Origin of the sequence: Psychrobacter sp. 219-2-C, assembly GCF_049560815.1 — a bacterium.
Classification (GTDB): domain Bacteria; phylum Pseudomonadota; class Gammaproteobacteria; order Pseudomonadales; family Moraxellaceae; genus Psychrobacter; species Psychrobacter faecalis.
This window is the reverse complement of sequence record NZ_CP186933.1, coordinates 2,594,932-2,652,602: the sequence shown is the minus strand read 5'-3', so window position 1 is coordinate 2,652,602 and position 57,671 is coordinate 2,594,932. Positions and strand designations below refer to the sequence as shown.

The 57,671-nt window shown below is 43.4% G+C and carries 44 protein-coding genes (2 of these 44 only partly in view); 21 read left to right on the top strand and 23 right to left on the bottom strand.

Features of this window, described 5'->3' with window-relative positions:
* Positions 1–132: the 3' portion of a beta-N-acetylhexosaminidase gene (gene nagZ, locus ACPEGP_RS10935; protein WP_423813433.1), read on the top strand. It extends 939 nt beyond the left edge of the window; only the last 132 of its 1,071 coding nucleotides appear in the window; its start codon lies beyond the left edge, outside the window; it ends in the stop codon at positions 130–132.
* A 132-nt stretch (positions 133–264) separates the two neighbouring features.
* On the opposite strand, the gene ACPEGP_RS10930 is transcribed toward nagZ, so the two are convergent.
* Entirely contained in the window at positions 265–1,980 is a 1,716-nt protein-coding gene (locus tag ACPEGP_RS10930) for an OmpA family protein (RefSeq protein ID WP_423813432.1), read from the bottom strand.
* Positions 1,981–2,397: 417 nt separating this feature from the next.
* On the bottom strand, positions 2,398–4,032 hold the full coding sequence (locus ACPEGP_RS10925; RefSeq protein WP_423813431.1) for a hypothetical protein: 1,635 nt from the start codon (positions 4,030–4,032) through the stop codon (positions 2,398–2,400).
* A gap of 524 nt (positions 4,033–4,556) precedes the next feature.
* Between ACPEGP_RS10925 and ACPEGP_RS10920 the strand changes: the two genes are divergently transcribed.
* From ACPEGP_RS10920 to ACPEGP_RS10895, 6 genes are all read left to right on the top strand, one after another.
* Positions 4,557–5,165, top strand: a complete 609-nt coding sequence (locus ACPEGP_RS10920; protein ID WP_144297420.1) for a rhomboid family intramembrane serine protease — start codon at positions 4,557–4,559, stop codon at positions 5,163–5,165.
* Between the two features lie 106 nt (positions 5,166–5,271).
* A complete protein-coding gene (locus ACPEGP_RS10915) occupies positions 5,272–6,228 on the top strand; it encodes a metallophosphoesterase (RefSeq protein ID WP_423813430.1) in 957 nt (318 codons plus the stop codon).
* A 119-nt stretch (positions 6,229–6,347) separates the two neighbouring features.
* Positions 6,348–6,926: a 5-(carboxyamino)imidazole ribonucleotide mutase gene (purE, locus tag ACPEGP_RS10910; protein ID WP_191691903.1), complete on the top strand. Its 579-nt coding sequence runs from the start codon at positions 6,348–6,350 to the stop codon at positions 6,924–6,926.
* Between the two features lie 228 nt (positions 6,927–7,154).
* Complete coding sequence (locus ACPEGP_RS10905; RefSeq protein ID WP_423813429.1) at positions 7,155–8,519, top strand: 5-(carboxyamino)imidazole ribonucleotide synthase; 1,365 nt, start codon at positions 7,155–7,157, stop codon at positions 8,517–8,519.
* Entirely contained in the window at positions 8,519–8,968 is a 450-nt protein-coding gene (locus tag ACPEGP_RS10900) for a YaiI/YqxD family protein (RefSeq protein ID WP_144297416.1), read from the top strand. Before ACPEGP_RS10905 ends, ACPEGP_RS10900 begins: the two co-directional genes overlap by 1 nt.
* Before the next feature lie 307 nt (positions 8,969–9,275).
* Complete coding sequence (locus tag ACPEGP_RS10895) at positions 9,276–9,914, top strand: NAD(P)H-binding protein (RefSeq protein ID WP_423813428.1); 639 nt, start codon at positions 9,276–9,278, stop codon at positions 9,912–9,914.
* Between the two features lie 145 nt (positions 9,915–10,059).
* Here the strand turns inward: ACPEGP_RS10895 and epmA are convergent, their stop codons facing one another.
* The 3 genes from epmA to ACPEGP_RS10880 form a co-directional block, all read right to left on the bottom strand.
* Positions 10,060–11,085, bottom strand: a complete 1,026-nt coding sequence (epmA, locus tag ACPEGP_RS10890; RefSeq protein ID WP_423813427.1) for an EF-P lysine aminoacylase EpmA — start codon at positions 11,083–11,085, stop codon at positions 10,060–10,062.
* Positions 11,086–11,172: 87 nt separating this feature from the next.
* Positions 11,173–12,285, bottom strand: a complete 1,113-nt coding sequence (locus tag ACPEGP_RS10885) for a 4-phosphoerythronate dehydrogenase (protein WP_423814279.1) — start codon at positions 12,283–12,285, stop codon at positions 11,173–11,175.
* A 150-nt stretch (positions 12,286–12,435) separates the two neighbouring features.
* Entirely contained in the window at positions 12,436–13,590 is a 1,155-nt protein-coding gene (locus tag ACPEGP_RS10880; protein WP_423813426.1) for an AI-2E family transporter, read from the bottom strand.
* Positions 13,591–14,546: 956 nt separating this feature from the next.
* On the opposite strand from ACPEGP_RS10880, the gene ACPEGP_RS10875 reads away from it, so the two are divergent.
* Together ACPEGP_RS10875 and ACPEGP_RS10870 are read left to right on the top strand one after the other, a co-directional pair.
* Positions 14,547–16,250, top strand: coding sequence for an NAD+ synthase (locus ACPEGP_RS10875; protein ID WP_423813425.1), 1,704 nt, complete (start codon positions 14,547–14,549; stop codon positions 16,248–16,250).
* Positions 16,251–16,545: 295 nt separating this feature from the next.
* A complete protein-coding gene (locus ACPEGP_RS10870; protein WP_198328760.1) occupies positions 16,546–17,823 on the top strand; it encodes a hemolysin family protein in 1,278 nt (425 codons plus the stop codon).
* 92 nt (positions 17,824–17,915) lie between these two features.
* On the opposite strand, the gene ACPEGP_RS10865 is transcribed toward ACPEGP_RS10870, so the two are convergent.
* Positions 17,916–18,680, bottom strand: a complete 765-nt coding sequence (locus ACPEGP_RS10865) for a YggS family pyridoxal phosphate-dependent enzyme (RefSeq protein ID WP_423813424.1) — start codon at positions 18,678–18,680, stop codon at positions 17,916–17,918.
* A 354-nt stretch (positions 18,681–19,034) separates the two neighbouring features.
* Between ACPEGP_RS10865 and ACPEGP_RS10860 the strand changes: the two genes are divergently transcribed.
* Both ACPEGP_RS10860 and ACPEGP_RS10855 read left to right on the top strand, forming a co-directional pair.
* On the top strand, positions 19,035–20,090 hold the full coding sequence (locus tag ACPEGP_RS10860; RefSeq protein ID WP_423813423.1) for a type IV pilus twitching motility protein PilT: 1,056 nt from the start codon (positions 19,035–19,037) through the stop codon (positions 20,088–20,090).
* 166 nt (positions 20,091–20,256) lie between these two features.
* Positions 20,257–21,378: a PilT/PilU family type 4a pilus ATPase gene (locus tag ACPEGP_RS10855; protein WP_200662538.1), complete on the top strand. Its 1,122-nt coding sequence runs from the start codon at positions 20,257–20,259 to the stop codon at positions 21,376–21,378.
* A gap of 126 nt (positions 21,379–21,504) precedes the next feature.
* On the opposite strand, the gene fur is transcribed toward ACPEGP_RS10855, so the two are convergent.
* Positions 21,505–21,939 carry a ferric iron uptake transcriptional regulator gene (fur, locus tag ACPEGP_RS10850; RefSeq protein ID WP_068406404.1) on the bottom strand — a complete coding sequence of 145 codons (435 nt, stop codon included), beginning with the start codon at positions 21,937–21,939 and terminating at the stop codon, positions 21,505–21,507.
* Between the two features lie 313 nt (positions 21,940–22,252).
* Here fur and ACPEGP_RS10845 point away from each other — a divergent pair, with 313 nt between their 5' ends.
* Complete coding sequence (locus tag ACPEGP_RS10845) at positions 22,253–22,672, top strand: outer membrane protein assembly factor BamE (RefSeq protein WP_144297409.1); 420 nt, start codon at positions 22,253–22,255, stop codon at positions 22,670–22,672.
* A 22-nt stretch (positions 22,673–22,694) separates the two neighbouring features.
* On the opposite strand, the gene ACPEGP_RS10840 is transcribed toward ACPEGP_RS10845, so the two are convergent.
* From ACPEGP_RS10840 to ACPEGP_RS10825, 4 genes are all read right to left on the bottom strand, one after another.
* Positions 22,695–23,081: an RnfH family protein gene (locus ACPEGP_RS10840; RefSeq protein ID WP_423813422.1), complete on the bottom strand. Its 387-nt coding sequence runs from the start codon at positions 23,079–23,081 to the stop codon at positions 22,695–22,697.
* A complete protein-coding gene (locus tag ACPEGP_RS10835) occupies positions 23,081–24,220 on the bottom strand; it encodes a hypothetical protein (protein WP_423813421.1) in 1,140 nt (379 codons plus the stop codon). The genes ACPEGP_RS10840 and ACPEGP_RS10835 overlap by 1 nt, the downstream gene beginning before the upstream one ends.
* A gap of 271 nt (positions 24,221–24,491) precedes the next feature.
* Positions 24,492–25,160 (bottom strand): c-type cytochrome, encoded by a 669-nt coding sequence (locus ACPEGP_RS10830; RefSeq protein ID WP_423813420.1) that lies wholly within the window; start codon positions 25,158–25,160, stop codon positions 24,492–24,494.
* A 338-nt stretch (positions 25,161–25,498) separates the two neighbouring features.
* The gene (locus ACPEGP_RS10825; RefSeq protein ID WP_201590346.1) at positions 25,499–25,834 is read right to left on the bottom strand and encodes a c-type cytochrome; all 336 of its coding nucleotides are present in this window, start codon (positions 25,832–25,834) and stop codon (positions 25,499–25,501) included.
* Between the two features lie 396 nt (positions 25,835–26,230).
* On the opposite strand from ACPEGP_RS10825, the gene yihA reads away from it, so the two are divergent.
* A complete protein-coding gene (yihA, locus tag ACPEGP_RS10820) occupies positions 26,231–26,986 on the top strand; it encodes a ribosome biogenesis GTP-binding protein YihA/YsxC (RefSeq protein WP_423813419.1) in 756 nt (251 codons plus the stop codon).
* A gap of 186 nt (positions 26,987–27,172) precedes the next feature.
* On the opposite strand, the gene ACPEGP_RS10815 is transcribed toward yihA, so the two are convergent.
* Entirely contained in the window at positions 27,173–27,883 is a 711-nt protein-coding gene (locus ACPEGP_RS10815; RefSeq protein WP_423813418.1) for an HAD-IA family hydrolase, read from the bottom strand.
* Positions 27,884–28,050: 167 nt separating this feature from the next.
* Entirely contained in the window at positions 28,051–29,076 is a 1,026-nt protein-coding gene (locus ACPEGP_RS10810; RefSeq protein ID WP_423813417.1) for an RluA family pseudouridine synthase, read from the bottom strand.
* A 1,250-nt stretch (positions 29,077–30,326) separates the two neighbouring features.
* Between ACPEGP_RS10810 and ACPEGP_RS10805 the strand changes: the two genes are divergently transcribed.
* Positions 30,327–34,619: an Rne/Rng family ribonuclease gene (locus tag ACPEGP_RS10805; RefSeq protein WP_423813416.1), complete on the top strand. Its 4,293-nt coding sequence runs from the start codon at positions 30,327–30,329 to the stop codon at positions 34,617–34,619.
* A 277-nt stretch (positions 34,620–34,896) separates the two neighbouring features.
* Here the strand turns inward: ACPEGP_RS10805 and ACPEGP_RS10800 are convergent, their stop codons facing one another.
* Entirely contained in the window at positions 34,897–35,820 is a 924-nt protein-coding gene (locus ACPEGP_RS10800; RefSeq protein ID WP_423813415.1) for a DUF808 domain-containing protein, read from the bottom strand.
* Between the two features lie 429 nt (positions 35,821–36,249).
* Between ACPEGP_RS10800 and ACPEGP_RS10795 the strand changes: the two genes are divergently transcribed.
* The 5 genes from ACPEGP_RS10795 to ACPEGP_RS10775 all read left to right on the top strand — a co-directional run bounded on the left by ACPEGP_RS10795 (position 36,250) and on the right by ACPEGP_RS10775 (position 42,292).
* Positions 36,250–37,107, top strand: a complete 858-nt coding sequence (locus tag ACPEGP_RS10795; protein ID WP_423813414.1) for a DsbC family protein — start codon at positions 36,250–36,252, stop codon at positions 37,105–37,107.
* A gap of 223 nt (positions 37,108–37,330) precedes the next feature.
* A complete protein-coding gene (locus ACPEGP_RS10790; protein WP_423813413.1) occupies positions 37,331–38,692 on the top strand; it encodes a homoserine dehydrogenase in 1,362 nt (453 codons plus the stop codon).
* 101 nt (positions 38,693–38,793) lie between these two features.
* Positions 38,794–39,975, top strand: coding sequence for a thiolase family protein (locus ACPEGP_RS10785; RefSeq protein WP_423813412.1), 1,182 nt, complete (start codon positions 38,794–38,796; stop codon positions 39,973–39,975).
* Between the two features lie 532 nt (positions 39,976–40,507).
* Positions 40,508–41,356, top strand: a complete 849-nt coding sequence (locus tag ACPEGP_RS10780) for a DUF2382 domain-containing protein (RefSeq protein ID WP_423813411.1) — start codon at positions 40,508–40,510, stop codon at positions 41,354–41,356.
* 204 nt (positions 41,357–41,560) lie between these two features.
* Positions 41,561–42,292, top strand: a complete 732-nt coding sequence (locus ACPEGP_RS10775) for a YsnF/AvaK domain-containing protein (protein ID WP_423813410.1) — start codon at positions 41,561–41,563, stop codon at positions 42,290–42,292.
* A gap of 112 nt (positions 42,293–42,404) precedes the next feature.
* On the opposite strand, the gene ACPEGP_RS10770 is transcribed toward ACPEGP_RS10775, so the two are convergent.
* The gene (locus ACPEGP_RS10770; protein WP_423813409.1) at positions 42,405–42,962 is read right to left on the bottom strand and encodes a hypothetical protein; all 558 of its coding nucleotides are present in this window, start codon (positions 42,960–42,962) and stop codon (positions 42,405–42,407) included.
* 315 nt (positions 42,963–43,277) lie between these two features.
* Positions 43,278–46,058: a preprotein translocase subunit SecA gene (secA, locus tag ACPEGP_RS10765; protein WP_423813408.1), complete on the bottom strand. Its 2,781-nt coding sequence runs from the start codon at positions 46,056–46,058 to the stop codon at positions 43,278–43,280.
* A 455-nt stretch (positions 46,059–46,513) separates the two neighbouring features.
* Here secA and mutS point away from each other — a divergent pair, with 455 nt between their 5' ends.
* Both mutS and fdxA read left to right on the top strand, forming a co-directional pair.
* Positions 46,514–49,636 (top strand): DNA mismatch repair protein MutS, encoded by a 3,123-nt coding sequence (gene mutS / locus ACPEGP_RS10760; protein ID WP_423813407.1) that lies wholly within the window; start codon positions 46,514–46,516, stop codon positions 49,634–49,636.
* Between the two features lie 109 nt (positions 49,637–49,745).
* The gene (gene fdxA / locus ACPEGP_RS10755) at positions 49,746–50,069 is read left to right on the top strand and encodes a ferredoxin FdxA (protein WP_068406370.1); all 324 of its coding nucleotides are present in this window, start codon (positions 49,746–49,748) and stop codon (positions 50,067–50,069) included.
* 92 nt (positions 50,070–50,161) lie between these two features.
* On the opposite strand, the gene tfpZ is transcribed toward fdxA, so the two are convergent.
* The 7 genes from tfpZ to ACPEGP_RS10720 form a co-directional block, all read right to left on the bottom strand.
* On the bottom strand, positions 50,162–50,905 hold the full coding sequence (gene tfpZ, locus ACPEGP_RS10750; RefSeq protein WP_423813406.1) for a TfpX/TfpZ family type IV pilin accessory protein: 744 nt from the start codon (positions 50,903–50,905) through the stop codon (positions 50,162–50,164).
* 79 nt (positions 50,906–50,984) lie between these two features.
* Complete coding sequence (locus ACPEGP_RS10745) at positions 50,985–51,434, bottom strand: pilin (protein WP_423813405.1); 450 nt, start codon at positions 51,432–51,434, stop codon at positions 50,985–50,987.
* Between the two features lie 90 nt (positions 51,435–51,524).
* On the bottom strand, positions 51,525–51,980 hold the full coding sequence (locus tag ACPEGP_RS10740) for a pilin (RefSeq protein ID WP_423813404.1): 456 nt from the start codon (positions 51,978–51,980) through the stop codon (positions 51,525–51,527).
* A 309-nt stretch (positions 51,981–52,289) separates the two neighbouring features.
* On the bottom strand, positions 52,290–52,727 hold the full coding sequence (locus tag ACPEGP_RS10735) for a type IV pilin protein (protein ID WP_423813403.1): 438 nt from the start codon (positions 52,725–52,727) through the stop codon (positions 52,290–52,292).
* Positions 52,727–53,275 carry a type IV pilin protein gene (locus ACPEGP_RS10730; RefSeq protein WP_423813402.1) on the bottom strand — a complete coding sequence of 183 codons (549 nt, stop codon included), beginning with the start codon at positions 53,273–53,275 and terminating at the stop codon, positions 52,727–52,729. The genes ACPEGP_RS10735 and ACPEGP_RS10730 overlap by 1 nt, the downstream gene beginning before the upstream one ends.
* 12 nt (positions 53,276–53,287) lie before the next feature.
* Positions 53,288–57,211, bottom strand: coding sequence for a pilus assembly protein PilY (locus tag ACPEGP_RS10725; RefSeq protein ID WP_423813401.1), 3,924 nt, complete (start codon positions 57,209–57,211; stop codon positions 53,288–53,290).
* A gap of 42 nt (positions 57,212–57,253) precedes the next feature.
* Positions 57,254–57,671: the 3' portion of a PilX N-terminal domain-containing pilus assembly protein gene (locus ACPEGP_RS10720; RefSeq protein WP_423813400.1), read on the bottom strand. It continues 389 nt past the right edge of the window; only the last 418 of its 807 coding nucleotides appear in the window; the start codon falls outside the window, past its right edge — the gene reads right to left on this strand; the stop codon is at positions 57,254–57,256.

Sequence of the window (57,671 nt, the reverse complement as noted above, 5' to 3'; positions counted from 1 at the left end):
CAGGGCGACCTTGAATCAACGTGCCAGCAATTTGATTATTGGCATCAAGCAAAGGAAAATATCTTACAGACCTTTTTTGCCAATCAAACGAAAGCACCTACTGAGTCAAAAGACCCAACCGCTTATAGATAATTCATTTAACCAAAGCAGCTTTATTCCAGTTTTTTTTGATGTAATAAAAAACCGCACCTTAAACATAAGATGCGGTCTTTTTAATATTAATACTAGCTATCGATAAACAACTATAAGTCAGTAGAACATTTATTAATTACTGGCTTTTGGGTCTAAAGCAGTACCACGGCTGGCATCATCACCATCTGGTAAAACATCATCGTTATTGCGATCTAATGGATTTAAATCTGGGTCAATTGGTCTGCTATTCGATGTCGGTATCGAACTCTTCGGTGCCGGTAAATCGTTTCCTGTACGGTCATCGCTGTCAGGCATTAGATCATCATTGTTACTGTCTAATGGATTTAAGTCTGGATCGAGCGCACCGTTGCTAATCGCCACGCCATCATTGGCCATTGCCGTTTCATCATAGACGACGAACTCGATACGGCGGTTACGGAAACGACCTTGCTCTGTGGCGTTATCAGCGATTGGATCTGTCTCACCCATACCTTTGGTCATAAGCTTACTTGGATCCGCACCTTGCGCGACCAGATAATCTTTCATCGATTGCGCGCGCTCTTGTGACAACTGCATATTATAAGCGGCATCGGCGGTTTTATCGGTATGGCCAATAATCATCAGCTTCATATCTGGCACTTGTTCCATAATCTGAACAGCATTGTCCAATAATGGCTTGTTAGCTTCTGGAATAACAGCTTTATCTACTTCAAAGTTTACGACTTGCAGGCTCAGCGCGCGTGCCACATCACGAGGATCTGGGTCTTGACCAAGGTTCTGCATCGCCGCTTGTGACGCTGCTAAACTGCGATCAATCTCGCTTTGTGCATCGAGCGGACCTTCTGCTTGTACCGTCATAGCGGGTGCTGCGGCTTGTAAATCAGCAACCAATTTACCTAATGCTGCTGCGTCTGGCGCATTGACCGTAATGGTGTCGCCTTTAATCAGCATACTGGCATTTGGCACATTTTTGACGATTGGCAAAATAGAAGAAAGCTGAGCGGCAGCTGGCATATCTATCGAGAAGTTATCATCGACATCGGCGCGGCAATTATTGGCTTCATCACCAAATGTCGCTGTCAACGCGTCCATCACGTTGCCTTGTAGCGTCTCGTTGCCAACGTTCATACGGCAGGCATATAGTCCACTATTTTCACCAGTCGCAATACGCAGTGAAGCTGGCTCTATATCGGCTGCAACCACTGTTTGTCCGTCATTAGCCGCTTGCTGCTCAGTGGCAACTGGCGTACCGACTGGCTCAGGATTGTCTTGACAACCTCTGAGTAGCGCCCACGCCAAGGCGCCTAAGATAATCAAACCGATAATCGGTAGCAGCGCTTTCATAAAGCTGCCTTTTTCTTCCTCTTCACGGCGAATAGGCGCAGTGCTGACCGTATCAGACACATGAGCACCAGCTGGTGCGGCAATCATACCTGCAGGCAGAACGGCGCTTGCCCATGCCGGAATATGGTGCTGATAACTGGCAAGATTGTCATTTAAAAACTGTGGCACGGGCGTGGTTCCGGCCAAGCTTTTGATTTCGTGATACGCTAACGGTGCGGCCATCGCAATCAAACCACGGGCTGCAGTTGCATCAACGTTATGTTTACCCGCAAGCTCACGGGCAATTTGGTCGCGGTGGGCGCCATCGGTCCATACGCGGTCATAAAACCCTTGGTCATCACGGGCGATATTTTCATTAGCAAAACGTGTATAAGTCGTATTGTCTGCTAGACGTGCGGCAAAAATAGCATAAAATTGTTCAAGTAAGTTTTGTTTAGCGGGATTGCGATCATCGCCTAATACTGCAGGGCTAACCGTCCGCGTTAAGTGACTGATAATATCCATAATGTCATTCCTCAATAATTGTTATTTTGAATAATTCTTTTGCACTAAACTGCATTCTCAAAAAAATAAAAAGTTAATAGTACTGATATTTCTTAATATTAATATTTATATCAGCATTTAATAAACATTAGGTATTAAAAAGCGGCTTAGTAAATATCAGCACTATCTATATTCAACTTTTGTCATTATAAAAGTATTAAGGTTGTATTCACAATCGATGGGCTGTTGTGCAATTGCTACGTTAAGTAATGTTTCAGTTGTGACACGTAACTGCGAAGTCTTTACAGTACAAATTACTAACATATCCATTATATCTGGAAATGACTGTCTATCTTTTTAGGCAAAAATAAAAAGGAGGATAGTCAATGATTGATCCTACCGTCCTTTAGCTCATTATTTGTTAGGCGTTTTAAACTATCAGCTTACTCGCGCAGGCTCTGCCACGATAACGCTATTTGCCATATCGTCTACTTCTGATTCTGAAAAAGGTCCCGGTGGCCGCGTCGATGCAGGACGGTCATTGCTTCTAGGCTCGTTAATTCTAGGCTCGTTAGCTCTAGGCGGATTATTAAAATCGCTATTGCGTGCCGGTGCAGGCGTCACGCTATCACCGGTGACGTCATCAGAAGCTTGATAGTCGTTATTGTTATTTGCATTACTGTTATTCATATTATTAGTGCCAGTGTACTGGTCATTTATGCTGCTTCCATCTCGAGCAAACTGATTGTTTGCACCGTTCATCGCCATATTATCTGCACCTATACCGTTTTCTGCATTACTAGGTAACGGTAGTGGCGCGGTACTATCTACCATTATTGCTGGTGCCAAAGTACGGATATCAGTGGTCAATCTTTGTAATTGCATACCATCCGGCGCTTCTATCGTCATACGGTCATTTTGCAACTGTAGACGGGCGAACGGTGTCGCTCTTAATAATGTCAGGATATTGGGTAGTGCTTCGATAGGCATATTGGCAATATTATTAGCCACGCCTTCTTGTACCGTAAACTGACACATCCCTGCCTGCTCGCCAAAACTGCTATTGAGCGCTTGTTGAAGGGTACTTTGTAGCGCGGCGTCACCGACGGAGGCGCTACAGGTATAAAGACTGCCGCTATTATCCACACCAACGATAAGCGTAGCGGGCGTCAACACCTGCGCGGTTGGCTCAGCGAGCGCTACCACAGCGGGTGCAGTCACCACTGGCTCTACAGGCGGGACTTCATTAGGCTTAATTAAAAATGCCCATACCAATCCAATCGCTGCGATGGCGGCCAATAATAAAAACACCCGTATTAATAAGTCATTACGTTGGTTGCGGGTTCGTACTTTTTCGCGCTTTAAACTGCTGTTTTCTGCTAAGTGATGCTCAGCAGGATTGGCATAAATGGCACTCACAGCTAGGCTGTTATCGAAGCTTTCACTAGCAAGTTCTGTTGCCACGTTTGGTTGTTTTATCAAGTTCGCAGAAGGGCTTACCACGCTTGCTTCAGTAGCATCTTTATTTAATAAAACAGTTTCTGTCGCCGCATTGACTATGGCGTTTTGATAATCAAACAATTCATCAGGGTTATCTTGTGCGACGGTAATGAGCGGTGCTGCCCATATCGGCAGGTAATGGCGCAGTGAAGGTTGCTCATTTTGTAAAAATGCTGGTAAAAACTGCCCGTTAGCCATGACCTTAAGTTCACGGTAAGCCAGTGGCGCAGCATTCATAATAAGCTTTGTGGTAGTCAGCTTATCAATATGATGGGTCACTGCCAGCTCTTCGATAATGGTTTGACGCGCGCTTGGGGCTTGCCATAATTGCTCAAATAATGGCGTCTCTACTATATTTTCATTGGCAATTGGCTCATCATCACGCAATAACTGCGAGTAAATTTGCGGCAATGCCAAACGCGCCGCCAAAATGGCATAAAACTGCTCCAATAAGCTGACATAAGACACGCTGCCGTTATCAATACGATGCCCATCAATAACCTGTTCATTATTAATCTGGCTACCTAAGACGGCTGGGGTTACTATCTGCTCTAATTGGTCGATGATATTCATAAGTTCCAGCCTTTATCGGCGTTGATTTAAGATATGGGACAGCGATTCTTTTTTGACTTCGGTTTTATACGCTGTAGACTGTAGAACGCCCATAAAAATGCGCGTTTAACAGGTCAACACTTAGTCGGTACTGAGTTGATACTTAATAAGCTAATATTGGCATATAAATTGCCTATTATTTTTAATCTTTTTTAAAATTTCAACAAGCGTAAAACTGGATAAATATCACCGATCTATTATTTATTTTTGGTAAATATTTATTCTGTCGTTAAACGTTACGGTCAGTATACGAAGCATTACTTAGTTGCCTGTTACGCTGTTATATTATTCAATATAAACGATTATTAAAGCATAATTTTGTCGTCTATTGGTTTTTTGCCTTAGCATCACTGTTATTACTGTTGGTGTAAGCTTTAGCTATTTTCAGCATCCATATTTAGTTATTTTTTATCCAACTTATTTGGTCTTTAAGCACTACGCTCTATAACACTGCCCCCTATCAGGCTCGGCCTAAGGACTCTCCTTTGTTCAACCACACGACGCTTATTATCATTATTACGGTTATTGTCAGTTTATTAGCGTGGCAAAACAAAACCCTGTTTAATCGGCTGATTTTTTATCCGCCGGCGGTGAATAACGGTCAATGGGATCGCTTTGTGACCCACGGCTTTATTCATGCCGATGCGATGCACTTGCTGTTTAATATGTTCACCCTATACTTTTTTGGCCGGGCTATCGAAGGCTTATATCAGTCATTTTTATTCGGTTATGGTTTTGTGGTTTTTTATGTGTTGGCTATCGTGATTGCCATGGTGCCAAGCTATCTTAAAAATAAAAAAAGCGCCAGCTATCTAAGCCTTGGTGCTTCAGGTGGGGTTTCAGCGGTGCTATTTGCATTTATTTTACTGGCACCGTGGGAAAAGATTTACTTATTCGCCATTATTCCTATTCCAGCGATAGTTTTTGCTGTCGCTTACGTCGCTTATAGTATTTACGCCGATAAACGCGGCGGCTCCAATATCAATCACATGGCGCATATGTGGGGCGGCGCGTTTGGGGTGATTGCGACCATTATTTTAGAACCTCGCGTCTTGCCGCACTTTTTAAATGCGCTATTGTCTCCTGGCCTTTAGAGCGGTTAGTTTTAGAATCTTTAGTTTTAAATTTGCTAATTGATAACGTTTGATGTTTTGCCCTAATTTGTATTTAACAACATGTTTAAGAATTTGATAAAAAATTATGATTATAGATATTATTGGTGATATTCACGGTTATGCGGACAAATTGATTGGGCTGCTAAAACAGTTGGGCTATGTGCATAATGGCAGCCATTTTGTACCGCCAGTAGGTCATCGGGCGCTATTTATTGGTGACCTGATTGACCGTGGTTCGCAGCAGGTTGCTACCCTTGAAATTGTTTTTGCGATGCTAGATGCAGGCGTGGCGGATGCGGTGATGGGCAATCATGAATACAACGCCTTGGCTTTTGCGATGCTTGACCCAAAGCAGCCCGAGCGCTATTTACGTTCGCATAGCGATGTACACGTACGCCAACATGAAGCGTTTTTAGCCGAAGTGCCCTTTGGCTCAGAAGCGCATCAATACTGGTTGCAGCGCTTTTATGAGATACCGCTTTGGCTTGAGACCGATTATGCCTGTTTTGTCCACGCTTGCTGGGATGTCGATAGCATGGCGGTATTAAAACCTTTATTAACTACTGATAATTGCCTAACCCCTGAAGCGGTCATTGCCAGCTCACAAAAACATAGCCCCGCCTACGACGCGCTTGAACGTGTGCTAAAAGGCGTGGAGACAGCGTTACCTAAGGGTTTGGTCATGGTCGATAAAGACGGTGCAGCGCGCTCACAAGTACGCGTGCGTTGGTGGCTTGATGAGCTAAATAAGCGGCCTATACATGAAATCGCCCGTGCGCCCAAATCGGGCTTGGCGCAGATTCCAAACGATGCGATGGCAGAGAACATTGAATTTGCCCTTAAAACACACAAACCCGTGTTTGTTGGGCATTATTGGCTTACTGGCAATCCTGAACCATTAAGCAATCAAGTGGTTTGCACCGATTATTCAGCAGCCATAGATAGCGGTTATATGACCTGTTATCAGCTTGATACTGAGCAGCCATTACCATTGAAAGCCAGTAACTTTGTGCAATATCGCCATGATGAAGGCCCACTATAAATTTATAAAACCGCGACATAAAAAACTGCTATTTAGTTAGCTTTGACATTAAACGACAAACTTGGCTTTACGAAGGCAGCAAAACTTTTGTATGATGGTCTTTTTGAGGATATCAAAGCATGAGCACCACCTCCGCTACTGTGAACCCTACTACACAAAACGCTGCTATTGAGCAAAACGGTCCTATTACCTCTCCTGCTGGTCAACCAAAAGTTGGCATTATTATGGGCTCGCAGTCGGATTGGGCGACCATGAGTGCAGCGGCGCAGTTGCTTGCTGACTTTGATATTGCCTTTGAATGTGAAGTGGTGTCAGCCCATCGTACGCCAGATAGATTGTTTGATTATGCCAAAAGCGCGAAAGGTAATGGCTTGCAGGTAATTATCGCTGGAGCGGGCGGCGCGGCGCATCTGCCCGGCATGTGTGCCAGTCAAACGCCGCTGCCTGTGTTTGGGGTGCCTGTTAAATCATCCATGCTTAGCGGTTGGGACAGTCTGCTTTCTATCGTACAAATGCCAAAAGGTGTGGCTGTTGGCACCTTAGCCATTGGTACTGCTGGTGCCTATAACGCGGCCCTCCTTGCCATTCAGGTGCTGGCCTTGCATGATGAATCGCTTGCCACTAAGCTTGATAACATGCGTCAAGCGCAAACAGAGACCATTCTTGCAAGTCCAACGCCTGGTATTATTAATCAGTAACACAATTAAAGTTGGTCAGATTTATATAAAATTTTAGCAAAACTGCTATTATCAATACTCTTGCTAGCAATATTTTATACTTACCATGCGCTAAACTTGATATTTATAGCCAAATGAGTTTTACTAAAGATAAGGTGCATACGGTGCACCTTTTCCTATTTCTAACCTTAACTTTTAGCCAATCATTTACTAAAAACCCTTATTCATTTTAAATGTAAAGAGCCTGCCATGACTACCGCCAATGCTTATCCTGTTACCCAAACCATCCGTACCATCGGTATTTTAGGCGGCGGTCAGCTTGGTATGATGCTCGCCCAAGCTGCCCTGCCGCTCGGTTATCAGTGCGTGTTTTTAGAAGATAATGCCAACTGCCCTGCCAGCCTATACGGCAAAGTTTTTTCTAGCGAGCAATTAGATGAATTTATTGCCGCAGCTGACGTCTTTACTTTAGAGTTTGAAAACACACCAACGGCGACTGTCGAACAGTTGGCAAATCTATCAAAATCAGGCAGCAAACAAGGTATGTTCCCGCCACCGCTTGCCCTTGATATCGCTCAAGATCGCTTAAAAGAAAAAGGCATGTTTAATGAGCTTGATATCGCCACCGTGCCATTTATGGCGGTCAATTCTGAAGCCGAATTAAAGCAAGCTTGCGACGAGCTAGGATTGCCTATTGTGCTCAAGACCAGCCGCGGTGGTTATGATGGTAAAGGTCAATTCGTTATCAAAGAGGACAGCGATATTAAAACTGCTTGGCATGAGCTAAAAGACGCGGTTAGCGGTAAAGGTTCATTAACCCCAACGCCTGCGCCATTAATTGCAGAGGGCTTTATTAACTTTAGCCGTGAAGTATCTATCATTGCTGTACGCGCGCAAAATGGTCAGGTGCGCTGCTATGATTTGGTCGAAAATCACCATCATCATGGTATCTTAGCCAAAACCCGCGCCCCTGCCGTTGGTACCAGCCATTTATTTCAGCAAGCAACCGATGCCATTAGCACGGTGATGAATCACTTGGGTTATGTCGGTGTGATGGCACTTGAGCTATTTGTGAGTAAAGATGCTCGCGGTAACGATTATCTGCTAGCCAACGAGATTGCTCCGCGCGTCCATAACTCTGGACACTGGAGTATCGAAGGCGCGATTACCAGTCAATTTGAAAACCATATCCGCGCGGTGGTCAATCTACCCTTAGGCGATACCGACAACGTCCATCCAGCGATTATGCTCAACGTCTTAGGTCAATATCCTGATATCAGCGCGGTGCTCAATATCGATGGCGCTCATTATCATAGCTACCATAAGGCTGAGCGCGAAGACCGTAAAATTGCCCATATCACCTTGATGCCAAATGACGTGGCGGATTTAGAGCCCGCGCTAGCAAAACTGGTTGCCGTCTTACCAAATAAAGTGGGGCTTGATAAAAAACTGGCGCCAACCATGACCGATAAGCAAGCACTTGTATCTGTACCAGAGCAATCTACCAATGCCGAAACTGAGCGTACTTTAGAAAATACTAAAAGTGACGTGAAAGGTAGTCAAAAAGATGCCTTAGCAGAGGCATTATTAAAGACCGATAAGGCTGAGAAATAATGCAGATTTGGGTAGATGCCGATTCGGTGCCATTGATTGCCAAAGACTTAATCATCAAAACGGCTGAACGTACCCAAACGATGGCGATATTTGTTGCCAATCAGCCGATTAAATTGCGCAAATCACCGCTGCTCGTCATGACCGTGGTGCCATCAGGGTTTGATAAAGCCGATGATTATATCGTCGAGCAAATCCAGCCAGGTGATTTAGCCATTACCAGCGATATTCCTTTGGCCAATGATATTTTGGATAAAGGCGGTATGGTTTTGACCACGCGCGGTGTGGTTTATGATAAAAACAATATCAAGCAGAAGCTTAATATGCGCGATTTTATGGATACCATGCGCGGTACAGGCGTGCTTGAATTGCAAGAAATGAGCGGGCAGAAACCTTACGGCGACCGCGACAAAAAAGCCTTTGCCGATGGTCTTAATCGCTTGGTACGTTAATTGGTGCGGTCATTTCTTTTACTTATCAATTTGAAAATCCTACCTTTTAAAACTTCTGAAAAAATTTCTTATCTCTATAAATATCAACCGTCACAAAGTCCAGTCTTGCAAACCCTATACACTCCATAACCAAACACTATGCAAACGGCACGCTTCATAACGGAGTGTGCTCATCATTATTGTTACCCTATATGCAGCTTCTAAAGATAATGAGTTTTGAACAACTGCTCTTTAGATAATAGATTCTAAATAATAAGTCTTAAAGTAAAGATACTCATATAAAATTCATATAACAATAGGAATGACAATGAAAATATTAGTAATTGGCGCTAGCGGTAGAGTGGGTACAGATTTGGTTAAACAGCTATTAGCGGATAACCATCAGGTGATTGGCACAACCCGTCAAGATGAAAAATTATTTAGCGATAACAATTATAGTCAGTTAGATTTAGATATTACTGCTGAGAAAGACGCCATTCAACAGCAGATTGAGCAAGATATCGATGCGGTTTATTTTGTTGCTGGTTCTGGTGGGAAAGATGTCTTAGAAGTCGATTTACACGGTGCGGTCAAGACAATGCAAGCGGTTCAAGATAAAGGTATCAAACGCTATATTATGCTAAGCACGGTATTTTCCTTAGATACCAGCAAATGGAATCAGCCTGGTATTGCCGATTTAAAAGAATATTACATCTGTAAGCATTACGCCGATCAGTGGTTGGTTGAAAATAGCAGTCTTGATTACACTATCGTACAAGCAGGTGCGCTAAAAGAACGCGCTGGTACGGGTAAAATCATTATTAATGATGACAATGCGGGCGAAAACGCTATTGAAGATGTAGCTACGACGTTAGCAGCGGTACTTAATGCTGATAATACGATTAAAAAAGTCTTTAGCATGCATAATGGTGAGACCGCCATCGATGCAGCGCTGGCTAAACTTTAGCAAATAAAAGCTATAATAAATAATATGTAGCTTTGAAGCATTATTAAAAACACAGAAATAAAAAAGCGCGTAAGCCCTGGTTTACGCGCTTTTGTTATAGATTATTTAAAAATTAATGGTTACGTTAAACGATATTAAAAAGTAACTAAGCTAAGCCGCTAGGAAACGGAATGACGTCCTCTAAGCTGCTAGCGCCTGTGATGACCATCAGCAATCTATCAATACCGACAGCGATACCGCTACAAGGTATTAAGTCATCAGATGCTGCTAATAAATGTTCATCGATTGGCATCTGTGGCAGATTATGTCGCTTGCGCAATTGATTGTCACGCTCAAAGCGCGCTCTTAACGCCTGCCCGTCTGCTAGCTCATCGTAAGCATTGGCAATTTCAATGCCATTAATATACAGCTCAAAACGCTTAGCAACCGTATTACCGTCTTTATCGATAGCCGTTTTCGCCAATGCTGCCGTCGCCGGCGGATATTCTATAATCAACGTCGGCAAATCGTGCCCCAAATTTGGCTCGACGGCATGACTAAACAATAAATCTAACCAACTTTGGCGAATATCTTCGTCACTATTGCTGGCACCATTTTCTGCACTATTAAAATCAAACCCTGTTAAACCTTTGTCTTCTGCCACCGCTTGTAGCGCGGCAAGACTCGCCGTTAACGGATGGATACCCACAAAATCCATAAAAGCATCGACGTAACGATAATGACTTAGCACCATCGGATAACCGTAAAGCGCCTCCAATAGCTCGCCCAATTCAGCGCCCATATCCTCTAGGCTATAGTTCGGCTGATACCACTCAAGCATAGTAAATTCAATATTGTGGCGCACGCCTATCTCGTTATCACGAAATACCGGACAAATCTGGTAAATGGGCATCTGCCAGCTGGCAAGTAGGCGCTTCATGGCAAACTCAGGCGACGTATGCAGATAATAGGTACAAGGTTTATCTTGATACGTAACCTGCGCGGCGACCGACTGTAAAAAGGTATCGGTATTACCCGCTTGTGAGAGCAACGGCGTCTGCACTTCAAGCACGTGGCGACTAGCAAAAAACTGCCGAATAGCATTGATAAATTGCGCACGCCTTTGTGCCATCGCTAATGTCATCGTTGGCGCATAACTGGGTTTAGAGGAAAGGTTATTTGCTTGGGTCATTACTCTCTACTGTAGTTTTCGAATAAAAAATCAAATAATTAAAATAGGCTTTGAAATGGAGTTTTAATCTTTAAAGCTGGTTGTCTTTTAAAACTGCCATTCGCGGCGTAAATGATAATCTCGGCGCAATTGATCAAAATCAGTGCCACTTATTTGTCCGTTTATTAATTTATCTCGTAGGGCGGCATCATCTGCCATGATGTCATAAAACTTCACCAATCTATCTGGATGCGCCTTTAGCTCAGACCATAAAAACATATTGAGTGGCAGCAATTTATGCATGGTTTGCACAGGGGCCACTGTTAATTTTTCACACAGCGCATCATAAATCATTTGTGTACCGCGTAGCTTACCCTCCAAGGTATAGCCAGCAATATGTGCTGTGGCAATCGCAAGTTTAGATAATAAATTTGCTGCTATCTCAGGCTCATGTTCAAATACATCGAGTACCACTTGGCGATCGGTACGGGCAATATCTGCCTGCAAATCATCGGCATTAATGACCGGCCCACGCGCGCTATTAATCAACAAAGTATCTGCTGGCATCGCAGCTAATGCTTCTTTATCAATTAAATAACGAGTTGGATAGTCGCTACCAGTAGGATTAGTGGCATGTTTTTTATCGGTCAACGGCACGTGCAAGCTAATCACATGACTTTGGCTCAATACTTGCTCAAAGCTGGCGTTATTAATGGTCGATGCAGGCAGTAGCGGATCGTAACCCAATACTTGCCAGCCTAAATCATGAGCGTACTCCACAAGAGTACTACCAATATTACCCAGTCCGATAATGCCCAAGGTCGCGGGCGGCGTCGATTTCTGCCAATATTGTGGACGTAAATTTAAGATAGCGGTCAATACGTACTGCGCAACCGAATGCTTACTGCAGCCTGCGGCATTGGCAAAGGTAATATTGCGCGCTGCCAAATAGGTTTGATCGACATGGTCAGTACCAATCGTCGCCGAACCAACAAATTGAACGGTATTATTGTTTGCCAATAGCGGCTCGCCAACTGGCGTAACCGAGCGTATCAACAGTACGTCAGGCTGATACTCTGCGAGCAACTGGGCATTGATAGCGCGCCCAGCAACGCTAATAATATTTACTGGTCGTTTATTATATTGCCCAAGCGTCGACGCATTAAAAAACTCATCAAGGCTAGCGATATTGCTATCAGCAATGATAGTTAGAGGACGCATATGTTCATTATTTGCAGCGCTCGCATGTGGCATTTTTAATTATCCCTATCTCTAAAGGTTTATTATCAATGATTGCTGGATTAGCAAGGTGTATTTTTTATAGGTTGGTTTTAATAGTTTTTAAATTGCTGTTTAAATTAAGCACACGCCCTAATCCGTAGAAACGATATTTTCGTCTTTATTTTGTGCCGTAACTTTAGGGTGCATCTGGGCGTCAGCGAGCATATCTTCGTGCTGTGCAAATAAATCATTCTTATGCTGCGATATCCATTCACGCCATACCGCAAGGCCGATTGCCAATACCACAGGACCGATAAACAAGCCGACAAAACCAAACGCCGTCAGACCGCCCAATACCCCGATAAAAATAATAATAAAAGGAATTTTGGTCGCGCCACTGATCACAATAGGACGTATAAGATTATCAACCCAGCTGATAACCAATATGCCCCAAAGCGCCAAACCAATCCCTTCTACAGTATGACCTTGGCTTAATAACCAAATCGATACCCCACCCCAAACAAATGGCGTACCAAAGGGAATTAAAGCGATAATAAAAGTAACAATGGTCAGTAGAATAGGACTTGGTGCACCAGCGAAATAATAACCAATACCAGCGAGCAAAGCCTGAGCCAATGCGGTCAAACCAATGCCATACACTACCGCGCGCGTGGTCGTACCGACCGAATCAATATAACCATCGATGCGATTACCAATGATATTGCGTAAGGCTTGGCGGATTTGACGTACCAAACTGGTGCCATCGCGATAAAAGAAAAACAGCGTCATCAGCGCCATCCCCATTTTGGCAAGACTACTGAAAACGACATCGAACGCGACTTTGCCATAATACAAATGCGACTGCACCCACAGGCGAAAAGCCTCTAGCGTGCCTTCTGGATTTTTATTAATTCTCCACAATACATCTTTAACTTGCTGTCCGATGACGGGTAAGTCCTTGATAGAGTCTGGCACATCCAAATAGCCAACCTTGATGCGATAAATTAAGTTGCTAATCAGGCTTAAAGCTTCTTGCTGCAAGATAAAGATACCAGCAACGAGCGGCAGACCAATCATCAAGGTGATGCTGACCGTCATAATAGCGGCGCTAAAGTTTGAGCTAAAGCGAACGCGCTGATGAAAAAAATTATAAATAGGAAAGGTGACGTACGCCAAAATCGCTGCCCACAGTGCCGGTACAATAAAAAACTGTACGACTTGAAAGCACAATACAATCAGCACCACCAGCAAAGTAATAGCCAATAAGCGCTGAATAATAAATTCTTTTGTCCAGTTTTCGATCATAGCGTATAAACCAAGAGCGGGCAGCAGACAGCCAATTTGGCGCTGCTGTAACGTTTATAAATAGGTGGATAAAAATCACAGACCGCGTCCATTATTTATATCCCTTAGCGAGTGTGTTGCGTTATAAATTCTACGTTGTCAGCTTTGCGAGATATTTGCTTCATAAATTAGGCGAAATCATTGCGAAAAATAAGTCTAATAATAGCGCTACCGTACCATAGCGCGCTTTTATAAACATGTTATTTGGTTATAAAAAACAGTATTCATCTATAAAAATAATTGTGATTCATAAAATCGCTCTTAACTTGCCATTTCTCTATATTTAGAAGAGTAAGCCCAAACATAATAACGGCTTATTATGCCTCAAAGCCTACCAAATAAATAAGGCTATGTTGTAATCTTTACTTACAATTACCTGCACGCTATCGGCACCAATATTATTAAGTATTAATAGGTACTTTCAAAAACACCTTATTAGAATCATTGCTTTAAAACAATAGTTATTTATTTGCTTTTTAATGACTTCTACGCTGACAACTTGCGCGCTAAATCACTGTGCAGTTCTATTTGTGCAGACAATTGATGTTATACTAAAGGGATTAATTTGCACATTTAAACGCTGTTAAGCAGGTTTGCTGTTATTGGTTTATAGCAAAATCAGCCCTAGCGTTTTTAACACTATTTCTGAAAACCTTTATTGATTGCCCTATTCTAAGCGGTTTTAAGCACTACCATTTAGAGCAGCGCCGCATATTTTAGTAATACCGATATTCATTGTATTAATGGCTATCCAAGTGCCGCGCTCAGCATAGGCTCACGATTTATGAGCCTTGATATGGGGGCATAAGTGCATACTCATATTTTGCATTACTTTCATAACCTATTTTGCTTTGGTTTTATTTAAAACCCAGCTAGATTCAATACATTTACACAACCTATTGATAGGAACAATAACAATGTCAAAAGACACCACCAAAGATACTGACAATCCCAACTTTAATTCGTCAAACGAGGCCAATACAGGCTCTAAATCGCAAGACAGCGTTACTTTTGCGTTAGCACAATCGCATTTTTTGGTCGGCGATATCACCGCCAATGCTGAAAAAATGCGCGCCCTTGCCCTACAAGCCCGTGAGCAAGGCGCTGATGTCATCATTTTCCCAGAGCTTGCTTTATTAGGCTATCCTCCGCAAGATTTGCTGCTACGTCCTAGCCTATCTGGCCGTGTCAAAAGCGCGCTGTCTAGCCTGAGTGATATCGATGATATCGTGATGATCGTGGGCTATCCGCATGTCGATCATCATGGTACCTTTAACTCGGCGGCGATTTTGCATAACGGTCATCAAAAAGGCTTTTATCATAAGCAAATCTTACCAAATTATGGCGTTTTTGATGAGCGTCGTTATTTTGATAAAGGTCGCAATCAAGTCTTATTTGACTATAAAGGCATTACCATTGGTCTGCTAATCTGCGAAGATTTGTGGGAAAAAGGTCCGATTGCTGAGCTTAAAAAACAAGGTGCTGACCTTGTGGCCTGCTTAAATGCCTCACCGTTTGAGATTGAAAAACAAGACAATCGTAAAACCATGCTCGCCAAACGTAGCCGCGAAAATAATCTGCCAATTATTTATCTTAATGCCGTTGGCGGGCAGGATGATTTGGTATTTGACGGCGGCTCTATGGCCATCCAATCTGATGGCAGCGTTGCTCATGAAGCGTCGCGCTTTATGAATCAGCTCATGCTGACGACGTTTGACGTAAAAACCGCAAAATTCGATATGCAAACAAAAGCGCCATTGTCATTAAGCCGCGAGTCGGAGATGTACCAAGCGTTGGTCGTCGGTCTACGTGATTATGTCAATCTTTCGGGTTTTACTGGTATTATCGTTGGCTTGTCAGGCGGTATCGACTCAGCGTTAACCTTATGTATCGCTGTCGATGCGCTGGGTGCTGATAAAGTCTATGCGGTGATGATGCCGTACGAATATACTTCTCAAATCAGTTTAGAGGACGCGCAAGCGCAAGCCCGCCGCTTAAACGTTTCTTATACGGTTTGCCCGATTTTTGACGCCGTTGAAGGCATACGTCATACTTTAGCGCCATTATTTAACAAATCGCCTGCTGATACCACCGAAGAAAATATCCAAGCGCGCGCACGCGGTGTGGTACTAATGGCCTTGTCTAATAAATTTGGGCATTTAGTCATCACCACAGGTAATAAATCAGAGCTAGCAGTTGGTTACTCGACTTTATACGGTGATATGGCAGGTGGTTTTGACGTACTAAAAGACGTTTATAAAACGCAAGTTTATAAGCTTGCCAGCTACCGCAACCGCTTAGAAGACACGCCAGTTATTCCTGAGCGCGTTATCATACGTCCGCCATCTGCTGAGCTACGTCCTGATCAAGAAGACCAAGACAGCTTGCCAGACTATGATGTGCTAGATGGAATTTTGATGTCGTATATCGACGAAGATATGGGCTATCAAGATATTGTCGATAAAGGATTTGATGCCGATTTGGTCGCTAAGGTGATTAAAATGGTTGATAATAGCGAATTCAAACGTGCTCAAGCGCCGATTGGGACTAAAATCAGCCATAAAGCCTTTGGCCGTGAACGCCGTTTTCCTTTAGTCAATAAATGGTCGATAAAAGGCTAAGCGTCAACGACTAAAGTTGCTATTTCAATCTTTTAGATGTCTCTGTAGTCTGAATACACTATTCTTTAAATAGAGGCTAAAAGGTTGAATAACTTTACGTTTCTATATAATTTGATATAATATAATCAGAAAATTTTATAATAAGCTGGGTACTTACCCAGCTTTTTTAGTTTTTATTGATAAATTTTTCTTTATATAAGACTCTTTGAATAAATAATTAAACCCAGTTCTCTACTTTTCTATATTTCAACTACTCTCAATTTAACTACCCTACCTATCGTTATCCGAGTCCGTCATGAGTTTGCTAACCGCTAGTATCTTTCTTTTATTATTACTGGCTTTGAGTGCCTTTGTTTCTGGGGCAGAAATTGCTATCGCTGCTGGTCGCAAGATTAAGCTGCAAATCATGGCAAAAGAAGGCGAAGTCCGCGCCCTTGATGTTTTGCATATGCAAGAAAATCCTGGCGGATTTATTACGGTGGTGCAAGTCGTGCTTAATGCCGTCGCTATCTCAGCAGGTGCGGTTGGTGAGTCGGCGATTAGCCCGTATTTACAACTGCTAGTCAAGAATGAAGCGGTGTCATCGGTTATCTCATTTGTCGTGATTACCAGCTTATTTTCCCTACTTGCCGATTTGATGCCCAGACGTTTGGCGATGTCTAATGCAGAAGTTTTTGCAGTGCGGCTGGTACGCCCTATGATGGCGCTGACATTTATTTTTAAGCCCGTTATTTGGGTCTTTGATGGCGCAGCAAACCTGATTTTTGAATTTTTTAGTATCTCAACCACGCGCCAAGATGACATGACGCCAGAAGACATTTATGCGGTGATGGACGCGGGCGCCGAAGCTGGGGTAATCAAAAAACAAGAACATCATTTGATTGAAAATATCTTTGAGATGCAAGAACGTACCGTTACTTCGGTCATGAATCCGCGTGAGCATATCGTCTATTTTGATAGCAAGACTAGCACCGAAGAAGTGGTTGAGGTAATGATTGCCCAGCCACACAATAAGTTTTTGGTCTGCGAGGAAGACGATTTAGAGCAAATTATCGGCTATGTAGAATCGCGCAGCTTTCTAGCTTTGGTGCTCAATCAGCAAGAAGTTAGCCTAACCGATAAAGCGCTATTAAAACCGGCATTATTTGTACCTGATACCTTGTCTTTGTTTGAAGTGTTAGAGATGTTTAAATCAACCGGCGCTGACTTTGCCGTGATCGTCAATGAATATGGCTTGGTGGTTGGTGTCATTACCCTGCGTGATGTAATGAGTATTGTCATGGGCGAGCTGGTCACAGTTGAGGAGCAGCCTATCGTACAGCGCACCGATAACTCTTGGCTTATCGATGGCATGACGCCCATTGAAGATGTGGTTCGCGCGCTCGATATCGTTAATTTACCGCGCAGTCAAAATTATGAAACCATCAGCGGCTTTATGATGTATATGCTGCGCAAAATTCCTAAGAAAACCGATACTATCGAATACGCCAACTATCGCTTTGAGATTATCGCGACTGACAATCTGAAAATTACCCAGCTACTCGTCACTAAACTTGAAGAAAAAGTTTTATAAAGGCTGCATTTTAAAGTGCACTTCACGATAAATAACCGTATAAATTTAGAGAGTTTAACTCTCAATTAATGGGTTTAATAAGAATACAGAAATCAGGTACGCGCCCCAAATATCGCCGTGCCGACGCGTACCATCGTAGAACCATTGGCAATCGCGGCGCTCATATCGTCACTCATGCCCATACTCAGCGTATCCCACTGCTTTAATTCCGGATATTCTCGCTTGATACTATCAAATAACTGCTTGATGCGAACAAAAGCATCAGTATTGGCTTTTGCGGGAATAATCATCAGCCCGCGCAATTGCAAGCGCTCGTACTCTTTAATCGCGCTTATCAAGTCTGGCAGCTCAGCTGGCAAACATCCTGACTTACTGTCTTCATTATCAATATTAACTTGTATCAACACATTAAGCGCTGGCAGCTCGGCTGGGCGCTGCTCATGTAAACGTTTGGCGATAATCTCACGTTCAAGCGTTTGCACCCAATCAAAATGCTCTGCAATATCACGGGTTTTATTACGCTGAATACTGCCAATATAATGCCAAACGATGTGTTCACAGTCTGGCTGTTGTCGTAAAGCTTGTATTTTCTCAATAGCCTCTTGCAAATAATTTTCACCAAAATCATGCTGCCCTTGACGCGCTAACGTCGCAATCATCTTAGCAGGTTTGGTTTTAGACACTGCTAATAAAGTGATCTCGTCTTTTTGTCTTTGCGCTTGTACAGACGCTTGCGCCACCTGCTCGTTTACTTGCTGCCAATTTTCAACCAATTCTGCCGCCTCAAAATCATCTTCATTATTTTTTTCACTAGGTAAACTCGTAGCGTTGTTTTGTGGTGTAGAGGTAGTGTTCATAAAAAACTCACAGAAATATTAGGGGATTATTTTAAGAATTATCAATAAAAGGAAATATGAATTTAAGTAATGGATATTCCGAGAGGAAGCTAGTATTAACGTCCTATTAACGAAACAACAAATATTCGGACTATTTTTACATTTTGTGCATATAGTAGATGGTTAAATAGCAGCAGGCTTGTTATCATATTGTTACGTGGTCTAACATATGCTATCGAAAAAATTACTAATCGTAACAAAGAAGATCGCCACATTTTAAGATGATTGACTAAAAGGGCGTTTTAGAATGAAAGTTCGTTATCCATTCTACGCACTTTTTGGCTCATTTTTATTCATTGATAGGAATATCCAATTATGGCTGAGCAGAATAATTTAAACATCGAAGACTTGTTGCGCTTTACGGTTAAGCACAAAGCGTCGGATTTACATATTTCAGCCGGTATGCCAGCGATGATTCGTGTCGATGGTGAGATGACCCGTATTAATATGCCTGAAATGACGCATCAAGTGGTGCATCAGCTTATTTATGACATCATGAATGATAAGCAACGCGCTGACTTTGAAGAGTTTTTTGAGACCGACTTCTCTTTTGAGATTCCAAATCTAGCACGTTTTCGTGTCAATGCCTTTAACCAGAACCGCGGCGCTGGCGCTGTTTTTCGGACCATTCCTTCTAAAGTTCTTACTATGGAAGACTTAGGTATGGGTGACGTCTTTAAACGAGTATCTGACTTTAAACGCGGTGTGGTACTGGTCACAGGTCCAACGGGTTCAGGGAAATCTACCACGCTTGCTGCCATGATCGATTATATCAATGAAACCCGTAAAGAGCATATTTTAACCATTGAAGACCCGATTGAATTTGTCCACGAGTCTAAAAAGAGCTTGATTAACCAACGTGAAGTCCACCGCGATACCTTAGGTTTCGAGCCAGCATTGCGCTCTGCCCTACGTGAGGATCCAGACGTTATCCTGGTTGGTGAGTTACGTGACCTTGAGACCATTCGCTTGGCATTGACCGCCGCTGAAACAGGGCATTTGGTCTTTGGCACCTTGCACACCAGCTCTGCTGCCAAAACCATTGACCGCGTGATTGACGTCTTCCCTGCAGCCGAAAAAGATATGATACGGGCGATGCTCTCAGAGTCGCTACAAGCGGTCATCTCACAAACGCTACTACGTCGGCAAACCGGCGGACGTATTGCTGCTCATGAAATCATGCTGGGCACGCCTGCGATTCGTAACTTGATACGTGAGAATAAAATCGCGCAGATGTATTCTGCTATTCAAACAGGTGCTGGTGAAGGCATGATTACTCTTGATCAAACGCTTAAAAACTTGGTTTCAAAAGGCACAATCAGTAAAGATGTCGCTCGCCCTTATGCTAAGCAGCCTGAAGCCTTTATTTAGTATGGGTTTACATAGTATTAAAATCTTTAACATAAATTTTTGTTAAAGTTATAGATAAATGATCAAAAACTTTTATTCAGCTTTAGTTATTTCAACGATTGTTATTGCCCGCTTTAAAAGTTTATTGCAGCAGTTTTAAACTATATATTCCAAATGTAGGTACGTTATGGACATTGATAAGCTTTTACAATTAATGATTAATAAAAACGGCTCTGACCTTTTTATTACTGCTGATGTCGCGCCGTCCATGAAAATCAATGGCAAAATCTTGCCGGTGGGTAAAACGCCGTTAACCGCTGAGCAGACCATGAGATTGGTCAAAGGGGTGATGACCCCAAGCCAGCAAAAAGAATTTGACGAAACCAACGAGTGTCAATTTGCGATTTCAGATCAAGCGCAGCAAGCGCGCTTTCGGGTAAGTGCTTTTATTCAGCGCGACATGGCAGGGATGATTTTACGGAAAATCGAAAATAAAATCCCGACCGTTGAAGAGCTGCGCCTGCCCCCAGCGCTAAAAGAGCTGGCCATGAAAAAGCGCGGTATTATCTTACTCGTTGGCGCGACAGGTACGGGTAAATCAACTACCCTTGCGGCGATGATTGGCCATCGTAACCAGAATTCACACGGTCATATTATTACCATCGAAGATCCGATTGAGTTTGTGCATAAGCACCGCGGTTGTATCATTACCCAGCGCGAAGTTGGTATCGACACCCATTCTTTTGAGGCAGGTCTTAAAAACACCTTGCGCCAAGCGCCTGATGTGATTTTGATTGGTGAGATTCGTAACCGCGAGGTTATGAGCTACGCGATTCAATACGCTGAAACGGGGCATTTGGTCTTTGCAACTTTACACGCCAATAACGCCAACCAAGCGATTGACCGTATCATTCACTTTTTTGAAACCAGTCGCCATAATCAGTTGTTTATGGATTTGTCCTTGAACTTGCAAGCTATTATTGCTCAGCAATTGATTCCAACGCCTGATGGTAAAGGACGCCGCGCTGCTATTGAGATTCTCTTAAACTCACAGCTGATCAGCGACTATATCCGTAAAGGCGAGGTGCACGAAATCAAAGATGTGATGACGCGCTCACGTGATAGCGGCATGCAAACCTTTGACCAAGCGCTGTTTGATTTATATGAAAATGGTGAAATCACTTATAAAGAAGCCATTCTGCACGCTGACTCCCCTAACGATTTACGCTTAAAGATTAAGTTAAGTGGTAAAAATGGCAACGTCAACCTAGATGAAGGTGCCGATAGTTTATCGTTAGACATCACTTAATATGGCACTACTTACCTAGAATTTTCCCATAAAAAAGCCCTCATCGAATGTGAGGGCTTTTTTATAGTTTTTAAATTAACAGTTTTTTAGAGATTATCAATATCAGATAATCAATTTCCCAAACGCTTACTTAGCGTTGTCTCGACAAGCTTGATTATCACAAATACCGTATAGCACCAAAGAATGACCAGATAGCTTAAAGCCATGCTCTGCCGCTACTTTGGTCTGCTCTTCTTCAATGGTTTTGTTATGGAACTCGACGATTTTGCCGCACACATCACAAACCAGATGGTCATGATGCTCTTCTTGAGTAATCTCAAACACTGATAAATTGTTTTCAAAGTTATGGCGCTCAACGATACCGGCTTGCTCAAACTGGGTTAATACGCGATAAACGGTTGCCAGTCCCACATCTTCGCCTTGATCAATCAGTGCTTTATATACCTCTTCAGCACTCATATGATGCAGCTCTGCACTTTCAAGCAGCTCTAAAATTTTGATACGTGGTAACGTTACTTTTAAACCCGCTTTACGTAAATCTTGATTGGTAAAAGAAGCCATAATATCCCTTCTGACTATGAAAGTCTTAGCAAATGAATTCAAAAAACAGGAGTTAAATAAACATCAATAGTTAATAATAAGTGCTGATAAAATATAAAAACAATAAAAAATGAGCGATTATTCAGAGCATTTTTTTGTGAAAAATCGCTGCCAAGTGTTTGAATTTAAAATATAAATAATAAAGGCGGTAAGATAGCGCTTGGTAAATAATGTCGTAAGTGGTAGGCAATTGCAAGTAAATGACGTATCATTTGTGCAAGATTGCCTGCAAGACCCCCATTATCGGTTTTTAGCAGCGCCTAACCCATTTTTTATGAGTCATCTTACCATGATAAAGACCTTTAATTTTCGTTCGTTAAGCTCTACAAACGCCTTACGCAAGATTACCATGACGACTATGCTCAGTGCCACTGTGGCTATGTCTGGCTGCTCATTACTGAGTGTCTATAAAATTGACTTGCCCCAAGGCACTGCCATTACCCAAGCGCAAGCGCAAAAAGTGCAAGTAGGTATGAATCAAAATCAGGTGCTTTATATTCTTGGTAGCCCAGCAATCAGAGACACGCTCGCGCCAAAACGCTGGGACTACATTTACGACTATAAAGCCGGAACAGAAGGTCGCCGTAAAGGTATCGCCGATGTCAAAAATGCCAGCCAGCATTTGATTGTTTATTTCGACGATAACGGTATAGTGACCCGCATTGAAGGTATCGATAGCCTGCCTGCATCATAAGTCTGATAGAAATTTCTAAAAACTAACCGCGAGATTTATTTTTGCGCTGAGACATGGGATCAGCGCTTAAGCTGCGATATACCTCTACCCGATCAGACGGCTGCAATATATAATTGAGCGGCTGCTTTTGCGCATATACTCCCACATGCCAACGCTTAGCCGTTGGCGTTGTCGTATTGGCAACCTGTTCACACCAGCTTGCTAGCTCTTCAAACTGTTTTAGCCAACCTGCCTGAGCCAAGGCCTCATACAAAGTTGTGCCCTGACTGACTTGAACAGTTTGGTAATGCTGGCGCGACGCCTCTTCTGCATACGCCAGATATACTGTTATCAAATCACTCTGCTCAGCCTGAGCTGGGTTAACGTTAACTTCATCTTTATCAGCTGTACTATGGTTAGCAGCGGTCATCAGCTTAACCACTGCATCACCCAACCGATTAACGCTAACAGTAACGCCAGCGGCACAATAAGGCGTATCGCCACCCGCCACAAGTTATAAAAAGCTTCATTGTCAAAGTTTAAAGACTTACGCAAATGGCTGATTTTCATCTGCCAACCAGCAAAAACGGACAATAAGAGCACGGCGATACTACTGATAATCACCAAAATACCGACTAGCCAATTGGTCGGTATGGCGACGACTAACAATAGCGCTAGCACAAACGTTAATACCACGCTGACTAGCAAACCAAATTTATGCGCCAATTGCTGAGAGCTATAATGTAATAAATAGCTGGCCACAAATACGACACCGATCCAATACGATAGCTGCCCAATCGGTGTTAGCGCCATGCCGCTGATGAATAAAGCGACCACACCAACGACTAGCTGTAATACCCAAATCGGTAGAACCAACTTGGTTGCGCGATATGCTGGCGCGGCACTATTACGAGTGGTTTGCGCATTGTGATTATCAGTCCCTACTGCCGTGACCGTTTGCTTGCTAATTAAGTTTTGACCAAACCAGTATAAACCTGTACCCGCACCGACGCTCACTAATGCCAACGCCACGGCGCGCGCCCATTCACTTAAGCTGACATCAGTCATGGCAAAAGCGATATTTGGCAGACCGTTGGCAACACCCAATAATAAACCGATCAACATTAAACCTAAGCCAATTGGTAACGGCGCCACGCCGAGTAAGCTTAATAAGACGGCAATGACCATTAATCCTGCCGCAATAGCAAAGCTTGGTACATTAGGTACGCTGTTGAGCTCCGTCAAAGCGGCTAAAATGCCGGTGCTTGCTCCCGATATGACAAGCGCAGCAATGAGGACAGAAACCAGTGACGCGAGCCAGCCAAAACTGCGCCAAAAGGTGCTGACATCGGCTTCGCGTGTGAGCTTTTGCATACCTGCCAGAGGTGCTTCAGCACTACGATAAGCCAAAGCAATTTCTGCATAAACGACGGGCAGCGAAACCAATACCATCGCCACAAGCCACAGCAACCAAAAGTCAATCTCGCCTATAGATGCAGGTGCAAACCAGCGAAATAACAATAGCGGTAGCAGCGCGGCGATAAAGTAAGAAGCGTAGCGAATCATCATAATCTAAATCCAAGCGATTCAAAGTGAATAATAGTTAAGGCTATAAAGTACTGATAGACATCTATATTTTCTATGATAGCGTCATATGAAAGCCGCTTAATTGTTATAAGGGTTATCAAAGCTTATGCAAATTATATAAGGACAAATAGTTATAAAAAAACCCCGAAATCGGGGTTTAAGAGCTAAATCATAACGGCGGCAGCAAATTGTTTCACTTATTATATAATCTCACTAAGCGCGTCAAAGTGCGAGCCGCTATATAGGTAGCCAATTAGTGAATCGCGCTCACATAATCTGACAAGATACGAATATCGCGATCAGACAGTTTTGCCGCAACCATCTGCATCATACCCATCTCGCCTTCTTTTTCCGCATCGTTAACACGTTTTTGCTCATCGCTATCGATATCATCAACACGACCAGCAGCACGGAAAAGCTTTAGCTGAGTGGAAATATATTCAGCGTGCTGTCCGCCTAAACGCGGAAATGCAGCCCAAACGTTACCCGCCGCATCTGGACCATGACAGCCTGCACAACCGATAACGCCACGTGATTTATCACCACCTAAAAACAGCTTAGTTGCTTCTTGCGTAGTGGCAGGATTACCAAATGCGACGCCCCAAGGTTTTTGGCTGGCATAATAGCCTGCGACGTTGGCTAAATCTTGCTGAGACAAATTGGCAACTTGTGATTGCATGATACCGTTTTTACGGTAGCCTGATTTAAAATCGACCAACTGCTTATATAAGTACTTTACGTTTTGACCGCCAAGATTTGGCTGTGCTGGCACAGGACTGACACCATCAACACCATGACAAGCCGCACAAACGGTTTCTGCAATTTGCTTACCTGCATTGACGTCATGTTCAGGAACAATAATAGCAGCTTGTACGCTGAAACTTGCAACACATAAGCTGGCGGCAGCGATTAACTTTTTCATTGATACAAATCCTACTAACTCGACGTAAGCATTATTTAGAGTGATTGCATTATCAAAAGCCGCACCCACTACAAAGATAGCATCCGATCAGCTACGCTATGTATTACGCGGTCTTTATCACAAGCAGCCCGAAAGTACTTACTAATATCAGGGTTTATTTTGGATTATTATAGCAAGACTTTTTACTATTTGCCTACTTAATCGTAGCATTGGTTATTTTTTCTGGCGGTTCGACATTTATTCACTTAATAAAAAAAACAAAAAGCGCAATAGGTTTGTTAACCTAGCGCCCCATATCGTTTATCTCGACAGTTATTTGAGCTTTAAACGCTTGCTTATTACTTGCTCATATACTCGATAAGCTTGCGATAATCCTCATCACTACAGTTTTGGCATAAGCCACCCGCTGGCATTTGAATCATGCCATTTTTGACAGACTTAACCAACGCTGGCATACCTTTTTGTTTGATAAGCTGTTGCCATTTGGCACTATCGCCTTTTTTAATCGCATTGAGTGCGCCACTATCGTGACAGGCGGCACATGAGTTATTATAGGATGTTGCAATATCGGCGGCGCCTGCACTACTGATCGTCGCCATACCAATGATTAAAGCAGCACTACTGGCAGCTAAGAAACGATAGCTTTTGGCAAAAATGTCGGTGATTGAAAACATAAGACACCTCGTATCTTTTTCGTTTGCTTAATCCATGATTTTATTAAGCGTTTATTGTGCAATTGTCATCCACTTTATCTGACTAAATATTGTAACAATATATGTCATATTAATATATATAAATATGGTTTAGCTTTGTTAACAACGTTTATTTAAATAAAAATCGGGGCTCAAACACGATTTTATTTATGGTTATGTTGTCATTAATATGAGGGTAATTGCCTTTATTTCAATAACTAAGCGCTATAATAGTATAGAATAGGCGTTATCCTAAAATGCTCATGTTATTAACGGCCTACTTTTGCCGCTCACCTATTTTTGGCTTTGCTTACTGCCCTATTTTATTCACAAACTTTTCACTACTGTATCTAATTTTTTAAGATTAATGAGTCATTTATGAGTACCCCGTTTAAAGATGTCACCGCCGAACATGCGGATTTTAATACCAAAGCCCGTCAGCGCATTCAGCAAACTGAATTTATGACGTCCGCGCCGACTTTTCGTCTTTGTCCGCCCGATGTTGGGCTTGAAGTCGCTTTTGCTGGTCGCTCGAACGCGGGAAAGTCGTCCGCTATCAACGCCCTAACCAATCAGCGCCAACTGGCACGTTCGTCTAAAACGCCTGGGCGTACGCAAATGATTAACTTTTTTAGTATCGGCGATACCGATACGCGTTTGGTTGATTTGCCGGGTTATGGTTACGCGGCGGTGCCACTTGAGATGAAAAAAGAATGGCAGGTTGAGCTTGAAGAATATCTGGTATCGCGCTCAAGTCTAGCAGGTTTGGTACTGATGACCGATATCCGTCATCCGCTTAAGTTCTTTGATGAGCAAATGCTACATTGGGCAAAAGATGGCGAGTTACCCGTGCATATTTTGCTCACCAAAGCCGATAAGCTTAAATATGGCGCATCTAAAACTGCCCTGCTTAATACCCGTAAAAGACTTAAGCAGTTGGGTTTAGACTGCACGATACAGTTGTTTTCCGCATTAAGAAAAGAAGGTCTTGATGAGCTGGCAGGCGTCATGGGTAATTGGTATCAATATCAGGCCAAGGAGGATAAAAATGCTGAAGCGTCTGTTATTGAAAACCAAGAAAATAGAATAGAAACTAGCGACCAAAGCGCTGATAAGCAAAAAGGTACTGAATAAATTATCGTATTTGATGATTTAGAGGCTTATTTAAAGGCTAACCTGATTTAAAGACCGCCGCTTTTGCAAACGCTAAGCAGAAATTAAGAAGAGTTTATCATTTATAACGATAAACCCTTCTTTTATGGGTATTTTTTGAAAAATCTATTTGTTAAGATTAAATGAGGTTTTGGTTAAGCACTTAATTTATGCACATAACAATGCCACTAATTCTTGCGGCGTGTCCACTTGATAAGTTGGCTGCTCGGCAGCAAGCTCGCTGCTTGACGCTGTGCCATAATTGACCGCAATACTGGTCATGCCCAAACGATTGGCCATTTGTATATCGTAGATACTGTCACCGATAAATACTGCCTGCGAGATTGACTGCTTGGTGTAGTCTAAGATATCGCTCAGCATTTGCGGATCAGGTTTGGAGCCGGATTCATCAGCACAGCGCGTGATGGTAAAATAGTGATGGCTAGCAGAAGCCTCTAATACTCGATCTAGCCCCTTTCTTTTTTTGCCGGTAGCGACCGCAAGCTGTTTATCTTGCTGCTTTAACGTCAGGAGCATTTCGTCTATCGGCATAAAAAACGGCGTACGATGGCTGTTCGGAATATAATAATCCGCATAGCTTTGCTGAATGGCAAGCTTTTGCGTATCGCTTGCTTGCGGATATAAAATCTCAATGCCGTGCATTAAGCTTAGCCCAATAATGTCTTTGACGGCCTGATCGGTAGTCGTAAAGCCATGCGCCTCGCCTGCTACATGCATCGACTCAACGATTAGGCCAATCGAATCCATCAAGGTACCATCCCAATCAAAAATAATCAGCGTTTTATCAGCTAAATGATGCTCAGCTGCTAATTCAGAAGTATTGGTTGGCGCTGTTTTGTTAGCGCTAGATGCTGTCATGGACTAACCCTTTACAAATAACAAATGGCAAATATAAAAATGTCACAGGTCCTTATTTAGCGAATGTATGCGCAAATAAGCAACTGCGACGATTGTGTTAAATAGTCATTTCAAAACTGCATTGACTATCAGTCTTTAAACAGCCTTTAAAAAGAGATTTTTAAAACTTATTCAGGCAGCTGCATATCTGCTGGTAACCAATCTTTCATCTCATCTGGTAATGGCGCGGTAATGGTTTCATAGCCAGGAATATCCAAGCGCCACGCATGTAAACACAAACGATGCACGCCCGATTTGTCATGCACATTGTATTTATCGTCACCTAATATAGCATGGCCGATATGCGCCAAATGTACGCGAATTTGATGGGTGCGACCGGTCAAAGGTTTTGCTTCAAGCAGGCTCACTGGCTGGTCGTTCAGCGTAAAGCGGCCACGCACAATGATATCGGTCTGGCTTTCTTTGGCTTGTGGGTCTTGCGCATCTACTTTTACGCGGCGCTCACCGCTAGCCAGCGTATAGCGCAGTAAAGGCGCGTCGATACGCTGCTCATTGAGCGCAGGTTGACCTTTCGCTAGGCAAAGATAATGCTTTTGGATGGTTCTATCGACAAGATGCTGCTGGAGCACTTTCAACGTTGAGCGCTTTTTAGAAATCATCAGTAGACCTGAAGTATCTTTATCGATACGATGAATCAGCTCGAGATACTTTTTACCTGTCACTTCGCGCATGGCCTCGATAACGCCAAAATCTAAACCACTACCGCCATGCACAGCAATACCAGCAGGCTTATTAAGTACGATTAGACCCTCATCTTCGTAGACTACCCGCGCCAATAAGCTATTGGCAAATTCAGCGCTGATAATCGGTTTGTCACGGGTCGCGAGCTGTACAGGCGCAATACGCACCACGTCTTCGCGCTGCAATCTGTCATGCGCTTTACAGCGTTTATTATTAACGCGCACTTCATCTGAGCGAATCATCTTGTAGATGTGGGATTTCGGCAAACCTTTTAGGCGATTAAGTAAAAAGTTATCCAAACGCTGGTCGTGCTGATGGCGCGTGACTTCAAGGTAATTGACCTTTTCAAAGTTACTGATTTCGTCATCGGCACTTTGCGGGCGCGTTTTGCTATTAAAGATAGCGGGCGCTTCATGGATAGGCTGTTCGGTTGGCATTTTTGAGTTTGTCATTTTTAGTTAGGTATTTACACAAAGATTTGCTATAGTTTAGCATGTTGAGCGCCAATTAAGCAGAGGCTGCGACAATAATTCCTTGTTGTTACAGACAATATTGCGCCGTTGCTACTCCTGGTTAGTCAGGCGATGGCAGTTATAAAGGTTGCCAAACTTGTGCGTTTCATCTGATTTTAAGGGTGTTATATCCCTTGATATACCCTATAATGCCCCATAAATTGTAAGAACAACGCTGATAATTATCTATATATAGGATGTATCAGTACCCAAAATTTTTAGTACAACGTTTTTTAGTAATATAGTTTTTTATCAAGACAAAACACGGTGATATTAAACGACATCGCTTCGATAAATTGGCTAACAACCATTTTATCGCGCGATAACAACATAACATTTACTCACTACCGCCTAACCACGACTTATTTTGATAATTATTTATCACGCATAACTAATTATCAGCCAGTCCTTTAGCGCACAGTTGAGCAAGTATGGGTCGCTTAGAGCCAGAATCGAGCATCATTGATTGATTATCGATAGCTGCCTGAGTATTGGTGGTCAAACAGAGCACGCGAAGTAGGATAGACAAGAGACACCGCGCCGATAAGCCGGTCATTTATTCTGTTTGCCAAGTACGCCCCGCTGATGATTAGAGCAGCGCCACCTAGCTTTAAGTTACCCCAGATATTTTTGACGTGATAGCCAAAAGAACGATAAATAAAGAATGACCAATTGCTTTACCTAAAAGGATAACCGCTGCACGGTACTGTTTTATGCACTAGCACTTACCGATAAAACAGTTCTTTATTAACAGCGCTATGATTGCTAGACCTTGATTGATTAATTGTGACAACACGATGCTTTTTTGGTAATTGTGACCTCTTAAATCTCAGTCCTTATCCATCGCCGCCCTTACAAGGTGTGCGGATTAAACTTGGATAAATGACTGTCAAAAAGACCACAAACCCGCACGTGCCTTAATCGTTAGACCAAGCCTACTCATAATATGATATAGACAGTAGCTTTACACCCTACCTTGTCTATATAAACGTTACCGACATTAGCAGGATAAATGGCTAATACATTTTAGGTTAACAGCAGTTACGAAAAGCTCATGTGCTTGCCGATATTTCTGCTTTACGTTCTCCCGCTCATTAACATCTACTCAGGTTAATTTACCCTTAACCGCACTTGCTCCCTTGCCCGAAAGCCTGCCCCGTCGTTGTTATGCGTACTCATAGGATTCAAACATGAAACGCATTTTAATCAACGCTACTCAAAACGAAGAAATTCGCGTTGCCCTTTGTAAAGGTAATCATCTTTACGATTTCGATTTAGAAAACCGTACCCGCGAGCAAAAAAAATCCAACATTTATAAAGGTCACGTCACCCGTGTCGAGCCTTCGCTTGAAGCGGTATTTGTCGAATATGGCTCACAGCGCCAGGGCTTTTTGCCGATTCGTGAAATCTCTGCTGAATATCTAAGCGGCAATCCACGCGATGAAAACATCAAAAAATTGATCAAAGAAGGCGATGAGCTTATCGTCCAAGTCGAAAAAGAAGAGCGCGGCAATAAAGGTGCGGCTTTATCAACGTATGTATCTTTGGCAGGGCGTTATTTGGTATTGATGCCAAACAATCCTCGTGGCGGCGGTATTTCGCGTCAAATCTCGGGCAAATTGCGCGAAGATATGAAGCGTATGCTCGGCAATCTTGATTTGCCAAAAGGCATGAGCGTCATCATTCGTACTGCGGGTATTGGTAAAACCCAAGAAGACTTGCAACACGATTTAAATCACTTGCTTAATATCTGGCAAGCCATCCAAGAACAAAATCAAAAATATCCGTCACCGCGTTTGGTGCACCAAGAAGCAGGCGTCGTCACCCGTGCCGTGCGTGATTATCTACGCGATGATATTAGCGAGATTTGGATTGATAACGAAAACGCTTATATCGAAGCGGCCGGTTTTATCGATGCCGTGATGCCAAAACAAGCAGAAAAATTGCGTAAATATACCGATTATGAGCCGATGTTTTCGCGCTTTAATATCGAAAAGCAGATTGAAACAGCTTATCAGCGTGAAGTTCGCTTGCCATCAGGTGGCTCAATCGTTATTGACCAAACTGAAGCCTTAGTATCTATCGATATCAACTCAGCAAAATCAACCAAAGGCTCAGATGTTGCTGAAACTGCCTATCATACCAACCTAGAAGCTGCCGATGAGATTGCGCGTCAATTGCGCCTGCGCGATATGGGCGGTTTGATTGTTATTGACTTCATTGATATGAATGACAATAAGCATCAAAAGGAAGTGGAAAAACGTCTGGTTGACGCGACCAAATATGACCGCGCGCGTGTACAGTTTGGTGATATTTCTAAATTTGGTTTGATGGAAATGAGCCGTCAGCGCCTGCGCCCATCGCTAGAAGAGTCGACCGGCTATATTTGCCCGCGTTGCCATGGCAATGGCATGATTCGTGATTTGCGCTCGCTATCATTGTCGATTATGCGTCAGATTGAACAAATTGCCCTAAAAGAACGTCAAGGCGAAGTGCAGGCGGAAGTACCAACTGATATTGCTGCGTTCTTATTAAACGAAAAGCGCGATAGCTTGGTTTATTTGGAGCAAGACAGCGGTACGCGTATCACGATTTTGCCGCACGCGCATTTAGAATCGCCGAACTTTAAGCTGCATTTTAATCGTGATGGCTTTGCGCCATCGAGCTATGAGCGTATCACTGATACCCAGCAGCAAGAGCACAGCGACCTAGGTTATAACGTCGATTGGCAGACCGCTGATTCAGTGCGCCCTGAGCAGCAGCCGACGCGTCAGCCACGTCAAGTAGCTGATAATAGCAGCAATAAAAACAGTCAAACGACTCCTCGTGCCAACAGTCAGCAGCAAAATACGACTAGTCATAGCAATGACCATCGTAGCAATGCTAATGCTAATGGCAGCAATGCTGCACCAGCACGTGCGCCGCAACCACAAACGCAGTCACAAACTCAGTTACAAAACGCGCCAACTGTTGCGACTACCGCGCCGCCAGTAGCTTCGCAAAACAATAACGCGACTACCGCCCAACCGCAAGCAGTCGCTTGGTTATCGAATTTATTTGCTCAAGCACCACAAGCATCGACGACGCCTAAAGTCAGTAGCCGTGATGCCGCCGAAGCCATTGAAGCACTGGTAAATACTGGCGCCCAAAGTCTTGGCTCGTTTGGACAAATCGACAACAACGCCTTAGATGCCAACACTCAAGCCGCAGCAGCGCCGCAAGCGGCAAGCAATCAGCAAAGTACTGAGCAACAGCCGAATACTAATCGCCAGCAAGCCGCTAATAGCAATACTGATGATAATAACGACGCTGAAGACAGAAGAAGACGTAAACCGCGTAAATCAAGACCTTCTAAAACGCGTCAAAGAAAAGAACAGTCAGATGAGTCAAATGGTAATGCTGCTAGCAACAACGTAGAAGGCAGCCACTCAACCAGCACTGACGACAAGCAGGCTGATAATCAAGATAAACGTCAGCATGATAATCGACGCACCAACGACCGTAATCGCAACAACCGTCAAGACAGTGGTCGTAATGGACATGACAATAGCAATAGCGAGCACAATGACGCTGCTAGGAAAGACGCTAATACCACAGATGAGCAAACGCGTGCCAAGCGTAAATCAAATAGCCAGCGCTCCTCACGCGGAAAAATTGAGCGCGGTGAGACGTTAAGTGCGAATAACGAGCACAGCAATAAAGAGACCAGTCATAGCAATGACAAAAATCAGACCAGTACCCGCCGCAACCAAGACCCTAATGAAGTGGTGTTACAGGTCAATGAAGCGGCTACAGAGCTCAAGTCGCCAGAAGTTGTGCACTTGTCTTTAGATGATAGTAAATCTGTAGCAGCCACTCGCCAAGCGCCTGAAAAGCAAAGCGCTGAGAAAGCTAGCAATGAAGCTGATAAGCAGAAAGCAAGTAAGGAAGACAGCACTCCGGAAAATGCGGATAAGCAGGAAGCCGTTGAGCAAATGACTGACAGTCAAGCTGCTAAAAACAGCCGTGACTCGGTTGATAGTAGTCCAAAAACCAGTACGCAAACTGTGACTGCCGACGCTGCTAAAAGTGACAATCCTGCAAGTGGCGATGCGGTGGTAGCGGCAGCAAAAATGGACGACGCTAAGACAAGCACCACTGAAGACAAAGTACAAAAGTCTGACGCTAACTCTGTAGACGAGCGTAATGTCGAGGCTACGAAACCAGCAGCGGATGAGCAATCGACCTCTAAAAGTCGTAGTGCTGTCAAAACTAGCGACAAAGCTGATGATGTAGCACCTACCGAAGCGCAGAAAACTGCTGCTGATGTTGATGCTAATACAGATAATACTGACAGTAGCAATCAAGCAGCGTTTGAGATTGACCATGAAGCTTTATTTGCCAAGCGTTATGTAACGGCTGAAAAGTTCGGTCAAGCCAGCAATGATCCTCGCGTAGTTCGTCGTCAGCAGGCTCAAGTCTCGTCAACTACAACGTCGAATGAGCAAACGCCTGTGGTAAATGAGCAACGCGCTGTGAACGTTCCAGCTATCCGCGGTACGGTTGGTGAGTTTATCCGCGCAACCTTGCCAGAGGCGCAAGCGCGTTTAGCCGCTGAAGGCGTGATTAATTGCTTTAATGCGGCTATCGCTTTGCATCTAGAGCAAGCTAACGCTGTTAACGTAAAGGTAGATAGTAACAACGAGTCTAAAGTCGAGACTGGCAAGACTGCCAAGCAAGATTTTGACTTTAGTAACTATGGTTATGAGCCTTTAGCAGCGGACTATCTCGCACGCTTTGAGGCGATGACGCAAGCCGTCAGTCAATTTGCTGCGGCGCAGGGTAAAACAGCCGTTCAGCCCCGCCCTATTAGCAAGCGGGCGAGCAACGACCCACGTGGTCAGCATCCTGACTATCAGGAGCCAGCTGCAACCACAGTCGCCGAAGCGGCCAAAAAGGACGCTTTAGCGGCCAACAGCAATGCTGACGCTGACATTAACGTTGACGCTCAGAATGTAGACGCCACTGCACTGGCCAATCAAAGTCAGACAGACGATGTCAGCGCCGATAGTGAAGAGTTGCTAAAAGTAGAGCAAGCGCTCGAAGCAGAAGACTCGGGGCAATCTGATGTTGATGCCGTAGAAGCGCAAAACCTTGAAGCAGCAGATACTAAAGTTACCGATGCTGAAGTTAAAGATACTGATTCTGAAATCAGCGTTTCTGATGTCGAGCAAAGCGAAACCGAGCAAGCGTCTGAGTCAACTGAACAGCTATCAGAGCAAGCGACGAAAGAGGAAATTCAGGCGGCGAAGTCAAAAACGACCATCGCCAGTTATAAAAACATGATCGAAAATGTGGCTGAGCAATTACTACCACAAAAAGGCATGTTTAATTTAACCACGCCAAAAGTGCCAAAAGCGCGGACGCGTAAGCCGAAAGCGGAGCATAAAAAGCCAACGCAAGCGGAAAAATCAGAAAATGACGATTCTGATAGCGAAAGCTAATAGCTATCATTAATACTCTTTTATAAAATATCAAAGCCCCAAAGTTGTTAGCAACTTTGGGGCTTTTTAATCAATATATCTTTATAGCGATCTTTTATAGTCAAAACATCCTAAAAACGCGACAGTATTGCTGATATCAATTTTTTGTAGCCTCTGTCTGCGTAGGCACAGCAAGCGAGAAAAATTGATATCAGCAGTGCGTGATGTATCAATATTACTTTTCACTCACTATATATCAATGCCAAGCTTTGATAAACAGAACTTTTGAGAAACAGGATTAATGGGCAGTAGACTCGTCTTTATGACGTATCTTATTGATAACCGTAAATAGCGCAACGATAGCCGCACCAATAATAAAGCCGATAACGCCATTTAATAAGGCAGTGGTAAAGCTTTCAAACACGCCAGTCAAATGCGCAATATCTTCAACTTCATGGTGTAAAAAGTTGATGCCGTGTACCAAAATACCGCCACCAACTAAAAACATGGCTAAGGTACCAGCGATTGATAAAAACTTCATCAGTTTGGGGGCTGCCGCAAAGAAGACCTTCCCGACTTTTTGAGTAAAATCGCCATCTTTCTCCATCATATGCAAGCCTAAGTCGTCGATTTTAACGATGCCCGCGACCAAACCATAAATACCAACAGTAATACCGATGGCTAAAATCGACAGCACCAAACTACGTTGTAACAAGGTAGCGGTTGCCGTCGCACCTAGCGCAATGACAATAATTTCTGCTGATAAAATAAAATCGGTACGCACCGCCCCTTTGATTTTTTCTTTTTCAAAGGCGACCAAATCAACGTTTTTATCAGCGTTGGCTTGCCGACGGGCATTTTGCTCTTCATCATCTGGCAGGGCATGCGGCCAAAAGCGATGAATCACTTTTTCAGCGCCTTCATAAACCAAAAACAAGCCGCCACACATCAGCAGAAAGGTGATTAAAGGTGGGTAAATGGCGCTGATAAGGATAGCTGCTGGCACCAAAATAAGCTTATTAATAAACGAGCCTTTGGCAACCGCCCAAACGACTGGCAGTTCACGATTTGCTGTGACGCCGGTGACCTGCTCGGCATTCAACGCCAAATCATCACCCAATACCCCCGCAGTTTTTTTGGCGGCGACCTTCGTCATGACCGAAACGTCATCGAGTATCACACTGATATCATCAAGTAGGGTTAATAAACTGGCACCAGCCATAGGGTCTCCTTAGAAAGTTAGAAAGTTAGAAAGTTAGAAAGAAAAATAATAATAGAAAAATTATTTTAATGAATAATTTAATGTTGATGACAGTAGCCTACCTAGACATAAACCTAGATGAAATAGTGCAAATGTATTTTATATCAGCTTTTTAATGGCTATCTGTAAATAATACATTTGCCGATAATATTTACCGTTAGTAAAGTTGGCAATGTCAACAAATAGCCTTTGGTGGTTATTTCTAAAAATATGTTAATATAACCAGTATTGCTACTTATCTTTTATTATCAATAAATTGCACCTCATCCTTGAAATATATCGCGCTGACAACAAAATCTAGCGTATATGGGATAAGCGTTCATACACCATCTATGTCCCTGTTTTTATATCTATATCTTGCTTAGGCATCATCGCCTAAAGGAAATATCTATGTTTTTACCTTCTTTCTCTAAACCTACCCCTGCTCGCGCTCTGTTTTCTCGCAAGCCTTTATCGCGGATGATGATGGGCGCATTGCTGGTCGCGATTGCCGCAGGCTGCTCGAATAATGCAGCTGATGCAACCAGCAATACAGGTATCGTCAATAGCGCTAATGCCAAAGTCAGCACCGCACAAGTCGCCGATAATGATGCAGCAGTGGTCAAAGCCTTACAAACAAATCTAAAAGCCTCAGGGATTGAAGAAGAAATCATTTCAGCCGTACCAACGGATATGGACGATATTTACTGGGTAACGGCATCGGGCTTACCATCGTTTTTTACCGATAAATCTGGCAAACATATTATCCAAGGACAAATCATCGCCGTTGGGCAAGAAGCGCCAGTTGATATCAGTGGCGCTTTGGTTGCCAAAGCCGCGCAAGACGCTCTAAAAACGGTCGATAAAAAAGACATGGTTATTTATCCAGCAAAAGGCGCCACTAAATCAGTTGTTTATGCCTTTACTGATGCCGACTGCCCTTACTGCACCAAGCTTCATGAAGAAATGAGCGATATCAATGCACGCGGTATTGAAGTGCGTTATTTGGCATGGCCACGCAGCGAAGGCAGTATCCCAAAAATGGAAGCGATTTGGTGTAGCGAAGATCGCAAGGCGGCGATGGACCAGGCAAAAATGGGCGCTAATGTCCAAGCGCCTAGCTGTAATAACCCAGTAAAAGAGCAAATCGAGCTTGGAATGTCGTTAGGAGTACGCGGCACGCCTGCTATCTTTACCGAGTCTGGCCAACAAATCGGCGGCTATCTACCCGCGGCGCAATTGGCGCAAACAGCGATTGATGCCAGCTAGTCCTCTCCCCTCATATTGTTGACTTTAGCGACAGTGAGATTGGGTAGACGCCACAAGCGCTTATCGGTATGATACGATGAAGCGCTAGGTAAAATTAGCGATGTATTTTTATACTTTTCTTCTTTATATCAGCCTCATTTATAAGCACTTTTATATAAGTCTTTTTATGTAAGCGCTGTCATAGAAGCATTTTTATCCAACTCTATAATCTCTTGAGGATACTGTGAGCAAATCCATCAAACTAGCGATACTTGGTCTGGGCACCGTCGGAACGGGCGTGATCAATCTAATCAATGACAATTTAGATGAGTTAAAACGCCGTAGCGGACGCGACATTGTGATTACCGAAGTCGGTACCCGTCGTCAGCGCGATGATATCGACGCTACCATCGTACAAAATAGTGACTTGATGGCAACCGCTGCCAGTGACAATGTCGATATTGTCATCGAAGTGATTGGCGGTACGACCTTGGCTAAAGATGTGATTATGCATGCCATTAAACACGGCAAACATGTGGTCACTGCCAATAAAGCCTTGCTCGCCGAACACGGCAATGAGATTTTCGCCTTTGCCGAAGCCCATAATGTACACGTTGCTTATGAAGCGGCGGTGGCAGGTGGTATTCCAATTATCAAAGTCATGCGTGAAGGCCTTGCTGCCAATAAGATTGAGTGGTTAGCTGGTATTATCAATGGCACTGGCAACTTTATCATGACTGAAATGCGTGATAAAGGTCGCCCGTTCGCCGATGTTTTAAGCGAAGCACAAGCGCTTGGTTACGCCGAAGCCGACCCAACCTTTGATGTCGAAGGCATTGATGCGGCGCATAAGCTTGCGCTACTTGCCTCTATTGCCTTTGGGATTCCGCTACAGTTTGACAAAGTTTACTGCGAAGGTATCACAGGTATTACCTTGCAAGATGTCAACTACGCCGAAGAGCTTGGCTACCGTATCAAACATCTAGGCTTTGCGGTACGCCGCGAAGGTAACGGTTCAGGTGATGGCCAAGGAAATAACGGCGCGGCTGGTATCGAGCTGCGTGTTCATCCAACCCTCATTCCACAGAACGCCCTACTTGCCAACGTTAATGGCGTAAAAAATGCGGTATTAGTCAACTCGCACCCACTTGGTCAGACGCTATATTGCGGTGATGGCGCTGGTGCTGGAGCAACGGCTTCTGCGGTCATGGCCGATGTCATGGATTTGGTTCGCGTTCTTGGTAGTAAAGATAGCAACAATGAAAGCACGAACGGTCACCATGTGCCGCATCTAGCGTTTATCCCAGAGCAATTATCAGACACACCCATCTTGCGCGCTGAGCAAATGATTACTGGTTATTATCTGCGCGTGCATGCGCATGACAATCCAGGCGTTTTGGCGGATATTACTCGTATTTTGAGTGACGCGGGTATCAATATCGATGCCATTTTACAAAAACCTTCGCATAAGCTTGGTCAAGTACCAGTGATTATCTTGACCCTACCTGTGGTGGAAAGTCAGATGAATCTGGCGATTGAAAAAATCGAGAAGCTCGATACCATTACAGATAAAGTCGTCCGTATTCGCTTAGACGAGCTGGCGTAATCTATCCAGCGATTCATCTATAAACGTGTGACCTTAGCTAAAAACTTTTTTTTAATGACTAAAAAACTTTCGTTTCAAATACCGAAAAAGGAAAAATAACGATGTCAAACGATGCAATTGTAATTTTAAATGGCGCCCGTACTCCGATGGGTGGTTTTCAAGGCGCTTTAAAGGACGTCAGCGCGACTGAACTTGGCGCAACCGCTATCAAGGCAGCCGTTGCGCGTTCAGGCGTGAGCGTTGATAATATTGATGAAGTCATCATGGGCTGTATCTTGACCGCTGGTCTTGGTCAAGGCCCTGCCCGTCAAGCCATGCGTAAAGCAGGTCTAAATGATGCCACGGGTGCCGTTACCATTAATAAACTTTGTGGTTCTGGCCTAAAAGCGGTCATGCAAGCGCACGATGGTATCAAAGCGGGCAGCTTTAACGTCGCAGTGGCGGGCGGCATGGAATCAATGACCAATGCCCCTTACATCATGCCAGGGTCACGCGGTGGTTACCGTATGGGTCATAAAGAAGTCAAAGACCATATGTTCTTAGACGGTCTAGAAGATGCCGAAACCGGCAAATTAATGGGGCAGTTCGCGCAAGAAATGGCCGATGAAAAAGGCTATAGCCGTGAGCAAATGGACGAATTTGCTATTGAATCGCTAAACCGTGCATTGACAGCGATTAAAGACGACCATTTTAAAGATGAAATCGAGCCTGTCACTTTCAAATCGCGTAAAGGCGAGCAAACGGTTGATACTGACGAGCAGCCTGCACTTGCCAATGCTGAGCGCATTCCTACCCTGCGCCCTGCTTTTGCAAAAGAAGGAACGATTACAGCGGCAAACGCCAGCTCAATCTCAGACGGCGCTGCGGCGGTTGTGATGATGAAAGAATCACAAGCTAAAGCCGAAGGTTTGGATTATCAAGCGCGTATTGTTGCCACCGCTTCTAACTCGCGTCATCCAAGTGAATTTACTATTGCTCCGATTGGCGCCATTGAAAAAGTTCTGGACAAGGCGGGTTGGTCAATTGCAGACGTCGATTTATGGGAAATCAATGAAGCCTTTGCGATGGTGACCATGGCAGCAATGGATGAGCTAAATATCGACCACGCTAAAGTCAACGTCGAAGGCGGCGCTTGTGCCCTTGGCCATCCGGTTGGCTGCTCTGGCGCGCGTATCTTAGTCACCCTTATCAACTCGCTTAAACGTACTGGTGGTAAAAAAGGCGTTGCAACCTTATGTATCGGTGGTGGCGAAGCTGTTGCCGTTGCCATTGAACTGGCTTAAGTTTAAGCCAATTCAACGTTTGAGCTTTTAAAATTGAAATTCTGATTTAAAATACCGACTTATTTTCTTAAAATTTTAAGACCGCATAGCTACTAGCTGTGCGGTTTTTTTATACCTAAAAATGACAAATACCGCAAAGCGGTGAACACGCTGTAAGAAAGCCTTAACTTAATTTTATATAGTAACGGCGTCATTTACAGCCTATTACACGCAATTACTTCAAGCGCACACTTTGCTACCTTGCTCATATATCGTATCGAAAAACCTGCTGCTACGATAATAACAAGTTGATGGAGAGGCTGCTTATTAACGATAGCTAGTCCTTAATGATAGCGAGATTCTATTAATAACCACGGAAATATCTTCTTCATCTAATCTTGTTGATTTATAAAATCAAAATCTAAGTTTAAACAAGTTCAAAAGAAATAGACGACAGTTTTTTAGCAACGCAAATTTTTACTGCATTGCAATTTTATAAAAAATAATTATTAATCCAAACAAATAAATTTACTCATAAAAAAGGAAGACAATAATGAGCCAACTAATTCGTTTAAGAGATATCCAAGCAACTCACCGTGACCTAATTGGTGATGACTATTATGACCCAACAGGTAAAACTGCTTATGGCGTCAATGAAGAAAAAATCGGTAAAATCGAAGGTGCGCTAGTAGAAGATACTACTGGTCGTATTCGTTATTTAATCGTTGATGCAGGCGGTTGGTTCAGCTCAAAAGAAGTTCTAGTGCCAGCAGGTCTCGCTCGTATCGTCGGTGATGACGTTTTCTTTGATAGTTTAACGCAAGCACAAGTAGAAGCGATGGAAGTATACGATCACGATTATCAGTACAGCTATAAAGAGCAGTACGAAAAAGATCGTCAATCATTCGCTGCTGATACTGTGCCAGAAGCAGAACGTATGGAAATCGCTGACCACGCTTATAATGCGCCAAATACCCTAGAGCTATTGGAAGAGCGTTTGACAGTGAATAAAGACCGCATCGTTGCAGGCTTAGTAAAAGTTGGTAAGCACGTCGTTACTGAAGAGCGCAACATTGATGTTGACCTTGAAGAAGAGCATGCCAACATTCAGCGTACCAACGTAGATCGTCCAACCGATCGCCGTATCGGTGATGTAGATGGCAATCAAACGGTCGAGGTTCAATTAGAAGCAGAACGTGCTCGCGTCAATAAAGAAACCTATGTCGCTGAAGAAGTAAACGTCGGTAAAACTACCGAACGTCATACTGAAACCATCGCTGAAACCATTCAACGTGAAGAATTAGATATCGATGGTGATGGTAATGTGGTTGACCGCGAAGGTAACCTTTTTGACCGCGATGATATTACTGCCGAAGACGTCCGCCGTGCTCGTGGTATGTAATACGCAATACTTTCGCACTTTGCATCATTTTTAAGAAAGATTTCTTAAATTAAGAAATAATCATTAGAAAAAAAACCGTTAAATGTGCATTATGCGATAGTAATGAGCAGCTGAGTGACAAGCTCAGTGACTAAGACCAGAGCTTGCCTCTGGTCTTTTTTTATACCTCTTTTTAAGCCACATCATCATTTAAGGAACACTACCATGATTAACGACGACAAAAAAATTGACCCACGACAAACGCATCAACGCTCACCTTTGGCAACTGACCCTACTTCGCATTTAGAGCAAATTGCCAATTATAGCGGTGAGAACAAATTGCCTGCGCCAGATTTGTCCGCTACGGATTTATCCAATACTCATCAGCAGCAAACTGCGTCGAGTATTACACAACAAGGCTTAGCAAATAATTTATCTGCTAATTTAGCAAACCATCAAACCGATACAGGCAATGGTGGCTATTTAGAATTATTAGAAGAGCGTCCTGTCATTAATAAAGAACGCTTAGATGTTGGCAAAGTGACGGTAACCAAGCACAGACGCACCAAAACCATTGAGGTGCCTATTGAGCTGGTAGAAGAATATATTACCGTGCGTACCGACTATCAAGACGTACAGAGTCAGGATTTGCTATCAGGTGATTATGATGATAAGGACATATTGCGTCATGTTGAGCCGTCACTAGATAGTAAAGCAGTCGTGACCATCAATGGCAAGCAGGTTGAGATTGGTGACGCGCCGATTGAGATTATCTTATCGCGTCAGGTAGCGACGATTACCAAAGACACTCATGTGATTCAAGAAATAGAGATTAATAAAACCACGCATACCCATACCGATAGCATTCAAGTAGCGCTCCAACACGAAGAACTAGACGTTAAAGAAGAAGGTTATCTAGCCCATGAGCAACAAAGCAATGCCGCTGATAAAAAATAGCGTTTATAAAAAATAGGCTGATAAAGCATAAAGCGTTTTTGTAAGCAGTCGTAAGACCAAACCAAAAAAAAAGCAACGTTAACGTTGCTTTTTTTATGCGAGGTATTTGTTGTTAGGCGGCTGTTTCTGCCGTTTTAGTTTCAGACGCTGGTGATGTTTTACATTCATAAGTACTGACGTTTTCTGAATCGGCGCCAGCGGTACGCATCACGCCAGTTTCACGATCTTCATGCGCCACGCGCCACTGGATAAAGCCTTCACCACCGTCAAATGAAGTATCAAGATTGAAAACTTCAGGGTTGGTCGCATCATTGGTTTTGGTCAGAGTTACCGTACCTTGAGCAGTCTCAAGAATCACTTGTTTGTCAGCGTCTTTGTAAGTCGCTTCAACGGCTAGTGCCGGTGAACATGAGTAGCTCATTTGCTTGACGCCAGAATTAACAGACGCTACGGTATCCTCTTCCACATCGCTGACTGGCGCATCTACCACCACATCACTTGGCTCAGCAGGCTCTGCGGACATAGGCACCGATTGCTCTTCACTGATACTGTCTTCTAGGCTTGGTTCTGGCTCCTGCTGTTGTTGACAAGCACTAATTGTCATCGCGCCAGCGAGCAGACCTGCAACAATGACAGAGGTACGAAATTGTTTTAATAATTCTATATTCATGACACTCTCCAAAAAAATATGTTAAACACTATAGCGTGTATGTAAATTCACGCCTATGCTGAATTTGTAATTAATCACCACAAAATTGCTGTTACTTTTATATTCTTAATAGTTAGACCATTTGTTAACACAGTCAAAATATTAACAGAGCCAAACTAACTTAAAAACGCTAAAGATTAAAAGTAAAAGATGCTGCTAGAATAATTTTTCCTATCGAAATTCTTATGGCTATAAATCTTATCGCTATAAAAAAGTCCCTATCTAAATAAGACAGGGACTTTTTATCATAGCTTAACAATTTTTGATTATCAATATTTAGATTTTACCGTGACATTGTTTATACTTTAGGCCTGAACCACAAGGACATGGCGCGTTACGGCTTATATTCATCCCAGTGTATGGGTCAGGCTCACTGGCATTGTTGCTACCACTGCCCGCGATAGACCCTGCTGTTACGCCAGCAGCAACGCTACGGTTTTGCGCCGCTGGTCGCTCTACGCCGCCATCCATATTGTCGATATCACTGTGCTCAAACTGCATTTGCATGTGCGCGGCGTTTTCACGCTGCTGAGCTTCTAACGCTTCTAACTCTTCTTTGGTTGGGATATGGACGCGTGATAAATCTTGTACGGTTTCAGATTTAATCGCACCAAGCATCATTTGGAACAGCTCAAACGATTCACGCTTATATTCTTGCTCAGGATTTTTTTGCGCATAACCACGCAGATGGATACCTTTACGTAGCTGATCCATTTGGGTTAAATGCTCTTTCCAATGCTTATCCAAACTTTGTAGCATAAAATGACGCTCAAGCTGGGCGGCATCTTTTTCGCCCATTTGCTCACGGCGGGCATGATAGCGATCCAATGCCGTTTGGATGATTTTGGCACGTAAGCCTTCTTCATCTAGGCGGCGGTCTTCATCCAGCCAATCGTTAATCGGCATGGAAATTTTAAACTCATCTTCAAGCTCATCTTCTAAGCCGTCGATATTCCACTGATCATCGATAGAGCCTGGCGGAATAAACTGATCAATCATGGCGTTATAAACTTCATGATGCATGACTTCGATGGCCTCCAATAAATCCATCTCTGCCAGTAAATCATCGCGCTGACCATAGATAACTTTACGCTGCTCATTGGCGACGTCATCGTATTTCAATAGGTTTTTACGGGCATCAAAGTCACGACTTTCGACTTTACCTTGCGCATTTTCAATCGATTTTGAAACCATTTTATGCTCGATAGCTTCATCTTCTTTTAGACCCATCGCCCGCATCATATTGACGACGCGATCACCGGCGAAGATACGCATCAAGTCATCTTCAAGCGATAAGAAAAAGCGCGACATCCCAGGGTCACCTTGACGACCGGCTCGACCACGCAACTGGTTATCGATACGGCGTGATTCATGACGCTCCGAACCAATGATATGCAGACCACCTGCTGCAACGACTTGGTCATGCTTGACCTGCCATTCTGCTTTTAGGCGCGCCATCTCTTCCGGACTGACCGCATCAATATCTTCGATAAACGACTGCCAATTACCGCCCAAGATAATATCGGTACCACGGCCTGCCATATTGGTGGCGATGGTAACCGCTTTGGGACTACCCGCCTGCGCAATAATCTCTGCTTCGCGCTCATGCTGCTTGGCGTTTAGGACATTGTGCTTGATGCCTTCTTGATCGAGCAGGTAAGACAACTCTTCACTGGCCTCAATCGTCGCCGTACCAACTAAGACCGGCGCACCTTTGGCTTGAATCTCTTTAATCTCGCGGATAATACCCTTATATTTCCCTAACTTGGTTAAGAAAATTTGGTCATCCATATCGATACGCGCAATCGGCTCGTGCGTTGGAATCACGATGACGTCTAAATCATACGTTGATTTAAATTCTGCTGCTTCGGTATCAGCGGTACCGGTCATACCGGATAGTTTGTCATACAGACGGAAATAGTTCTGGAAAGTCGTCGTCGCAAGGGTTTGGTTCTCTGCTTGAATCTCAACGTTTTCTTTGGCTTCTACCGCTTGGTGCAGACCTTCTGACCAACGGCGACCGGGCATGGTACGACCGGTGTTTTCATCAACGATAATCACTTCGCCGTCATCAACGATATAATGAACGTTTTTGACAAACACATGATGGGCACGGATTGCCGCTTGTACGTGAGCGAGTAGCGGTAAACGACTTGGGCTATATAAACTTTCGTTTTCGCCAAGCTCACCGACTTCGATTAAGAAGCGCTCAATTTTCTCATAGCCTTTTTCGCTGATTTCGATTTGACGATTTTTTTCATCAATCCAAAAATCTTCGTCTTCGTTATTTTTATTGGCTTCTTCATCTTTTGAGCGTTTAAGCCGTGGGATAATGGTATTAATCAGCGCATACATACGTGATGAATCTTCGGCTTGACCCGAGATAATTAGCGGCGTTCGCGCTTCATCGATTAAGATAGAGTCAATTTCATCAATAATGCAGTAATTTAGCGGGCGCTGTTTTTTCTCAGCTAAGCTAAAGACCATGTTATCGCGCAGATAATCAAAGCCATATTCGTTATTGGTACCGTACGTGATATCGGCTTGATACGCGTCGATTTTTTCTTGGGGTGGCTGCTGCGAATAAATAACGCCGACCGTCATACCCAAAAAGCCAAATAATGGGCGGTTTAACTCGGCATCACGCGCCGCCAAATAATCGTTGACCGTGACCAAATGCACGCCTTTGCCACTAATAGCGTTTAGATACATCGCCAAGGTACCCATTAAGGTTTTACCCTCACCGGTTTTCATCTCAGCGATTTTGCCTTCGTGCAAGGTGATACCGCCGATGAGCTGCACGTCGTAGTGACGCATACCATTGACGCGTAAGGAAGCCTCGCGGCAGACGGCAAACGCTTCTGGTAATAAGGCGTCTAAGCTTTCACCGTTTTGGTGTCTTTCTTTAAATTCTGCGGTTTTTTGTTGTAATTGCTCATCAGACAGGGCTTGAATGTCAGCCTCATATGCGTTGATTTTGCTGACCACGCGGCGCATGCGCTTGAGTTCGCGGTCATTTTTGGTGCCAACGACACTGCCTATAATCTTTGATAACATAATTTTTTGACCTATGGAAATATTCGATAATTAGTGCGCATTCGCCAAGGGTTTATATACTGCCGCTTGGTCATTTCAATGCTGACAATCATCACTGACTAAATACCTTTTAATAACTTACTGATTAATAACGCCCTGATTGTCAAAATGCGGATTAACAAAGCACGCAATAATAAGGTACTGACTAATGATGAGTCGCTTAATGAAGTATCGCCCAATTAAGTGTGCCGTCATTATATATGGTTATGACGCCGATGGATACAAGGGCAGCGAGTAGATATTTGCCGACGTAAAAAGGTCGCTGAACGTGTTAAAATAGCGCTTATATCCTTCATTTAACAGCTGTTTCGCGCCATTAATAAACGCAACTATCTGACAGCATTCATCGCTAATTTATTCTAAAAAACAGCCATTGTTTCTAAGCAAACCCATTTAAGCATCATAAGAGATTCTGCATGACCGTAAAACCAACCGCGCAAAACCCTAACGCTTTAACATCTGATACATCTAAAACCTTAAAAGCTAAACACGTAAAAACTGAGCATTTAAATAACGATCAGTTGCTAATCGGCGACGCTATTTATCATTTAGCCGACCATACGCCAATGATGGTGCAATATCTGACCATGAAAGCCAACTATCCACAAGCGTTATTGCTGTACCGGATGGGTGATTTTTATGAGTTATTTTTTGAGGATGCCAAACGAGCGGCGCAGATACTCGATATTACCCTAACCCGCCGTGGTACCGATAAAGCCGGTAACACCATTGCGATGGCTGGCGTGCCGTTCCATGCAGCCGATAGCTATATGGCGCGGCTGATTGTGGCTGGGCAAACCGTGGTTGTTTGTGAGCAAATTGACGATTCAGTTACTAGCAACCCGTCCAATATGCCTAAGATGGGCGATAAGCAGAAAAAAGATAAAAGTAAATCGGCGGCTGGTAGCATCATGCGCCGTGAAGTGGTTAAAACCTTGACCGCCGGCACCATCACCGATGACGCCCTCATTGCGCCCAATCATACGCCAACCGTCGTTGCGATTGATATCGAAACTCCTAAAGCGAATAGTAAACAACCTTTGCAGGCTGCCATCAGCCAAATGGACTTGGCTGCTGGGACATTAACGACGCAAACACTCAGCGCGCATCACAACGATATTGAAGGTTTGCAAGCTCAAATGCTGACGGTGCTGGCACGCTTTGCCCCGAGTGAATGTATTATTAGTGAAGCGCTCGGTGATAGTAATGGTAGTCGTGATGGTAGCGGCGAAACGTGGCTATTATGGCTACGTCAAAGTTTGGACTGCCCTATTATAGAAGTGGCAGCCAATGACTTTCATCGTCAGCATGCCAATGAAACCCTTTGTCAACAATTTGATGTGCAACGCCTCGATGGGCTTGGTATTAGCGATATGCCATTGGCGCAATCTAGCTGTGCCGCCCTTATTCACTATGCACGGCAAACCCAGCAGCGCCATATACCACAGCTGAATCAACTTATCGTCGAATATAGGGACGATTATTTAATTATTGATGCCAATAGCCAGCAAAACCTTGAACTTTTTACCCCGGTGAGTAGCAATGGGACGTCACTGATATCGGTCGTCAATCACTGCCAGACGCCGATGGGACGACGCTTACTTGTGCAGCAGATGAAACGCCCGCTACGCCAACATTCGCAAATTAATTTGCGATTAGATGCAATTACTAGTCTTTTGCAGACAAATAATCAAGCTAGCGACAACAAGCGGACTAATAAAAATTTAGCAAACAGCTCATTAGTGAGTGATTTACGCGAAACCTTAAATACCATCGGTGATATTGAGCGAATCAGTAGCCGAATCGGGCTGATGAGCGCCAAACCGTGTGACCTGCGTAAGCTCGCCGACGGTATTACTAGTAGTACCCAACTTACTACCCTACTGAGCAATGCAGGTATCAGTCATGAGCAGGCAGGACTGTTGCCTATGCTGTTGCAGCAATTGCCCGAGCAGCTACCGGCGGTACAATTCGTCGCCGAGCTGATTGAGCGCGCTATTGTCATAGAGCCACCTGCTCATATCCGAGATGGTGGCATGCTAGCCGCTGGCTATGACGAAGAGTTTGACCGTCTTACCCATCTGCATGACAATATCCAAGTGACCTTGGATGAGATGCTAGAACGCGCTCGTATCAATAACCAATTGCCTAGCTTAAAAGTAGGCTTTAATAAAGTCAGCGGTTTTTATTTTGAATTGCCTAAAATGCAGGCAAAAAATGCACCGGCGCATTTTATCCGTCGGCAAACGCTCAAAAGCAGCGAGCGCTTTATCACCGATGAGTTAAAGGAAGTTGAGACCGAATATTTAAGCGCGCAGTCATTAGCTCTAACTCGTGAAAAGCAACTGTATAATGAACTGTTAACCATATTAGGTAGCCACTTGGCTGAATTGCAACAACTGAGCGCTGCCATCGCGCAATTAGATGTGCTTAGTAATTGGGCACAACTTGCAAAGGCTTATAACTGGCAACGTCCAGTCATGAGTAATGGCTCACAAGATGACGACTTACTGAAAGATGGCAACTTGTCAAAAAACGGCAGCCAAACCAGTATCGATATTAAACAAGGTCGTCATGTCGTCGTCGAAGCTGCGTTAAATCCAAATAACACTGCCATTCAAAGCAAAACAACCAAACATAGCGGCCAATTTGTTGCCAATGATTGTGCGCTTGGTGGTGAGGAAAATCCTGAAAGATTGCTTATGATTACTGGGCCTAATATGGGCGGTAAATCAACCTATATGCGCCAAACCGCGCTCATTGTTCTACTGGCTCATTGCGGCAGTTTTGTCCCAGCAGTGAGTGCGCAGATTGGTGATATCGACCGGATTTTTACCCGAATTGGTTCAGCAGATGATTTGGCAGGCGGCAAGTCGACCTTTATGGTTGAAATGATTGAAACCGCCAATATCCTCAACCAAGCGACCAATAAATCGCTCGTACTCATGGATGAAGTCGGACGCGGCACGGCAACCACTGATGGATTAGCAATCGCCCATGCGTGCGTCAATAGATTGGTTGAGATTGGCTGCCTGACATTATTTGCCACCCATTATTTTGAATTGACGCAATTGGTCAACCCTGCTGCCAACCAACACACTAGCACTAGCATCCGAAATGTCCATGTCGCTGCCAGTGAAGTCGATGGGCAACTGCTACTACTGCACCAAATCAAAGATGGCGCAGCAAGCTCTAGCTTTGGACTTCATGTCGCAAAAATGGCCGGTATCCCTACGCAGGTATTAAATGATGCTAAGCGGTATTTAGTAGATAACTTAAAAGCTGAGAGTACCAAGACCATTGATGATAAAAATGAATTAGCTAAGTCAGTAAAGGATGAAAGAGCGCGGACTTATCATAGTGAATCAGAAAACACAAAGGAAGACAGCGTTCACTTAAGGCAAAGTAGTGTTGCTATTCCACAGCAAAATCAATTATTTAGCTTACAAGACGAGCTGGCAGCCATCAACCCTGACAACCTAACACCCAAGCAAGCGCACGATTTACTGTATCATTTAAAGGAAATCATTAGTCAGTAAAGGGATTTGTCAAATAGCCGTAAAAGCGCTAAAATATGTCTTATTTTTCAGCTAATGTACTTACAATCGTAATTGTACTTTGCCAAACCAATAACAGGTAGACATCACTATGACCTTTGTCGTTACAGATAACTGCATTCTTTGCAAATACACCGACTGTGTGGAAGTCTGTCCTGTGGACTGCTTTTATGAAGGCCCGAACTTCCTCGCTATTGACCCTGATGAGTGTATCGACTGCGCGCTATGCGAGCCTGAATGCCCCGCCAATGCGATATTTTCAGAAGATGAAGTACCAAAAGGGCAAGAAGTGTTTATTCAGCTAAATGAAGAGCTGGCGCAAAAATGGCCAAACATTACTGAGATGAAAGGTCAATTGCCAGAAGCGGCAAAGTGGGATGGTGTGGAAGGTAAGATTCAGTATTTAGAGAAGTAGATAACCATACATTATTATCAAAAATCTAATACTTCAAATTTAAAAAAAGCCAAACGTTATGTTTGGCTTTTTACTTATGCACATATAATAGTCTAAGGTCGCAAATCGACAATATCTATCACTTGCTGATGCGTGATGTCTATTAAGACCACCATATCTTGCTCATAAGCCACTAAGGGTAGCCAGCCAGTCGCTGCTGGGTAGTCGATCATAACGCTATCGACGCTTTGAGTGGAGTTATTCTTCGACAGCTCAGTCAAGTCATGAGCTTTGGCTGCCATAATAGCCCACTGATTATCTAATGGTTCGTACAGGTTGGGCTGCTTACTCGGTGCAACTCCAGTCTCTAACTCTGAGAATAAGCGCTCACTTCTCTCCTCTGCATTTGCTACCGCTCTGACAGCAACATATTTCGGTACGCCCCAACCTAGCGTACCATAAGAGCTCTCAGCTTCATCTAGACTTTCTTTTGGTATTTCATTAGCTTGAACGACTTCAAAGCGTAGCGTATCAAAAGCAATATAGACAGGCCTGCTATGAGCAATGTTATACATGCCATAGATAAAAGCTGCAAGCTGTAAAATAATAATGACTGCCAAATCAAACTTTAATGACTTTTTATCCGGTTTGGCAACGATTAAAGTTAGTAAGGGACCAAGCACAGCGTCAATGACCAGCATCATGATAAATATATGAGTCACACCAACTGCTTTCGCAAGCGGTGCAGGATGCCATACCATAAATACCAAATATAAACTAACCACAGCAATAAAGATAGAAATACCTAAATGGTATCCGAAGGCTTTTAGACGAAACTTTAGAGAGGAATTTAGCATAAGTTACATCAATATTTTATGTATAGATAGAGCGCTTATATCAGTTATCACAGTTTTAAATAAAATGATATAAACAATTTTAGTTTTGGCAACTAGTTGGTAGCTTATCTCTACCTATTGTACCACTACACACCCATTGAATGACTTGTTGGTTATTCAGTGTGTTTATTTCGGGCGTTAATACCAGCGTTTTACCAGCGATATTTCCAGCATCAAAACTGATAATGATAACACCTGTATTTGGTGCGACTTTAACCCCATTCTCAGAAACGTATTTGCCATCAAGTGCATCAGCCTGTCTACCGATAATTCCTGTGACAGCAACCTCTGTTGCATTAGGGAAGCGTTTGTTTTCCCATACGTGTGCCGCTATCTCACTACGCAAACCACTAGAGACAGTAAAACCTTCGACTGTTTGAGATTTACCAATGTAATTTAAATAACCGGGTATGGCGATAGCTGCTAGAATACCTATTATAGCAGTAACAACCATTAGCTCTATTAAAGTGAAGCCGTTCTGTATTCTCATAACAGGTCTTCCTTATCAAAAAATTAAAAAAAGCCCTAGCAATTGCTAGGGCTTTTTTATATTCAGAAGACTAGCAAATCATATTAGCAATTACTGACAGCTCGTTGGTAATCTAGAGTCTTCTAATGCAGTACCAGTAGTTGTTCCACCTGTTACTGCAGCTCCATCACATGTCCATTGTTTAATCTGACCTTGAGCACCTGCTTCAGGAGTTAAGGTCATGCTTTTACCACTATTTGCTCCACTTGAGAAAGCTACACCAATAACAGTCGGATTTTCACCACCACCTGTAATAACTACATCTCCAGCGGTAATATATTTACCTTCTAAATCTTCAACTCCCGATACTGCAGTAGGCCAAGCATTTGTATCAGCGTACTCTACACCAATATCTGATTGTACCCCAGAAGTTATTTTAAAACCTTCTGATGCTTGTGCACGAGCCGTGTAGTCTTGATAAGCAGGTAGAGCGATCGCAGCTAGGATACCGATAATAGCGATAACGATCATAAGTTCGATTAGGGTAAAACCTTTTTGAGCGTTCATAAGAACTCCTTTTGGGGTATATAAAGACAATCCGCGAGTAGGGCGTTTTATCTTTAGAAATATAAGATGTTTTTCTTAGCTTAATTACTGCAGCTATCGTGCCAATATTTTCTACAAAACCATTATTTTAAAAATTTTATTATATTTGGCTAATGATTGACCACTTTTTACTGTAGCTATCATTAATTTGGTTACTTTAGGTAACCGTTGTCACCCAATTACTACTAAAAATTGTCAATAGATATCACGCACAAATTAGCCATCATTAAAATCTGACAGTTTTTGTCAGTTGACATAAGATTTTGGCTGTTATTGATTCCACTGCTCGCCAGTACCACACGTGTTGCCTCGGCATTTGATCCCTTGGTAGTTTAGGGTCAGCGTACCATCACCTGACATCTGGCCTGATTTGGGGCTGGCAGTGATTTGCCACTTTGAGGTTAGCTCAGTTTCTGAAACGCCAGCAATATTACCAATAGTCACCGTATAAAGTGCAGTACCTTGATTAGGGTAGTCACCACCAAGCCCTGAAATCAAATCATTGCTATAACGACCCTGAGCCAATTTTCGGCTCTCAATGGTACTTGCGATGTTTTGCATCTCAGTCATCATATCTGTGCGTTTGGTTTTGATGACGTATCGTTGGTAGCTAGGATAGGCAATAGCAGCAAGTATACCGATGATAGCGACCACGATCATCATCTCTATCAATGTAAAGCCTTTATCTTTCTTATTTAGACTTGGCATTACCAGTCCTCCTTTCCAGTACCACAGCCATCGTCAGCACTGGTAACAGTTCTGTCTTTACTTTTGCAGCGTACTCCCTTACTACTTAGCATAATAATATGTGCACCTGAGCTTTCAAATGAAGTGTTTGGCTCAGCGAACATACGCCAGGTGCTACCCGCAGTGGAATAGCCTGCGCTAGCAGGAGCTAAAGTATTACCTGTACTCGCGTCCACCAAGGTGATTTTGTAATGGAAATTGGTACTATCGCTGCCTTTTGGGACGTAGATGGTTTTGTTATCAGTCTCATCGTAGGCATAACTGACATCGCCATTACTGGCTACCTTTTTGGGTGTGAAGCCTTTATAAGTCAGAGCACTAGCGCGCCAGCGGTTGAGCTCTATATCGAGCTCCTGCATTCTTGCCTGTACCTGTGACTCAGCATTACGTACCACAAATTGCCGATAAGAGGGAACCGCAATCGCCGTTAAGATAGCCACTATCATGATGACGATCATTAGCTCTATGAGCGTAAAGCCTACTTGTTGTTTTAACGCCTTCATATTCATGCGACTATCCTATCAGTCTACTTCATACCAAGTCTTCGGCTGTAGCGTATAACGCTCATTAAATATCAGTTCAGGTGCTGTGCCGCTACCAATGATGCTATCGTTTGTTGTTAAACCAAATTGATCCAAGCCTTTAGGATTGGTTAAAGCATTAAACAAACCTTTACCACCATCAGAGCCGAAGTCAACCCGATCGTTGGCTCGTTCAGCCAATGTACGGGTACCAATAAGCAGACGCTGATTAGATAAGTTTGAACTACGAGGTCCAAGCGTCAGCTCTTGAATGCCTTTACCTGCACGTACATATCCGCCAGTACCGTTCTTTGAAGCATCATCGGTACAGATACCGTAAGGTAGGCAATAAAGCTGACGCTCTGAACCGCCCGTCACTTTAGCAGAGCAAGAATCTACCGTGCCATAGCTCATATCGGGATTATAAACAGTCGTATATATAAAGCTATCAATCACTTCAGACTTGCCAATACCTTTGCTATACCTGACATTACCGTAGCCATCAAAGCGGGTCAGCGGATAGTACCAGCCTTTTTTTGTACCTGCTTTGAGCGTATTAATAACGACATCTTTTTGTTCTCTATTATATCCTGCGTTTGTCAGGGTTCCGATGGCCGTAGGCAACGCTGCCAGGCTGCTATCTGTTAAATCTTTAATGGTTTCACCGCCTCCCGTAGAGGAAAAGTTACTGGCATAAAAAACGTTATCTGACTTGGTAACATCACTGTCTATAATACCGTATAGACGATCCGCCTTGGTGTTATCACGGATTTTTGATAGCGGTGAGCTGCGATCGCCTGAGATAGCATTCACTAATGCAAACAAGCTGTTACTACTATCATTACGATAGAAACTGACCGTAGGACGCTCATAAAAACGATAGTTATATTTTGTGTTACTACCCGTATAAACACTTTTGAGTATACGCGTGACTCTGGTATTGCTAAAAGACGTCTCAGGTGATGGTGTGCCTGATGCAACTGGTTTTTTAAAGCCAGCATTGGTAAAGTCAGCACGGAATATCTGACCGCCTAAATCTGCAAAATAGATATGATCCATAAAACCATCGTTATTGCGGTCTAACACTGTCACACCAGCGACAATACTATTGGTCATATCAGAAACCGTTTCCGAAGCTCCTGTCGAGTTCGACACGTTAGAAGCTGACCATATCAAAGCGCCTGTTTTGGCATTAACAATATATACCGCATTACCTTTGGTAGAAGATATATTTGAGCAGCCAGCTAACGCTAAAGCCGTATCGGTAACACCAACTTGAAAGGTTTCATTTTCATAGCACATGTCATAACCGCCACCAAAAACCAATACATCAGTACCAGTATCGCTAGTACTGGTTTTGATTTTGGCTTTGGTTGGTTTTTCCCAAATCTGACCCATACGACCAAAGCCTGCAGTATTTGACGTGATGGTAAACATCAAACTAGGACTACTACTGTCATTAAGGTTTACACCGTAAAAAGCCTCACCGCCCATACGTAAGCCGCCGTAAGCGAATACACCCTTACCATTTGAGGTATTGACATTTACCTTATTACTTTCCAAATTGTATTGATAATCTGCAGTCACCAACCAAGGGGCATCGATACCAAAGTTCGGTGATCCTATCTCGTTTTTGGTTGCGTCTTTAATAAGCGCATCAGAGTTGCTGGCATCTTTTAACATCTCCCTTGGAATAATAACGAATTTTTCTTTACCGCCATTACCAACACCATAGTTACCTGCGTCTACTAAATGCAAGCCGCCTTCCGATGAGCCAAAGAGTACATAGTCATCGCGCGCATCAGTAACTCTACCGGTGTCACTATCGAGAGTAGCAGAATAGGAAACTGCTGCCGGCGTAGAATGAATCGTTGCTCCTAAGATTTTGATCGATGTGGTTGCATTGGATGTGCTAAGGGTCATGTCTTTAACAGCCGTAGCTGGAAGTACATCGAACCCTAAGAAATTTAATAATTTTCTTAAGGTCGCTTCATTGTAGGTAGCAGTATCTTTAAATGTGCTGTTAGTTAGAGCTGCACCATCTACTATCACCTTGCCCGCACTACTTACACCAAACTTTCTTAATATTGGCTTTTTAGTAGATGCATCTTGCCAGTCTTCGACAAAAAGCGTCCTGACGGATGCTATTCCTGCATTTGGGGTATTTAATTGTGCATAAAAACCACCGTTTTCTACCTTATCATTTGCACCAGGATAGTTTTTATCAGACCAAAGATCTTGTGTTGCAGGATCTAAGTCGCCGGCGATACTTTTAAACAGCTTAGAGCCACCTTTACCATACAAGGTACCTTCGTTTAAGGCGTATTTTTTTAGGTTACCTTCCCAAATAACGGCGTTCTCCGCTACTTTAGGTTGTAAAGTCGGATAATAGGCGACGGCAAGTTGACTATCAGCACGATATGGGTCATCAGGAATAACAATCGTTCCTGAAGGTACAGACGGCAAGGTCTGGTTTAAATCACTAACGAAGGTAACGATACTATTAACAATATCATCCGTAGACTGTGCTGAATAGAAGCCACCTTCACCAAATCCACCCACACCCGGTAAAGACGGATGGGATTTCTCACCCCAATTACAAGCATTTCTGGCATCAAGATTAGAAATTTTCACACAGTTATAAAAATCTCTATTTGCGGTCACACCAGTTTTTGGATTCGTATAAGACAGGGTACGGATGATTCGATTTGCTTCAAGCTTATTCGCATCCTCCTCTCTATCAATATTAAAATCTGAGCCAAAACCTACAACTGCGGTATAGATCTCTCTGTCGGTTCCTAAAGGATTGATGGTTGGATCTCGTAGCGCTTTAGCAAACGCGCCAACTTGTGGCATGCTATTATTAGGTTCATTACCCTCTGGTAAACTATTAGACGCTGTTACATTCAAAGAACTACCTAAAGCTAACCCCATTAGATAGTTAGGATTAGGAGAGCTATTAGGGGCTCCATCTGTTAAGAAGTATATACCACGGCCATCACAGCTTGAGGGAGATAACAGTGGACTAATATATTTACCACCACCTTTAGAAGAAGAAACAGAGTCATCATAACCACTATAAGAAGAAGCAGAAGTATTAGTTCCTAACATATAAGCCCCCACTTCTGCATAAGCATTGGCGGTCGGTGTGCCATTTGAAGCATGTAGTCCAGCGACTGCGTTTTTAATGGCGTTGCGCTGTGTTGTTGTTAATAGAGCGGCTGGTATTAGTATCTTACCAGTTTTTCCGTCAGCCGATTTGGACGAATTACTACTATTACTTTGAGTGGAGTACTGACCGACACCAATCGCTACTTTATTGGGGTCTAATTGGGCATCATCCATTAAAGTAAAAACCGCGTCTTTAAGACGAGTTAAGCGGTCATAGTATTTACCGCCTCCCTCTTCTTTATAATAATAGGTATAAATACCAAAAATACCCCCAGGTTCCGTAAGAAACCCATCAGTTGATGGCGCACTTATTTCCGTATTACACGAATTGCTATTAGTACTTCCTAGTCCATTGCTTTCGCCACAGCGATGCCATGTTGTACCAAAAAAAGACGTTTTTCTATAGAAATAACGTTTATTACCTGCTACTTCGCAGTACCTTCTCGTATAAGATGGCGTCGTCGCTGAGGGCTCAGAACCAACCATGTTTCTATTAAAGCTGATACTCGATGGCAGATCACAAGCGTAGTTAACTTGATCAATTCCCATACTTCCTGAGGTATCAAGCATCATTGTGATGGTTGTCTTACCGCCTTCAGCTGGTTTATAAATCTCTAGATCACCGATTTTTTTTCCCGCGACATCTGCTTGCGAAATAGGCATTGCCATCATGGACGCCACGACTACGACCAGATACTTTAGTGAAGTTGCTACGGTGTTAGTAGCTTTTGATATGTTGTCAAATCGTTTCATGACATCTATCCTCGTAATATTTTAAAGCAATGACTAAGGAAGTTAAGGGGTAGAGAGCACACACCTAGAATTCATAGGGCCTCTGCCAAAGGGATAACACTTGGTAGAGGATGAAACGTTTTCGACATCCGCTTGCTCATATAGCATCTTGCTCGGTGTGCCAACTGCTAGTAAGCATTCATTTAATGACTTTTCGCCAGTTGCTACATTAGCTTTGATACTTGACTGCTCAAAGCATTTTACTCCCTGTGGTGTTTCAGGCTTCTTATAAGCAGGCAGTGAAGCTGTTGCTCGAATATCGAACTGATACTTTTTACTGGTTCTATCTTCAATTTCCTTACCGATGACAACATGTTCAAATGGCCCCGCATTGGCACTAGGAGGCGTCAGTGCAATACTCATCTGGGTCATAACGGCTTGCCTCTCGCTCGTATAGTCGGTCGCTTTTGTATAATCGCAT

Coding starts and splice junctions, on each gene's coding strand:
- ACPEGP_RS10930 (WP_423813432.1), bottom strand. CDS start 1,980: ATGGATATTATCAGTCACTTAACGCGGACGGTTAGCCCTGCAGTATTA.
- ACPEGP_RS10925 (WP_423813431.1), bottom strand. CDS start 4,032: ATGAATATCATCGACCAATTAGAGCAGATAGTAACCCCAGCCGTCTTA.
- ACPEGP_RS10915 (WP_423813430.1), top strand. CDS start 5,272: ATGATTATAGATATTATTGGTGATATTCACGGTTATGCGGACAAATTG.
- purE (WP_191691903.1), top strand. CDS start 6,348: ATGAGCACCACCTCCGCTACTGTGAACCCTACTACACAAAACGCTGCT.
- ACPEGP_RS10905 (WP_423813429.1), top strand. CDS start 7,155: ATGACTACCGCCAATGCTTATCCTGTTACCCAAACCATCCGTACCATC.
- ACPEGP_RS10900 (WP_144297416.1), top strand. CDS start 8,519: ATGCAGATTTGGGTAGATGCCGATTCGGTGCCATTGATTGCCAAAGAC.
- ACPEGP_RS10895 (WP_423813428.1), top strand. CDS start 9,276: ATGAAAATATTAGTAATTGGCGCTAGCGGTAGAGTGGGTACAGATTTG.
- epmA (WP_423813427.1), bottom strand. CDS start 11,085: ATGACCCAAGCAAATAACCTTTCCTCTAAACCCAGTTATGCGCCAACG.
- ACPEGP_RS10885 (WP_423814279.1), bottom strand. CDS start 12,285: ATGCGTCCTCTAACTATCATTGCTGATAGCAATATCGCTAGCCTTGAT.
- ACPEGP_RS10880 (WP_423813426.1), bottom strand. CDS start 13,590: ATGATCGAAAACTGGACAAAAGAATTTATTATTCAGCGCTTATTGGCT.
- ACPEGP_RS10875 (WP_423813425.1), top strand. CDS start 14,547: ATGTCAAAAGACACCACCAAAGATACTGACAATCCCAACTTTAATTCG.
- ACPEGP_RS10870 (WP_198328760.1), top strand. CDS start 16,546: ATGAGTTTGCTAACCGCTAGTATCTTTCTTTTATTATTACTGGCTTTG.
- ACPEGP_RS10865 (WP_423813424.1), bottom strand. CDS start 18,680: ATGAACACTACCTCTACACCACAAAACAACGCTACGAGTTTACCTAGT.
- ACPEGP_RS10860 (WP_423813423.1), top strand. CDS start 19,035: ATGGCTGAGCAGAATAATTTAAACATCGAAGACTTGTTGCGCTTTACG.
- ACPEGP_RS10855 (WP_200662538.1), top strand. CDS start 20,257: ATGGACATTGATAAGCTTTTACAATTAATGATTAATAAAAACGGCTCT.
- fur (WP_068406404.1), bottom strand. CDS start 21,939: ATGGCTTCTTTTACCAATCAAGATTTACGTAAAGCGGGTTTAAAAGTA.
- ACPEGP_RS10845 (WP_144297409.1), top strand. CDS start 22,253: ATGAGTCATCTTACCATGATAAAGACCTTTAATTTTCGTTCGTTAAGC.
- ACPEGP_RS10840 (WP_423813422.1), bottom strand. CDS start 23,081: ATGACCGCTGCTAACCATAGTACAGCTGATAAAGATGAAGTTAACGTT.
- ACPEGP_RS10835 (WP_423813421.1), bottom strand. CDS start 24,220: ATGATGATTCGCTACGCTTCTTACTTTATCGCCGCGCTGCTACCGCTA.
- ACPEGP_RS10830 (WP_423813420.1), bottom strand. CDS start 25,160: ATGAAAAAGTTAATCGCTGCCGCCAGCTTATGTGTTGCAAGTTTCAGC.
- ACPEGP_RS10825 (WP_201590346.1), bottom strand. CDS start 25,834: ATGTTTTCAATCACCGACATTTTTGCCAAAAGCTATCGTTTCTTAGCT.
- yihA (WP_423813419.1), top strand. CDS start 26,231: ATGAGTACCCCGTTTAAAGATGTCACCGCCGAACATGCGGATTTTAAT.
- ACPEGP_RS10815 (WP_423813418.1), bottom strand. CDS start 27,883: ATGACAGCATCTAGCGCTAACAAAACAGCGCCAACCAATACTTCTGAA.
- ACPEGP_RS10810 (WP_423813417.1), bottom strand. CDS start 29,076: ATGACAAACTCAAAAATGCCAACCGAACAGCCTATCCATGAAGCGCCC.
- ACPEGP_RS10805 (WP_423813416.1), top strand. CDS start 30,327: ATGAAACGCATTTTAATCAACGCTACTCAAAACGAAGAAATTCGCGTT.
- ACPEGP_RS10800 (WP_423813415.1), bottom strand. CDS start 35,820: ATGGCTGGTGCCAGTTTATTAACCCTACTTGATGATATCAGTGTGATA.
- ACPEGP_RS10795 (WP_423813414.1), top strand. CDS start 36,250: ATGTTTTTACCTTCTTTCTCTAAACCTACCCCTGCTCGCGCTCTGTTT.
- ACPEGP_RS10785 (WP_423813412.1), top strand. CDS start 38,794: ATGTCAAACGATGCAATTGTAATTTTAAATGGCGCCCGTACTCCGATG.
- ACPEGP_RS10780 (WP_423813411.1), top strand. CDS start 40,508: ATGAGCCAACTAATTCGTTTAAGAGATATCCAAGCAACTCACCGTGAC.
- ACPEGP_RS10775 (WP_423813410.1), top strand. CDS start 41,561: ATGATTAACGACGACAAAAAAATTGACCCACGACAAACGCATCAACGC.
- ACPEGP_RS10770 (WP_423813409.1), bottom strand. CDS start 42,962: ATGAATATAGAATTATTAAAACAATTTCGTACCTCTGTCATTGTTGCA.
- secA (WP_423813408.1), bottom strand. CDS start 46,058: ATGTTATCAAAGATTATAGGCAGTGTCGTTGGCACCAAAAATGACCGC.
- mutS (WP_423813407.1), top strand. CDS start 46,514: ATGACCGTAAAACCAACCGCGCAAAACCCTAACGCTTTAACATCTGAT.
- fdxA (WP_068406370.1), top strand. CDS start 49,746: ATGACCTTTGTCGTTACAGATAACTGCATTCTTTGCAAATACACCGAC.
- tfpZ (WP_423813406.1), bottom strand. CDS start 50,905: ATGCTAAATTCCTCTCTAAAGTTTCGTCTAAAAGCCTTCGGATACCAT.
- ACPEGP_RS10745 (WP_423813405.1), bottom strand. CDS start 51,434: ATGAGAATACAGAACGGCTTCACTTTAATAGAGCTAATGGTTGTTACT.
- ACPEGP_RS10740 (WP_423813404.1), bottom strand. CDS start 51,980: ATGAACGCTCAAAAAGGTTTTACCCTAATCGAACTTATGATCGTTATC.
- ACPEGP_RS10735 (WP_423813403.1), bottom strand. CDS start 52,727: ATGCCAAGTCTAAATAAGAAAGATAAAGGCTTTACATTGATAGAGATG.
- ACPEGP_RS10730 (WP_423813402.1), bottom strand. CDS start 53,275: ATGAATATGAAGGCGTTAAAACAACAAGTAGGCTTTACGCTCATAGAG.
- ACPEGP_RS10725 (WP_423813401.1), bottom strand. CDS start 57,211: ATGAAACGATTTGACAACATATCAAAAGCTACTAACACCGTAGCAACT.